At 68.8% G+C, this 55,994-nt stretch carries 60 protein-coding genes (1 of these 60 running past the window's edge); 29 read left to right on the top strand and 31 right to left on the bottom strand.

From position 1 onward, the window contains the following. Nucleotides 1–1,125, top strand: partial view of an NF041680 family putative transposase gene (locus tag ACN27D_RS35415; protein ID WP_114920779.1) — the 3' portion only. It extends 339 nt beyond the left edge of the window; only the last 1,125 of its 1,464 coding nucleotides appear in the window; its start codon lies off the left edge, out of view; it ends in the stop codon at nt 1,123–1,125. A 31-nt stretch (nt 1,126–1,156) separates the two neighbouring features. Here ACN27D_RS35415 and ACN27D_RS35410 read toward each other — a convergent pair whose 3' ends face one another. After that, a complete protein-coding gene (locus ACN27D_RS35410) occupies nt 1,157–2,035 on the bottom strand; it encodes an IS5 family transposase (RefSeq protein WP_396786807.1) in 879 nt (292 codons plus the stop codon). 270 nt (nt 2,036–2,305) lie between these two features. Here ACN27D_RS35410 and ACN27D_RS35405 point away from each other — a divergent pair, with 270 nt between their 5' ends. After that, nucleotides 2,306–3,655: a hypothetical protein gene (locus tag ACN27D_RS35405; RefSeq protein WP_152748248.1), complete on the top strand. Its 1,350-nt coding sequence runs from the start codon at nt 2,306–2,308 to the stop codon at nt 3,653–3,655. A 41-nt stretch (nt 3,656–3,696) separates the two neighbouring features. Here ACN27D_RS35405 and ACN27D_RS35400 read toward each other — a convergent pair whose 3' ends face one another. Both ACN27D_RS35400 and ACN27D_RS35395 read right to left on the bottom strand, forming a co-directional pair. Continuing rightward, a complete protein-coding gene (locus ACN27D_RS35400; protein ID WP_235437470.1) occupies nt 3,697–4,062 on the bottom strand; it encodes a hypothetical protein in 366 nt (121 codons plus the stop codon). Between the two features lie 29 nt (nt 4,063–4,091). Beyond that, nucleotides 4,092–4,283, bottom strand: coding sequence for a hypothetical protein (locus tag ACN27D_RS35395; RefSeq protein ID WP_047892209.1), 192 nt, complete (start codon nt 4,281–4,283; stop codon nt 4,092–4,094). Between the two features lie 215 nt (nt 4,284–4,498). On the opposite strand from ACN27D_RS35395, the gene ACN27D_RS35390 reads away from it, so the two are divergent. Beyond that, the gene (locus ACN27D_RS35390; protein WP_047892191.1) at nt 4,499–4,831 is read left to right on the top strand and encodes a hypothetical protein; all 333 of its coding nucleotides are present in this window, start codon (nt 4,499–4,501) and stop codon (nt 4,829–4,831) included. Nucleotides 4,832–4,925: 94 nt separating this feature from the next. After that, nucleotides 4,926–5,570, top strand: coding sequence for a hypothetical protein (locus ACN27D_RS35385; protein ID WP_152748247.1), 645 nt, complete (start codon nt 4,926–4,928; stop codon nt 5,568–5,570). Nucleotides 5,571–5,824: 254 nt separating this feature from the next. Here ACN27D_RS35385 and ACN27D_RS35380 read toward each other — a convergent pair whose 3' ends face one another. Both ACN27D_RS35380 and ACN27D_RS35375 read right to left on the bottom strand, forming a co-directional pair. Next, nucleotides 5,825–6,151 carry a hypothetical protein gene (locus tag ACN27D_RS35380; RefSeq protein ID WP_047892189.1) on the bottom strand — a complete coding sequence of 109 codons (327 nt, stop codon included), beginning with the start codon at nt 6,149–6,151 and terminating at the stop codon, nt 5,825–5,827. A gap of 72 nt (nt 6,152–6,223) precedes the next feature. Continuing rightward, on the bottom strand, nt 6,224–7,258 hold the full coding sequence (locus ACN27D_RS35375; protein WP_235437469.1) for a tyrosine-type recombinase/integrase: 1,035 nt from the start codon (nt 7,256–7,258) through the stop codon (nt 6,224–6,226). Nucleotides 7,259–7,348: 90 nt separating this feature from the next. On the opposite strand from ACN27D_RS35375, the gene ACN27D_RS35370 reads away from it, so the two are divergent. Beyond that, entirely contained in the window at nt 7,349–7,477 is a 129-nt protein-coding gene (locus tag ACN27D_RS35370; RefSeq protein ID WP_255352849.1) for a hypothetical protein, read from the top strand. A gap of 86 nt (nt 7,478–7,563) precedes the next feature. Here the strand turns inward: ACN27D_RS35370 and ACN27D_RS35365 are convergent, their stop codons facing one another. Both ACN27D_RS35365 and ACN27D_RS35360 read right to left on the bottom strand, forming a co-directional pair. After that, on the bottom strand, nt 7,564–8,352 hold the full coding sequence (locus ACN27D_RS35365; protein WP_047892188.1) for a hypothetical protein: 789 nt from the start codon (nt 8,350–8,352) through the stop codon (nt 7,564–7,566). Further along, nucleotides 8,349–8,852, bottom strand: a complete 504-nt coding sequence (locus ACN27D_RS35360; RefSeq protein WP_053065383.1) for a DUF6283 family protein — start codon at nt 8,850–8,852, stop codon at nt 8,349–8,351. The genes ACN27D_RS35365 and ACN27D_RS35360 overlap by 4 nt, the downstream gene beginning before the upstream one ends. A 344-nt stretch (nt 8,853–9,196) precedes the next feature. Here ACN27D_RS35360 and ACN27D_RS35355 point away from each other — a divergent pair, with 344 nt between their 5' ends. The 3 genes from ACN27D_RS35355 (at nt 9,197) to ACN27D_RS35345 (ending at nt 11,858) form a co-directional block, all read left to right on the top strand. Next, nucleotides 9,197–10,114, top strand: a complete 918-nt coding sequence (locus ACN27D_RS35355; RefSeq protein ID WP_063778311.1) for a hypothetical protein — start codon at nt 9,197–9,199, stop codon at nt 10,112–10,114. Between the two features lie 129 nt (nt 10,115–10,243). Next, entirely contained in the window at nt 10,244–10,723 is a 480-nt protein-coding gene (locus ACN27D_RS35350) for a hypothetical protein (RefSeq protein WP_152748246.1), read from the top strand. Nucleotides 10,724–10,913: 190 nt separating this feature from the next. Then, nucleotides 10,914–11,858 carry an aminoglycoside phosphotransferase family protein gene (locus ACN27D_RS35345; RefSeq protein WP_235437467.1) on the top strand — a complete coding sequence of 315 codons (945 nt, stop codon included), beginning with the start codon at nt 10,914–10,916 and terminating at the stop codon, nt 11,856–11,858. Nucleotides 11,859–12,159: 301 nt separating this feature from the next. Here the strand turns inward: ACN27D_RS35345 and ACN27D_RS35340 are convergent, their stop codons facing one another. Continuing rightward, nucleotides 12,160–13,350 carry a helix-turn-helix domain-containing protein gene (locus ACN27D_RS35340; protein ID WP_047892187.1) on the bottom strand — a complete coding sequence of 397 codons (1,191 nt, stop codon included), beginning with the start codon at nt 13,348–13,350 and terminating at the stop codon, nt 12,160–12,162. Between the two features lie 585 nt (nt 13,351–13,935). Between ACN27D_RS35340 and ACN27D_RS35335 the strand changes: the two genes are divergently transcribed. The 13 genes from ACN27D_RS35335 (at nt 13,936) to ACN27D_RS35275 (ending at nt 24,168) form a co-directional block, all read left to right on the top strand. After that, a complete protein-coding gene (locus ACN27D_RS35335; protein ID WP_047892186.1) occupies nt 13,936–14,346 on the top strand; it encodes a 6-pyruvoyl trahydropterin synthase family protein in 411 nt (136 codons plus the stop codon). Beyond that, the gene (locus ACN27D_RS35330; protein ID WP_047892185.1) at nt 14,343–15,089 is read left to right on the top strand and encodes a 7-carboxy-7-deazaguanine synthase QueE; all 747 of its coding nucleotides are present in this window, start codon (nt 14,343–14,345) and stop codon (nt 15,087–15,089) included. Before ACN27D_RS35335 ends, ACN27D_RS35330 begins: the two co-directional genes overlap by 4 nt. Before the next feature lie 40 nt (nt 15,090–15,129). Next, nucleotides 15,130–15,765, top strand: coding sequence for a GTP cyclohydrolase I (gene folE / locus ACN27D_RS35325; RefSeq protein ID WP_082171294.1), 636 nt, complete (start codon nt 15,130–15,132; stop codon nt 15,763–15,765). A 13-nt stretch (nt 15,766–15,778) separates the two neighbouring features. After that, nucleotides 15,779–16,435 (top strand): phosphoribosyltransferase, encoded by a 657-nt coding sequence (locus ACN27D_RS35320; RefSeq protein ID WP_053065382.1) that lies wholly within the window; start codon nt 15,779–15,781, stop codon nt 16,433–16,435. Continuing rightward, nucleotides 16,432–17,253 (top strand): class I SAM-dependent methyltransferase, encoded by an 822-nt coding sequence (locus ACN27D_RS35315; protein WP_053065381.1) that lies wholly within the window; start codon nt 16,432–16,434, stop codon nt 17,251–17,253. Before ACN27D_RS35320 ends, ACN27D_RS35315 begins: the two co-directional genes overlap by 4 nt. Before the next feature lie 35 nt (nt 17,254–17,288). Next, nucleotides 17,289–17,945 carry a dTMP kinase gene (locus tag ACN27D_RS35310; RefSeq protein ID WP_200905192.1) on the top strand — a complete coding sequence of 219 codons (657 nt, stop codon included), beginning with the start codon at nt 17,289–17,291 and terminating at the stop codon, nt 17,943–17,945. Then, on the top strand, nt 17,935–18,972 hold the full coding sequence (locus ACN27D_RS35305) for a radical SAM protein (protein ID WP_047892183.1): 1,038 nt from the start codon (nt 17,935–17,937) through the stop codon (nt 18,970–18,972). Before ACN27D_RS35310 ends, ACN27D_RS35305 begins: the two co-directional genes overlap by 11 nt. 59 nt (nt 18,973–19,031) lie before the next feature. Beyond that, nucleotides 19,032–20,072 carry a DegT/DnrJ/EryC1/StrS family aminotransferase gene (locus tag ACN27D_RS35300; RefSeq protein ID WP_421501236.1) on the top strand — a complete coding sequence of 347 codons (1,041 nt, stop codon included), beginning with the start codon at nt 19,032–19,034 and terminating at the stop codon, nt 20,070–20,072. Nucleotides 20,073–20,134: 62 nt separating this feature from the next. After that, nucleotides 20,135–20,980 (top strand): dTMP kinase, encoded by an 846-nt coding sequence (locus tag ACN27D_RS35295; protein ID WP_082171298.1) that lies wholly within the window; start codon nt 20,135–20,137, stop codon nt 20,978–20,980. After that, nucleotides 20,977–21,687 carry an HAD family hydrolase gene (locus ACN27D_RS35290; RefSeq protein WP_047892200.1) on the top strand — a complete coding sequence of 237 codons (711 nt, stop codon included), beginning with the start codon at nt 20,977–20,979 and terminating at the stop codon, nt 21,685–21,687. Before ACN27D_RS35295 ends, ACN27D_RS35290 begins: the two co-directional genes overlap by 4 nt. A gap of 100 nt (nt 21,688–21,787) precedes the next feature. After that, nucleotides 21,788–22,750 (top strand): phosphoribosylaminoimidazolesuccinocarboxamide synthase, encoded by a 963-nt coding sequence (locus tag ACN27D_RS35285; protein ID WP_278091389.1) that lies wholly within the window; start codon nt 21,788–21,790, stop codon nt 22,748–22,750. Nucleotides 22,751–22,837: 87 nt separating this feature from the next. Continuing rightward, nucleotides 22,838–23,542: a PolC-type DNA polymerase III gene (locus tag ACN27D_RS35280; protein ID WP_047892180.1), complete on the top strand. Its 705-nt coding sequence runs from the start codon at nt 22,838–22,840 to the stop codon at nt 23,540–23,542. Further along, nucleotides 23,536–24,168, top strand: coding sequence for a DSBA oxidoreductase (locus ACN27D_RS35275; protein WP_047892179.1), 633 nt, complete (start codon nt 23,536–23,538; stop codon nt 24,166–24,168). Before ACN27D_RS35280 ends, ACN27D_RS35275 begins: the two co-directional genes overlap by 7 nt. Before the next feature lie 92 nt (nt 24,169–24,260). Here ACN27D_RS35275 and ACN27D_RS35270 read toward each other — a convergent pair whose 3' ends face one another. The 14 genes from ACN27D_RS35270 to ACN27D_RS35205 form a co-directional block, all read right to left on the bottom strand. After that, nucleotides 24,261–24,812, bottom strand: coding sequence for an NUDIX hydrolase (locus ACN27D_RS35270; protein ID WP_047892178.1), 552 nt, complete (start codon nt 24,810–24,812; stop codon nt 24,261–24,263). A 944-nt stretch (nt 24,813–25,756) separates the two neighbouring features. Next, nucleotides 25,757–27,061 (bottom strand): MFS transporter, encoded by a 1,305-nt coding sequence (locus ACN27D_RS35265; RefSeq protein ID WP_082171293.1) that lies wholly within the window; start codon nt 27,059–27,061, stop codon nt 25,757–25,759. After that, nucleotides 27,058–27,777, bottom strand: coding sequence for a GNAT family N-acetyltransferase (locus tag ACN27D_RS35260; RefSeq protein ID WP_063778309.1), 720 nt, complete (start codon nt 27,775–27,777; stop codon nt 27,058–27,060). Before ACN27D_RS35260 ends, ACN27D_RS35265 begins: the two co-directional genes overlap by 4 nt. 178 nt (nt 27,778–27,955) lie before the next feature. Then, nucleotides 27,956–28,855 carry a hypothetical protein gene (locus ACN27D_RS35255; RefSeq protein WP_047892177.1) on the bottom strand — a complete coding sequence of 300 codons (900 nt, stop codon included), beginning with the start codon at nt 28,853–28,855 and terminating at the stop codon, nt 27,956–27,958. 13 nt (nt 28,856–28,868) lie between these two features. Further along, nucleotides 28,869–29,624 (bottom strand): class I SAM-dependent methyltransferase, encoded by a 756-nt coding sequence (locus tag ACN27D_RS35250; RefSeq protein ID WP_047892176.1) that lies wholly within the window; start codon nt 29,622–29,624, stop codon nt 28,869–28,871. 74 nt (nt 29,625–29,698) lie between these two features. Next, nucleotides 29,699–30,061, bottom strand: a complete 363-nt coding sequence (locus tag ACN27D_RS35245; RefSeq protein ID WP_047892175.1) for a hypothetical protein — start codon at nt 30,059–30,061, stop codon at nt 29,699–29,701. 199 nt (nt 30,062–30,260) lie between these two features. After that, nucleotides 30,261–31,772, bottom strand: coding sequence for an ATP-binding cassette domain-containing protein (locus tag ACN27D_RS35240; protein WP_047892174.1), 1,512 nt, complete (start codon nt 31,770–31,772; stop codon nt 30,261–30,263). After that, nucleotides 31,769–32,761, bottom strand: coding sequence for a branched-chain amino acid ABC transporter permease (locus ACN27D_RS35235; protein WP_278091388.1), 993 nt, complete (start codon nt 32,759–32,761; stop codon nt 31,769–31,771). Before ACN27D_RS35235 ends, ACN27D_RS35240 begins: the two co-directional genes overlap by 4 nt. Beyond that, nucleotides 32,758–33,636 (bottom strand): branched-chain amino acid ABC transporter permease, encoded by an 879-nt coding sequence (locus ACN27D_RS35230; RefSeq protein ID WP_047891589.1) that lies wholly within the window; start codon nt 33,634–33,636, stop codon nt 32,758–32,760. Before ACN27D_RS35230 ends, ACN27D_RS35235 begins: the two co-directional genes overlap by 4 nt. A gap of 30 nt (nt 33,637–33,666) precedes the next feature. Continuing rightward, the gene (locus ACN27D_RS35225; RefSeq protein WP_047891588.1) at nt 33,667–34,482 is read right to left on the bottom strand and encodes a class I SAM-dependent methyltransferase; all 816 of its coding nucleotides are present in this window, start codon (nt 34,480–34,482) and stop codon (nt 33,667–33,669) included. A gap of 20 nt (nt 34,483–34,502) precedes the next feature. Beyond that, nucleotides 34,503–35,834: an ABC transporter substrate-binding protein gene (locus ACN27D_RS35220; protein ID WP_047891587.1), complete on the bottom strand. Its 1,332-nt coding sequence runs from the start codon at nt 35,832–35,834 to the stop codon at nt 34,503–34,505. Next, entirely contained in the window at nt 35,831–36,460 is a 630-nt protein-coding gene (locus ACN27D_RS35215; protein ID WP_047891604.1) for a hypothetical protein, read from the bottom strand. The genes ACN27D_RS35220 and ACN27D_RS35215 overlap by 4 nt, the downstream gene beginning before the upstream one ends. A 17-nt stretch (nt 36,461–36,477) precedes the next feature. Next, a complete protein-coding gene (locus tag ACN27D_RS35210; RefSeq protein WP_047891586.1) occupies nt 36,478–36,888 on the bottom strand; it encodes a roadblock/LC7 domain-containing protein in 411 nt (136 codons plus the stop codon). Then, nucleotides 36,885–39,341, bottom strand: a complete 2,457-nt coding sequence (locus ACN27D_RS35205) for a nitrate- and nitrite sensing domain-containing protein (protein ID WP_235437428.1) — start codon at nt 39,339–39,341, stop codon at nt 36,885–36,887. The genes ACN27D_RS35210 and ACN27D_RS35205 overlap by 4 nt, the downstream gene beginning before the upstream one ends. A gap of 581 nt (nt 39,342–39,922) precedes the next feature. Here ACN27D_RS35205 and ACN27D_RS35200 point away from each other — a divergent pair. From ACN27D_RS35200 to ACN27D_RS35185, 4 genes are all read left to right on the top strand, one after another. After that, on the top strand, nt 39,923–40,804 hold the full coding sequence (locus ACN27D_RS35200) for a helix-turn-helix domain-containing protein (protein ID WP_047891584.1): 882 nt from the start codon (nt 39,923–39,925) through the stop codon (nt 40,802–40,804). Further along, nucleotides 40,801–41,001: a DUF397 domain-containing protein gene (locus tag ACN27D_RS35195; RefSeq protein WP_082171258.1), complete on the top strand. Its 201-nt coding sequence runs from the start codon at nt 40,801–40,803 to the stop codon at nt 40,999–41,001. The genes ACN27D_RS35200 and ACN27D_RS35195 overlap by 4 nt, the downstream gene beginning before the upstream one ends. A gap of 282 nt (nt 41,002–41,283) precedes the next feature. Continuing rightward, the gene (locus tag ACN27D_RS35190; protein WP_053065348.1) at nt 41,284–42,546 is read left to right on the top strand and encodes a hypothetical protein; all 1,263 of its coding nucleotides are present in this window, start codon (nt 41,284–41,286) and stop codon (nt 42,544–42,546) included. Next, nucleotides 42,543–43,418, top strand: coding sequence for an aminoglycoside phosphotransferase family protein (locus tag ACN27D_RS35185; RefSeq protein ID WP_047891583.1), 876 nt, complete (start codon nt 42,543–42,545; stop codon nt 43,416–43,418). Before ACN27D_RS35190 ends, ACN27D_RS35185 begins: the two co-directional genes overlap by 4 nt. 153 nt (nt 43,419–43,571) lie before the next feature. On the opposite strand, the gene ACN27D_RS35180 is transcribed toward ACN27D_RS35185, so the two are convergent. Next, nucleotides 43,572–43,958, bottom strand: a complete 387-nt coding sequence (locus ACN27D_RS35180; protein ID WP_047891582.1) for a hypothetical protein — start codon at nt 43,956–43,958, stop codon at nt 43,572–43,574. A gap of 302 nt (nt 43,959–44,260) precedes the next feature. On the opposite strand from ACN27D_RS35180, the gene ACN27D_RS35175 reads away from it, so the two are divergent. After that, nucleotides 44,261–45,394 (top strand): DMT family transporter, encoded by a 1,134-nt coding sequence (locus ACN27D_RS35175; protein ID WP_047891581.1) that lies wholly within the window; start codon nt 44,261–44,263, stop codon nt 45,392–45,394. Here the strand turns inward: ACN27D_RS35175 and ACN27D_RS35170 are convergent. From ACN27D_RS35170 to ACN27D_RS35135, 8 genes are all read right to left on the bottom strand, one after another. After that, entirely contained in the window at nt 45,378–46,109 is a 732-nt protein-coding gene (locus ACN27D_RS35170) for a hypothetical protein (protein WP_053065347.1), read from the bottom strand. The genes ACN27D_RS35175 and ACN27D_RS35170 overlap by 17 nt on opposite strands. A 209-nt stretch (nt 46,110–46,318) precedes the next feature. Beyond that, a complete protein-coding gene (locus tag ACN27D_RS35165) occupies nt 46,319–47,392 on the bottom strand; it encodes an oxidoreductase (RefSeq protein WP_255352841.1) in 1,074 nt (357 codons plus the stop codon). Nucleotides 47,393–47,553: 161 nt separating this feature from the next. Continuing rightward, nucleotides 47,554–48,189: a hypothetical protein gene (locus tag ACN27D_RS35160; protein ID WP_152748225.1), complete on the bottom strand. Its 636-nt coding sequence runs from the start codon at nt 48,187–48,189 to the stop codon at nt 47,554–47,556. Next, nucleotides 48,186–49,589, bottom strand: a complete 1,404-nt coding sequence (locus tag ACN27D_RS35155) for an MFS transporter (protein WP_152748224.1) — start codon at nt 49,587–49,589, stop codon at nt 48,186–48,188. Before ACN27D_RS35155 ends, ACN27D_RS35160 begins: the two co-directional genes overlap by 4 nt. Beyond that, the gene (locus tag ACN27D_RS35150) at nt 49,576–50,826 is read right to left on the bottom strand and encodes a tryptophan 2,3-dioxygenase family protein (protein WP_047891578.1); all 1,251 of its coding nucleotides are present in this window, start codon (nt 50,824–50,826) and stop codon (nt 49,576–49,578) included. The genes ACN27D_RS35155 and ACN27D_RS35150 overlap by 14 nt, the downstream gene beginning before the upstream one ends. After that, nucleotides 50,823–51,860: an aminotransferase class V-fold PLP-dependent enzyme gene (locus ACN27D_RS35145; RefSeq protein WP_396849546.1), complete on the bottom strand. Its 1,038-nt coding sequence runs from the start codon at nt 51,858–51,860 to the stop codon at nt 50,823–50,825. Before ACN27D_RS35145 ends, ACN27D_RS35150 begins: the two co-directional genes overlap by 4 nt. 137 nt (nt 51,861–51,997) lie before the next feature. Continuing rightward, complete coding sequence (locus tag ACN27D_RS35140; RefSeq protein WP_235437427.1) at nt 51,998–52,759, bottom strand: tryptophan 2,3-dioxygenase family protein; 762 nt, start codon at nt 52,757–52,759, stop codon at nt 51,998–52,000. An 87-nt stretch (nt 52,760–52,846) separates the two neighbouring features. Continuing rightward, nucleotides 52,847–53,248, bottom strand: a complete 402-nt coding sequence (locus ACN27D_RS35135; protein ID WP_152748223.1) for a hypothetical protein — start codon at nt 53,246–53,248, stop codon at nt 52,847–52,849. Nucleotides 53,249–53,658: 410 nt separating this feature from the next. Between ACN27D_RS35135 and ACN27D_RS35130 the strand changes: the two genes are divergently transcribed. The 3 genes from ACN27D_RS35130 to ACN27D_RS35120 all read left to right on the top strand — a co-directional run. Continuing rightward, nucleotides 53,659–54,162, top strand: a complete 504-nt coding sequence (locus ACN27D_RS35130) for a GNAT family N-acetyltransferase (RefSeq protein ID WP_235437426.1) — start codon at nt 53,659–53,661, stop codon at nt 54,160–54,162. An 88-nt stretch (nt 54,163–54,250) separates the two neighbouring features. Further along, nucleotides 54,251–55,486: a nitric oxide synthase oxygenase gene (locus ACN27D_RS35125; protein ID WP_278091387.1), complete on the top strand. Its 1,236-nt coding sequence runs from the start codon at nt 54,251–54,253 to the stop codon at nt 55,484–55,486. An 86-nt stretch (nt 55,487–55,572) separates the two neighbouring features. Next, the coding region (locus ACN27D_RS35120; protein ID WP_421501235.1) for a hypothetical protein at nt 55,573–55,994 on the top strand (422 nt) is incomplete at its 3' end.

Below are 55,994 nucleotides of genomic sequence, written 5' to 3'. Positions count from 1 at the left end.
ACCTCGCCGCAGCGGATCCTGTGTCACACCTACGGACGCGGCAAGGATCAGACCATCATGATCCCCGGCTGGCCGTATTCGATGGTCGTGGCCCTGGAATCGGGCCGAAGTTCGTGGACCGCGCCGTTGGACGCGGTGCGGCTGGCGCCCGGTGATGACGCCGCGACGGTCACCGCCGGGCAGCTGCGGGACATCGTGCAGCGACTGGTCACGGCTGGACAGTGGCAGCCCGGCGACCCGGACATCCTGGTCGTGGCCGACGCCGGCTACGACGCGCCCCGCCTGGCTTTCCTGCTGCGTGACCTGCCCGTGCAGGTCCTTGCCCGGCTGCGCTCGGACCGGGTACTCCGCCGGGCCGCGCCGCCCCGCCTTCCGGGAACGACCGGCCGGCCACCCCGCCACGGCGGCGAGTTCGTCTTCGGTGACTCCGCTACCTGGGGCGAACCCGACGCGGAAACGATTACCGACACTCGTCTCTACGGCACCGCGTGGGCCCGAGCCTGGAACCGGCTGCACCCTCGGTTGACCCACCGATCCGCCTGGACCAACTCAGCGAAGGTACTGCCGGTCATTGAGGGAACCGTCATCCGCCTCGAGGTCGATCATCTGCCCAGCGGTGCGACCCCGAAGCCGGTGTGGCTGTGGTGGTCCGGGGTCGATCCCACCGCCGCTGACGTCAACCGCCTCTGGCAGACGTTCCTGCGCCGCTTCGACATCGAGCACACATTTCGCCTGTTCAAGCAGACTCTCGGCTGGACCTGCCCGAAGATCCGCACTCCGCAGGCAGCCGACCTCTGGACCTGGCTGATCCTGGCCGCCTACACCCAGCTTCGCTTGGCCCGCGTCGCGGCCGCTGACCTACGCCGCCCCTGGGAGAAGCCAGCACCGCCGCAGCGTCTGTCACCAGCTCGGGTCCGCCGAGGGTTTCGACACCTCCGCGCGAAGTCCATCTGCCCCGCCGGCGCACCGAAACCCTCCCGACCAGGACCTGGACGGCCGCCCGGACGCCGCAACACCCAGCGCACCCCACGTCACGACGTCCACATCGCGACCTCGAAGAAGACCAACAAACCGGACACCAAGAAAACGAAGACCTCGAATCCCCGTCCACGCCGAACAGGTTAAAGATCAAGCTAAGGCGTGTTTCATAACGAGGTCAGAGCCACTCGGTGATGATGGTGATGGTCAGGACGGCTTGGAACCGGACGGCCAACTTGTCGTAGCGGGTGGCGACGCCGCGGTGGCGTTTGAGCCTGTTGATGCCGTTCTCGACGGCGTGGCGTAGCCGGTAGAGCTGCGGGTCGAACGCTGGTGGGCGCCCGCCGCGGGAGCCTTTGGCTTTGCGGTGGGCGTCCTGGTCGGCCTTGCTCGGGATGCACGCCCGGATTCCCCGAGAGCGCAGGTATCTGCGGTTGGCGCGGCTGGTGTAGGCCTTGTCGGCCAGCACCAGCACCGGCCGGGTCCTTGCCCGGCCGACACCGAGGCGGTTCACGCGGATGCGGCGCAGGACAGGGATGAACTGCGGGCTGTCCCCTCGATGCCCGGCGGTGACGATCAAGGACAAGACTTTCTGACCCTGCTCACAGGCCAGATGCGTCTTGGTCGTCAGCCCTCCACGGGAGCGGCCCAGCCCGTGATCGGCCGGCTCGTCATGAACCCCACCGGGTGGTTCCTTCTGCAGATGGCCGTCGGTGCGGGCACCTGCAGCGTGCTGGTGAGCGCGACTGGTCATCGAGTCCACGCTGACTGTCCAGTCGATCCGTCCCCGGGCGTCGCCCTGGGCCTGCAACGCCGACAAGATTCGGTCCCAGGTTCCATCGCGCTGCCAACGACGGAAAAGTCCGTAGATCGTCGGCCAGGGCGCGTACTCCGCTGGCACGTCGCGCCACGGCGCACCGATCCGGATCCGCCACCGGATCCCATCGATGAGCTGCCTTTTCTCCCACTTCGGCGGCCGGCCTGTCGACGACGCAGCAGGCAGCAACGGGGCCAGGACAGCCCACTGCGCGTCAGTCAGGTCATGCCGCCTCGTCACCGCTAAGGTGGCCACGAGGTCTCCGGTGCATGGTGCTTCTTGGTCGTTGTACCAAGTACCGGAGACCTCGTCAGTTATCGATCACCGCCACGCCGTGACTTCAACCGGCCAACCCGAGTTACGAAACACGCCTTAGATCCGCCTTGGGCGACAGCCGCCGATTGCATCTCGGTTGCTCTAGCACGGACGAACCTATACCGGGCAATTGAAAGGCAGGTTGACCGCCTCGGCGGTCCTGAATACAGGGGCGAGTTTCCGGATCAACTCCGGATGGCCACCAGCGAAAGTCGGCTGACTGCGCCCCTGCAACAGCCCTCCGCTCATCCCCTTGCTCAGGCTTACCAGCAGGCCGCAGACTCGACCAGAGCGGCAAGCGACGTCCTGAACTCCCATTTCCACCCCACCACGGGGGAACCGATATCATCGGAAGGATTTGCGATCAGAGCGGGCGTTGAACGCCACCAGAACATTGAGACGCTAGCGCGGCTCGCCAGAGCAGCAAGTGAGGCAGACGGGCCGCTGGCGCAATGGCTTCGCAAGTCCTCCGCCGAGGTAGGCCTACCGATAATCGAGAACGCCGTCGTCGACGCGGAGAAAACACACGCTTCACTTCAGCATGCGGCCTCCTCGGCGATACGACGACCCACCGCGGCGCGGACGCCGCACCTTCAGCAAATGGGTCCCCCTCCCCTGGTCAGTGACGCAGCCCGATGGACCCTCATCCACATCCCCCGTGACTTCACCGCCGCCCTTGACGCCGCTCGAACCTGGCTCGTGCAAAACCGCACCACCCTCACCGCGAGCGACCTACGAACGCTGGCCCGAACGGCAATGGCCCTCACCTATGAGGCCGACTACCTCATCGGGGCCGGATCTGACGCCGCAGGCATCACCCACGTCGTCCGGTCATCCACCACGACGCAACTCGCGGCCACATGGCGTCGCGCCGCACGCGCCGCCGACCAGCTGCACAGCCTGGGCAGACCCGAGCCCGGGGCCGGCCCTGCCATTCTGGCGAGAGCTGAGGAGTGGCTGCGCGGCCACGTCCGGGATGAGGGGACATGGCGCCGCTGGGCCGAGCTGAGGCGCGACATCGACATCGACGCCTGGAAGGGCATGGGGCAGGAGCTCACGGCCCGGCTGCCGGACATCGCGACCCTGGTCAACCGGGGAGCCCGTGTGGCGCTGCATCGCGGCCACCTGTATGAACAGCTCCCGGGCAGCGGCGTTGGGGCGAACCGACGAGGCAGTTGGTCACGGGCGAGCACCTACCAGGGAAAGGGCTTTGACCTGGCGCTGGCGACCGGTCAGCTAAGGGCCGGTGCAATGGCGCTTGCTGAGGAGGCCGGCGTGGCACCGATGCCGGGTATGCATGAGGCGGACCCCAGCAATCAGGCGGGAAGGAACGACGTGAGGGCGAGACTCCGGCGCATCGCCACCACCCCAGCGATCGACCCCAAGACGAATGACCAACCTTCGCGACAGCGCGCAAGAGAGGAAACCACGCGATCAGCTCGTTCTCATGCGGAAAGCGCCGACCGTCCTGCTGCTGCTGACAATCGGAACATCGACGCCGGCAACAGGCACATCCCTTTCCAGGGAAGGACTCTCGGCGGCTGATTCACGGTCCGGCATCGGGGCGGTGATGCCGGCGGCATCACTTACTCTTCGATGGGCAGAATAGGTCCGCCCTCGTCGAGTCCCGCATACAACGCGGGAACCGCTGTCAACACGTCGCAGTCGTGCCAAACGGCGGCCAGCACCGCTGAGGCCGCATCCGCTCGGCCGATGACCTCATGGGTCGACGTGCCAAGGGACCGCCAGTCCTCCGCGGGCAGGGCGAGCAGCACCGTCGCCGAGTGATTGACCAGCAGCGTGAGGCGAGCCTCTTCGACGGCCAGCCGGCTCGCCTCTGCCAGACACAACACAGGCAGGCCGGTCAGGCCTTTCTCATCGTCCACCTCGGCAATCAGCTCACCTACCGGCACAGATCCGCCCGTGAAGGCAACGATCGCCGAAGTGTCCAAGACTAGGCGAACCGGACGCGGCTCCCCGCTCACGCAGCGCGCTGAGGGCCGAGCCCGAGCTGCCGACGCCACGTTGCCCGCAGCTCCGGCGTGCGACGAGCCGCAGCCGCCGACAGCCGCCGCCGAGCGCGCTCCTTGCCCTCTTCCGTCACAGGAATGCCGACCGAAGCGAGCTGCGCCGCCGTGTCGTCATGCACCCCGGAGGGCTCGGAGTTCGTCATGCAGCCATGATACAGCTCACGGAGCGCGAAGGTAGGCAGCACCGCATCACCTCACGCTTCCACCCCCGGGCGGAGCGTCTCGCTGACGAGGACGGCCTACTCTTTGAAGTCCTGTTACCTGCGTCGCCCGTGAGCCGGAGCCAATGACCTCCCTGCCCAAGACAGCTGGACGTGCCGTCGAAGAATGGACTGCCCACGGTCAGAGGTGCCTCATCATGAGCGGGCCCTTCAACCTCAACGGGTACGTTCAGCTGCCGGCCTTTCTTCGCAGCAACGGACTGACCGCGCCAGTCCGAGTTCACGGGGGTCTCAGCTACGGGCCAGATGCCCACGGCTGGGTAGGCTTCCACACTCTGCACGGCGGCGACTACTGGCCCATCGACGACATCATCGAGTACCTGGGCCCCGTACATCGAACGATGGCGGCCGAACAACAGGCCAACGGTACGAACAGGTGGAACCTTGCGCGCCTCCGCGCAGAGGTCGAGCGTTTGGCGGAGCAGATCGCCCAACAGGTTCCACGGGCTGCCCTCGACGACGGAACCTAGACCGGCACCCCTTAGCCAAGGGGTCCGTCGATTTCCTGGTAGCGCAACCGCCGGTAGCTGGCCTACGCCAGGCTGCGGAGACAACACTGCGCCGGTGGTCGACAAACCAGAGCATCCTGCTCCCCGGCTATTGGCTGTTCAGATCGCGGTACCGCCGGCCGCTGCGGCGGTCCTCGGCCTCGCACATCCCTACCAGCTCACCGCCGCGACGGCCCGAGAGTGGCTCGTCCTGCACATCGTCCTGCTCTTCGTCGCTCCGCTGATCGCCCTTGGACCGGTCTCCCTCTGCCTGCGCACCACCCCAGACAGGCCGATCCTGAAGTGGGCTAGCGTCACCACTGGAGCGGTCTACGCGATCTGCTATCCAACTCTCGATGTCCTCGCCGGCATCGCTACAGGGCAGCTTGTTTACCGCGGCATCGCCGCCGACGGTCGTGCCCCTGACGTCCTCGCCTTGCAGGCCATCGCCCAGCCGTTCGGGACAATCGGCGTCGGCGCGTTGGTCGCCTGCACCCTGCTAGCCGGGTACGCCGTGCAAAGTGTGGCCGGCCGAGCCGCCTACGCCGGTGTCCTGCTCTCCGTCGTCGGCGCCTGGGGTCTGGGCGAACACCACGTCTACTGGCCACACGGCACAGTGTCCATGCTGTGCTTCAGCACGGGCCAGTGGCTGTTGGCCAGGCTGATCAGCCAATCGCAACCAGTAGTAGGCCAACCCCCAAGAGCTGGTGAGCGCAGGTAGCGGCCGGCAGGCTGAGCCGTACGACTCTCTGCGAGGAGGAACCACAGATGCTCACCCGCCTGCTCCGACGTTCAACGTACGCCCTCGGCGCCCTGGCGCTCGCCGGCGTGGCCACCGGGTCGCTCGGCACCGGCCCCCTGCACGCGCTCTGCTGAGACGTACATCGCCGCCGACCGAGGGCTGGGGATGCCACAGATGGCGTCCCCAGCCCCAGTCTGTTGGTCTCCCCCCACGCGAGGCGAGGACAAGCCGTGTCAGGGCTCGGTCGCATCAGCGCTGCACGGATCGGCAGTCTTGGGAGCCGGGTGAGCGCCGGCTAACCGGGCACGGATGACCCACCCAGCGATCACCTGGACCATCTCGGGGTCCAACTGCCGGGCGATGGCCGCGAGCGCAGCCTGTTCGTAATCGCTGGTGTCAACCCCCGCTATCAGCAGCGCCTCGGCCAGAACCAACGCCGAGATGCCAGTGAGGTCGTCAGAGGTCCGCGTCGGTATGCCGTAGGCAACGGCGGCGAATTGGCTTCGGGTCTGCTCATGTGAGGTGTATGGCCCGTTGTCGCGGAGCGGACTGGGCTCCATGAGACCTTCCTTCAAGAGGATGCGTTGTCGGGGCGTAGCGAACGGTTGTCGGGAATCCGTCCCGACAACTGCTCAGGTGGGAGCAGGCAGCGGTGATGCCGCCAGCATCACCGCGGGCCCATGCCCGGCCGCAGGTGCGACGACAGTCGCCCTGGCGAGTGCATACACCGCGTGCTGCGCCTGGCCATCCCAGGTGTGCCGGATGTAGCGGTCGGTGGTGCCCGTGCCGTGACCGAGGACTCGGGCGACGACCGGTCGCGGCACGCCCGCGGCCTCGGCTGCGGTGGCGAACCCCGCGCGAAGGCTGTGGCCAGCAAATTGGTCGACGACCTCAGCCGGTTGTCCGGCAACGGTCGCGGTGGTCTTGACGACGCGGGCGACGTGCCGGTCGGTCAGCGCGGTGCCACGTATCCGCGCACCGGGGGTGATGCCGGACAGCAGCGGCACCGAGCCGGTGCGGTCCCGGCCTGGCCGGTGCAGGTGTGGCCGGCGGCCGGCGGCATCCAGCCAGGCGAGCGTGGCGCGCACCGGGCAGAGCCAGGCCATTTCCTCCGGCGCCCACGGCAGGTCGATTCGGCGCCCGATCGCCTTCGGGTCCGCCTTGCTCCGGGCGACCAGCAGCCGCAGCCCCTCCGGGCGCAATTCCAGGTGATCGACGGGCACTCCAGCCAGTTCCTCCCGGCGCAGCGCGGCCAGGTAACCGACGGTGAGCAGACACCGGTCGCGCAGCGCGGCCAGGTGCGCGCGCCGGACATCCAGGGACGCGCCCGCCGGGGCCGGGCCGGCCGGGAGGGTGGCGAGCATCGCGGCGAGCAGAGGCAGACCGATCGCGTCGACGCCCTCGGTGGGCCGCCCGCGTACCCGCCGCACTCCGTCGCGGATCCGGCGCAGCTGCGGATCGTCCGTCGGCGGCAGCCACCCGGCCTCGATGTGCCGGTCGCGGATCGCGGCGAGCCGCCCGTCCATCGTGGAGATCGCCAGCCGGTCCCTGCCCAGCTGTGCCAGGTAGAGCGCGACCACCTCCACCGCGGCTGGCGGCCCGGCCTCGAAGCCGAACTCCGCGCACCAGTCGGTGAACGCGGCCCACCCGGCGTCGTACTTGCGCATGGTGGCGGGCGCACGTGATGCCTGCGCATAACCGGCAACGTCATCAACCAGTTCGCGCAGCCGGGCAAGGTCAGCGCCGTCACGGGGCCGATGGTCAGCCAGCCACCGCTCAACGTCGAGGCGTGCCGGACCCGGGCGGACGGCCGGCACGCCGCCGGTCGCCGCAGCGACCAGCTCGCCGTGCAACACCTCCCCAGCCGGGCCGGCGCCCGGACCTGACCGGTCCTGGGCCGGCGTGGCGGCGGCCTGTTCCCGGGGAGCCGGCGGCGGACCGGCCGGGCCTGCCGCCGTGGCGGTAGGCCCGGTCACGCCGACGCGGCCACGGCGGGGACGTCGGCGGCCGACGCCGACGTCAAGTCCCGGTAGTCGAGCACCGTGACGCCGCTCGCTGCGGCGGGCAGCTCGCCGACCGGACGGCCGAGCAGCGCCGGTACGCCGAGGTGCGCGGCCAGAGCGATCGTTGCCCGCTCGGCGTCGGTCAGCCCGGGGTCGACGGTGCGCAGCGCGAACTCGCGCGTGCGGACCGGCGCCCACTCGGTGTCGAGGCCCGCGGTCCGTAGCCCGAGTGCGGCCAGAGTGTCCATCACCTGCTCGTGGCCGTCGAGCTGTCCGCCGATCGAGTCGGCCGCAGCCAGACCGGCGGCGAGCAGCACCATGAACACCTCGTTCTCGGCCGCGTCGGTGATGATGAACCGGGACAGCAGCGGCACCAGTGCCTCGGCGGCCGGGTCGCCGTCGAGCAGCGCCAGCAGCGGCACCGTGTCGCAGACGATCCGACCTTCGGCCGGCAGGTCGACCGGGGCGCCGGCCGCCGGACCGGGCGCGGCCCGACCCAGACCGTCGGTCAGCGCGGCCCGCAGCGAGGCGTGCACGCCATGCGCAGCCGTGGTGGCGGCCACGGCCGCGCGCACCCGGGCCAGCGCGGCGGCGGTGGTGGCCACGAGCAGCTCACCCGCCCGCTCCCCGCGCAGCACGACTACCGGGCCCGCAGTGATGCCGGCGGCATCAGCCAGCGCTGTGGGCAGGGTGAACCGTCTGCGGTGGTCCACCGTGGACGCGCGAGCGGCGCCGCCCGTACTCGGTATCAGCCTCATCGCTGCACCAGCTCCGTTCCGGGCGGCAGCGGGGCGTCCGGGCCGACCGCGGCGATCATCTCCTGATAGCTGTCGAACATCGGCGGCCAATCCGCCCCCGGTTCCAGTGTGGCCGGGTCGATCAGGCCCCAGATGACACCGAGCCGGACGAGGGGGTGGTCCCGGCCGACCACCGCGACATGCCCGGCGCACACGTGCGGCTTGTCCGAGGAGATGTGGTGGCAGGCGAACAAGGTCCCCAACGCCGCCTGGGGGTCGCCGTCGACCGGTTCGCCGAACCCGGGCTCACCGGGGATGGTTCCGGCCGCGTACTCGGGCAGGTTGCCGTACCGCTTGCGGCCGGCGTTGTCCCGCCGCCACGGACAGGGACCGCAAGGCCGGGCGCACACGCGGACCGGGTCGAGATTGCCGGCCCGCAGCGCCGCCGGTCCGCCCTCGCCGTGCACGCCGGCCGCCGAGGCGCCAGTGAGGGCCGGTGCCCCGGCGGGGGTTAGCTCCAACGGCGGGGCCGTTGCCGCATCCGGGGGTCGTGGGATCTGAGGGGGCATAGGAGCAGCCTAGACCACACCCGACAGTCAGAGGGAGACCTGAAGCTCTTACCCCGTACCTGGCATGGATGCACGTCAAACGCTTTGGCCCTCGCTGCCATGCGGGAAGGGTATAGCTCGTGGATCGGGGTGGTTTTCAACTCTTCAGGGCTGGCGCGGACGACAAGGGGCAGCATCGTACGGCTGAGTAAGGTCCGGGAATGTTTCCTTCTCGGACCTAACTCGCCCCGAAAGAAGTAAAACCGCGTGTCGCATCTAGTTGCGAGCATCGCAAAACCGTGTGCAGAATGTATAGCATGAGAAGCGACACCGTCACCGACGTAACTGCCATCCTCCATCCCCTGCCCGTCGCACCGGCCACCGCCGACGTCGACGAACTCGACGCCTATGACGCCGCGCGCCAGCAAGCAGACGACGACCGCAGGCGCACCGCCGACCAGCTATGGACGGGATGGGAGCATGCCTCCGTTGACCCGTTGCTGGCCGCGCTGGCGTCCGCCCGACGCGCCAGGGAGCGGGCGGAGGCCCAGATCCGCCACCTCGTCGCCTACGGCCGGGAGTTCGTCCAGCCCCGCCCCTACACTCTGGCCGATCTCGCCGAGGCCTCCGGGATGTCCGTCTCCGGAGTGCGGACCGGCTACGACCACCACGATGTCGACGCCGTCGCCGAGGCCACCGGTGCCCGGCCGCGCGACTGGCGCGCGACCGACCGCACCGACAACGACGCCATTCGCGAGTTGCTCAACGACTTCGCCCGCCGGCACAAGGGCGATTCGGCCCGCCCCAGCCAGGTGTACCTCACTCTCCAGCACGAAGGGTGGACCCCGCACGCACCGGAGGGCCGCACCCCCGGCACCAAGGCGACGAAGCGCTACATCCGCTGGGAACGCACCTGGCCCGGCGGCACGACGGTCACCCTGTACCAGGACGTCAAGCAGCTCAGCGCCTCAAACAAGATCGCCGAGGACGACCCGCGACGCTTCCACGTCGACTACACCCATACCGACCCCCACGACGTGTGGGCGCAACTGGCCCAGTTCACCGCCCGCATCGAAGAGCTCGACGCTGCCCGCACCGCGCAAGCCACTGTGCCGATGAACAATGCTCAGGGCCATCCCTCGCTGCGTCCGGGCGAGAACGGCACCGGCAAGACCACCATCGCCGGCCACGTCGCCGGGTTGCGGACCCAGCTGAAGGGTGACGGAAGACGGTGATGGCTGCGCTGACTGTTGACGAGGCCTCGGGTTTACCGGAGGAGCCGCTCGGAAGCGCGGCTCCGTCACGGTCCCGGCCCGCTATGCCACGCCACTACCGCTCGCCCGCAGGAACAAGGAGAGGACTCGTTGGCTACCACGCCCAATGACCTCGCCGAGCGGCTGGGCGAGGTTACCGCCAACCTCGATGCCTACATCTCAGCCGCCGCTGAGCGTCTAGCCGCTCCGCGCATCGCAGATGCTGAGAAGGTTGCCGATGAGCGCATTGCCCGGCTGAGCGGCGAGTACGAAGCCCGCCTGACCCGTGCCGCTGCGCTGGAGCTCGAACTTCGGCGCCAGCTCGATCGCCAATTGCGCAACGTGGCAGAGCTGCGGTGGGCAGCCCGCTACTTGCCGGCAGCAATCCGTGGCACGGTCCTTGTCGACCCGTACCTAGCCGAAGGGTGGACCGGGGATCGTCCTCAACCTGAATTCGTCGCCCGGGTGGAAGAGGCAGCAACCGCTGAGGGTGTTCTCCCCTACCCCGGCTTCCAACGGTCAACATCGACGCTGCCTGACCCGGAGGCCGCAGAGCCCGACCCGTCGCTGATGCCGCCGGCATCACCCTGAAAGGTGGGAAGGCGCCGCCGTGCCCACTCCGATGACGCGCCCCCGCAACCTAGACCAACTTCCTAGCGCGGTGGGATGTCCATCCCGGCCAGTGTGCGGGTCACGGCGGCTCCGACCTCGCCCAGCGGCGGGCCCACTACGATCGATCCCCGACAGCCCTTGCTATGCCGCACCGTCTGGAGCTAAAGGCGTGTCCGTCCCCCTCATCGACGTCCCGGCTGACCTGCTCGCTGAGCTTCGCCACGTGCGCGGCGGCACCGACGACGATCGTGACGCCATGCTGTCGGCGCTGAATCTGCGCCCCCTCAAGGGAGGCATGCAGAACGACCTCTACCTGTGGACGTCTCCGGACGGCGACGTGGTAATCAAGCTGTACGTCAAGACCGACCGGCAGCGTGTACAGCGGGAGTGGGCAGCGTTGACTCTGCTCACGCCCCACGGCCTCCGTACCGTCCCCACCTTGCTGTGGTATGACGACGCACCGGTCGAGCCCGCGATTGGCATGACCCAGCTCCATGGCCAGCCAATACTCAAGGCTGCGGACCAACTGGCCGCGCTGCGCGCCCTTGCGCACACGACTACGCAGCTCCAGGCAGTGCCCCTGACCGGTCTGCTGGCCACCCTTCCCCGGATCGACACCGGCGAGCACTACATGGTCCGCTTGACGCAGGCGTGGCCGGAGCTGCTGGCCAGCCAGCCCGACGATCCGCTCACCCCCGCCATGCAACAGCTACTCGCGGTATGGCAGCGCAGCGGCGACGCGGACCTTGTCGCCGCGCCGGCCGCGCCGGTAATGTCCCGTGGTGATGCGAACCTGCTCAACTGGATGTTGACCAACGACGGCGCTGCCTGCGTCGACTTCGAGTACGCCGGGTTCAGTAACGTGGCCTTCGACGCCGCCGACCTCATCGAGCACATCTCCGGCCGCGCGATCCCGAACAACATCTGGGTCCAGCTGCTGCCCGACCTCGGCATTACCGACGCCAACCGACACCAGTTTTCCGCGAACCAGCGCACCTGCGCCCTGCGATGGCTGGCGATCCTGTGGAAACAGCGCGACCGCCGCCGCGAGGAGTTCGCTGCCCAGCACGAGCGGGTCGAGATGCTCTATAGCTACACCAACCCCTACACGTGACCTCCAACCCTCAGCCTCGCTCAGACGCATTCACGGGGACCTCATGATCCGCGTGGCCGGCGGCATCACTAGCGTCAGGAGTCGGAAGTACCCCTTGCGATGTCCTGGGGTGCTATTCGCACGCTTTGGTGATGCCGTCGGCATCACGGGGCGGGTTGTCGAGCGGCCGGGTTGTAGCTGATGTTCAACTCGCGGTCCTGCGGTGCCGACAGAGCGCCCGAGGGATGCGGAGTAGGGAGTCTGCCGAGAACGGGCGTAAGGGCGAAGGCTTCGGCGTAACGGACTCCGGTGCGTCCCAAACTCAGCTCTCGATGCCTAGCCAGGTGGTGAAAGCTGTCAGTTCAGCGTTGGCTCGGCGGTGCAGCGTAAGCAGGGCGCGAGTGGTCTCCCTGACCATTGGATGATACCGAGTCTGCTCGGGTGCGAGCTTCTTCGCAGCTTCAAGCGCCCCGAGGGTTCCGGCGCGGTTGCCGGTCAGGACGTGCGCGCGGGCGAGGTCGATGTAGTGGTGCCCGGCGCGGGTGGCGGGTATGTCGGCCGGCGGGGCGAAGTCGGCGCCCCGCCGTATAGCGCGTTCGGGCTCTCCGAGTTCGATCCAGGCCGCGACTTCGTGGATGCGGAGGTTGGCCGGTCCGAAGGTCACGTGGTAGTGAACCTTGTCGTTGGGGGCGTAGCGGGTCAGTTCCTCAGCTGCGGCCAGGTGTTCGCTGGTCGTTGAGGCATCTCCCGCACGGGACGCCAGCGTGGCCGCGCGTAGGTGCATGCTGCCGTACACGGTGACGGCTGAGTCTTCATGATCCCGCTCGACCCGGTCCGTGAGGCTGGATCGCGCGGCATCGAGAATGCGCAGACCTCTGGCGTAGTCGCCCGCCGACTGGAAGGTGGTGACTCGCGTCCACTGCGCGAGTCCGGCCGCGAGCGGATCGCCTGACCGCTCGGCAGCCCAGAGCAGCTTGTGCTCAATACTTTCCGCCATATCCGCGTACCCCAGCCGGTACGCGAGGCCGTGGGCTACGTAATAGGCGCTCACCAGCAACCTGAACAAACGCTCGGTGTCGGAGCTGGTGGCGGTGTGAACCGCCTCGGTGAGCTGTTCGATTACGGCTGGGAGCCGCGTGGCGAGCTTCGTGTACTTCCCATCGCGCCGCAGAGCCGACATCGCCTCGACCGTTGACCGAAGGTCCTCGAACGCGGGAGGCGGCACGTCGCCTGCTGGCGGAAGGTCGTAACCACGGAGGGCGACCCGTAAAGCGTCTACCGCTGTGGGCACGTCCGAGCCGTCATAGGGTTGACCGTAGACGCGCTCGATCGGCACATGAAGTGCGCTGGCCACTGCGGCTACGAAAGCGTGGGATGCGGGCCTGTCGCCGGTTTCGACCTTGGTCAACAGGCTGTGCGAGACACTGGCCTCTCGCGCCAACCTGTGTTGCGTCATTCCGGCAGCCTTTCGCAACACTGCGATGTTGTCGCCGACAGTCAGCACCTTGTCCACGATCCGCTCCTTTGGCGTCCGATGGGCTCGGTCCATCTCAGCTTAGGACGGCGGTGGGTTCCATCGACAGCGCTGCCGCTCACTGGGACAGGTGTGAAAACTTTGTGCAACTCCGTGTATCGATGGGCGTTTAACGTCTTCAGCGCGTGAGTCAGGGTGAACGGATCGACACGGTGAGTGACGAGACTCGCAAGCCTGGGGAGGAGCCCCTGCCGCCAGTGGCCGTGAAGGACGGTGGCGGTAGGTGATCCTCTCCGAGGGTGCGTCCATTCACCGCATGGCTGACGTGCCTTCACAGCATCACGAGGGAGGTTGTCATGTGGCCAATCCGGCGACGACACGCATTGCCGACGCGCCTTCTGCGGCCCCACCTACATCTACGACGACCTCGTGTTGGACCGGCTGTTCGTCCTGCGGAGAACCGTTGCCCAAACCAGGTCACGGCTGGGGCGACCCCCGCACTTACGCCCATTAGTCGTCCTCGATTCGCGGCTGCGGCCGGGGTCAATGGGCGGCCCGAGGTAGCGCGTCACTTTCTCGCCGGTTAACCGAAGCGCTCCGTCGCGGACTTCCAAGGGAACTCACATGGACTACAGCGCGGTTTCGATGCCGCCGGGCATGATCACGATCGGCAAGAGGTTCGACTTCGAAGGTGGGCATCGTCTCCCTGGCCTGCCACCTGAGCATAAGTGCTCCCACCAGCATGGACACAGCTACGAGGTCGAGGTCATCCTTACCGCTTCCCGCCTGGAGGAGCCCGGCTTCGTCACGGACTTCGGTGCGCTCGCTCCCTTTAAGGCATTCTTGGATACCGAGCTCGACCACCACAACCTGCACGAGATCCTTCCCTTCGAGCCGACCTCGGAGCTTCTGGCCCAATTCCTGGCGGGCTGGTTCATCGAGAACCTTCAGCCGACGATCCCCGGTCGCCTGGTCGCAGTCTGCGTCCGCGAGACTGCCCGTAGCTGGGCCCGGTTCGACGTGGAGCGGCGGTGACCGCGCTGGAGCCCGCCTTGGTCGGGCTGCCGACGAGCGAGACTGAGCCCCGGCTGATTGTCGCGGAGTGCTTTGGTGTCCAGACGCCGACCTTTCAAGGCGAGGGCCCGAGCTGCGGGTACCCAGCGCTGTTCATCCGCCTGTCGCGGTGCAACCTGACCTGCGCGCGGTGCGACACGAAGTACACCTGGGACTGGTCCCAGTTCGACCCGCGTGCGGAGTCGACGAAGCGGTCGGTGACAGACCTGGTGGAGTGGGCCGCGTCCTCTGCGGTCGAGCTGGTCGTGATCACCGGCGGTGAGCCACTGATCCAGCAGCGGAGCCTGGTGACTCTCGTCCGGAGGTTGCTGGCGGCCGGAAAGCGGATCGAGTTCGAAACTAACGGCACGATCGCACCCGACCCGGCGCTGTTGGTCGACGGAGTGCGGTTCAACGTTTCTCCCAAGCTGGCGAGTTTCGGAGTGCAGGAGAGCAAGAGCATCGTGCCCGCCGCGCTGGATGCCTTCGTGGCGTCGAAGCGAGCGGTTTTCAAGGTCGTTGCTTCCTCGGTTGCCGATCTCGACCGGATCGCCGAGCTGGTCGCCGCCCACCGGCTCGCGCCGGTTTGGGTGATGCCGGAGGGCACCACCGCCGAGGCCATCGTCGAGGCGACTCGTGTCCTGGCGGACGCGGTCGCGGCCCGGCACTGGCACTTCACCACCCGACTGCACGTGCTGGCCTTCGCCGACGCGCGAGGCCGCTGACCACACCCCCGCCCCTCCCGTCCGCGGAAGCGAGAACGCCGTGACAAGCTCCTCCCTCGCCGGTCTCACCCAGACCGCGTACAGCGCCGCACCCGCACTGTCCGAGCCGCGCGTCAACGCCGGCCGCGTGCAGGACCTGATTTCTCAGCTCCTGCTTGCGTTGGGCGAGGACCCTACCCGTGAGGGTCTGACCGGTACACCGGCGCGCGTCGCGTCCTGGTGGAGCACCTTCCTTGGCCCAGACGCTGCTGCGCCCGCAACATGCTTCGCCGAGTCACACCTGAGCGGCCAACTGGTCGTCGTGGGTGGCATCAGCGTGTGGTCGCTGTGCGAGCACCATTTGCTGCCGATGAACCTGCGGGTCGCCGCAGGGTACGTACCCGCCGGTGAGGTCGTGGGCCTGTCGAAGTTCGGTCGGATAGCTCAGCGGTACGCCGGTCGTCTCCAGGTTCAGGAGCGGTTCACCCGGCAGGTCGCCGAGGACCTCGTGGCCGTGATCGGCAGCGACGACGTGGCCGTAGCCGTCCGCGGCACACACCTATGCATGAGCATGCGGGGCGTCCGGATGGAGGCAGCCCGCACCAGTTCGCTTCAGGCCGGCGGCCGGTTCCGCAGCGACCCGGTGCTCTCCCAGCAGTTTCTCGCCCTGGCTCACAACGACGTCCGTCCCGACTGAGAGTAGGTAGCCCGTGGACATCCTGGCCGCACAGACCACCGATCCGCCTCACCAGCCAGCCGGCGTGCAGCGCGTCTTCGAGCACCGCCGCGTCTGGCGCCTGACACAGGAAGCTTTCACTGCTGCTGCCGCGCTGATCGGCGCGCACGAGCCGACGCCTGACGTGGTCGTCGGCATCGCTCGCGGCGGAGTTCCGCTGGCCCGACTCCTCGGCGCCCACTACGGGGTGCCGGTCGTCGAGTTCACAGCACGCCACAACCGCAGTGATGCGCTGTACCTCCCCGCGACCGGGCAAGTCGAACTCCCGGACGCGCCCGACGCGGCGCTCGCGGAGCACGGCGGTGATCAGGTGCTCCTGGTCGACGACATCTGCGGCACCGGCGCGACGTACCTGGCAGCGCTTTCCTGGCTGGCCACGCACCTGCCCACGTCGGCCGTACGCACGGCTGCGCTCTGCCGAAGCAGAGCGGCGGCCTTCACCCCGGACACCTGGGTGTGGGACACCCTCGACTGGGTCGTCTTCCCGTGGAACGACCCGGCACAGACCACCGAGGACTTGATGCCGCCGGCATCACCGCAGTCCCGACCAGCAGGTGACGCGGCCGGCGGCACCGGAGCCGATCAGGCTCGCACGCTCCAATCCGACGCACGCCTGGGAGGCGAATCATGACCGCCACGCAGCTGCCCGAGCAGTTCCGGACCCGGCCGGGAACCCCGATGGTGGGGCCGTACAGCACCAACCAGATGGACGACTTCTACGCGGCCTTGAGCCGCGGTGAAACCAAACCGTCGGGCCTGATGAACCTCGTGCAGCACCTGGTCGTCGCTCAGCGGTGCGCGCCGGGCTCGCGGGTGCTGGACGTGTGTTGTGGCCGAGGGCTGGCGCTGCCGCTGCTACACCGCTACGCACCGACGATCGCAGGCTATGTCGGGCTGGACATCAGCACTGCCAATCTCGATGAAGCCCGGACGCGTATCGAGGACCTGCGCGCGACCTACGGTGACTCCTTCCCGATCGACCTGGTGGAGTGCGATGTCGCCAAGCCGTGGCCGGACCTGCCCGCTTTCGACATCGCCATCTACACCTCGGCGCTGGAGCACCTGCCGTTCGAGCTCGGCGCGGCGAGCCTGCGCAACACCGCGGCGGCGCTGGCGCCGGGCGGGGTGCTCTACCTATCCACCCCCGCCGCTGTCGGTCCTCCACCGCGGCCCCTCCAGTACCGCGTCCACGTCTATGAATGGTCGCGCGAGGAGATCGAACAGGTGCTCGCCGAGGCGGGCTTGGTCGTCGAGGACGTGATGGGCCTGCTGCCGCCCGAACCAGACATCGTCGCGGCAGCGCTTACCCGCCAATACGGCAACGCCGCCTCCGGCTGGTACCGCGACCTGCTCGCGCGCGTGCCCGACGCCCTGCTGAACGTGGTCTCGGCGATCGCCGTGCCCGACGTGGCCACCGAGCTGCTCTATGTCTGCCGGCGGCCAGCATGATAACCGCCCCCGTATTAGGTGCGGCACCGCTGTGGGTGAGCATCGAGGGAATCAACGGGGTCGGAAAGACGAGCGCGGCCCGAGCGCTCGCCGCGCAACTCGGCGAGCGCTGCTTGCTCTTGGACGAACTAACCGACTCCGGCGGCACGGTGCTGCACGGGCGGGTCATCGCCGCGCTGACCGAGCACGGCGACCCCTTCCTGCGTACCGGCCACCCGGTCGCGGAAACCCTCGCACTGTTCGCCTTGCAGCTCGGCAAAGCCGAGCGGCTGGCAGGACGGGACCTGACCGGTGTCGAGGTGATCCTTGAAGACCGGGGAATGGACTCCGTCGCGGTGTATCAGGCCGCGATCCTCCGCTCGGAGCACCCTGACTCGGCGCCGGAAAGGCTGGCCGACCACCTCCTGTCCGGGTTTCGGCGCTGGCGACGGCTCTCCGACATCACGATCCTCCTGACGGGAGACCCCAAGGAATGCGCGCGGCGCTTCGCCGACCGCATCGGCCGACCACTCACACCGGCGGACCTACAACTGCTCAACCAAATCGACACCCTCTACCGGACGGAGGCAAACGACAATCCCGAACGCTATGTCCACCTCGACGTGGCCGGCATGTCGCAGGAGGAAACTGCCCGCGCCGTCGGTGAGATCGTAGCCACCCTGATGGATCGGCAGGCCGCCCATGTCTCGTGACGTCACCCTGCTGTGGGGCCTGCGCTCCCCCTGCACGTTCGCCTGCCCCCACTGCTACTTCGGCACCATCGAGGATCACAAGAACAACCTGCCCCAGCAAGCAGGCGTCCTGTCACACCTGTCCCGCAGCGACCTGTCGGCGAAGACCCTGGCGGCGTTCGCGCGCACACTGGCCGACTCCCCCGTCGAGCGCGTGATCATCGCCGGCGGCGAACCGCTGGACTGGCCCGCCACGCTCGGGATCATCTCCCTCATCAAGGACGCGGGCTGCCAGGTCGTCATCGCGACCAACGGTATTCCGCTCACCCGCCCGCACATCGCCGAGCGTCTCGTCGCCCTCGGCGTCGACGGCGTCTCAGTGTCCCTCGACAGCGCGGACGCCGACACCAACGACGTGATGCGGCCATCACGATCAGGCCGCTTCGGCTACCACGACGTCCTGGCCGGCATCAGCACTCTGCTCAAGGCCCGAGGTGAACAGCCCAGGCCCCGGGTCGGGATCTACACCGTGGTCACCCGACCGCGACCACAGGAGATCACCGACGTCGCGCAGCTGGCCGCCGACATCGGCGTGGACTACTACGTGCCGCAGCCGATCTCGCTGGCACCTGACCACCAACTCTTCGACGCCCTGTCTCACACCCCCGCCGATGTCGTCGATGTCGGCGAGCACCTCCAACGCCTCTACCGCGACCCCCACGGCCTGGCCCTGCCTGACCCGTCCTACCTTCAACGGTTCGTCGCCGCGATCTCCACCCAGGGCAACGGGCATGTGGCGGACTGCTTCGGCGGTGCCCGCCTCTTCTTCATCCAACCCGACGGCTCGGTCTGGGACTGCCCGTCCGATCGACGGATCGCCGCCACCCCGCCCGAACGCCAGCGCACCATCCGCGACGGCGACGCACGCACCCTGTTCGCCACCAGGCCCGCCTGCACGAACTGCTCGTTGTTCAGCCGCGACTGCGTGAACATGTGGCCGCTGGTGCTGGACATGCCACGGCTGCTGAACACGGAGGTGCCGCGATGACGCTGCCCTCCGACGCCGCCGCCTCGATCGCCGATCAGCTCGCCGGGGTGCTCGCTCAGATGCCCGACCCCAGCGGTGGCCCAGCCGCCGGGCAGTTGGAGCACGACCTGGCCGAGGCATTCGGCGTCTCGCACGCCGTCGCGGTCTCCTCCGGCACCGCAGCACTGCACACCGCGCTGTCGGCCGGCGGCATCGGCCCGGGAGACGAAGTCCTCGTGCCGGCGCTCAGCGTCGTCATGACCGTGGCCCCGCTGGCCGTGCTCGGCGCCACACCGGTGTTCGTCGACAGCGACCCGGGCACTTTGGACGTGGACTACGACGACGCGGCCCGCAAGCTCACCTCACGAACCCGGGCAATCCTCCCGGTGCATCTGTGGGGTCGGATGGGAGACCCCGCAGCTCTGACCGCGTTCGCATCCGCGCACGACCTCATCGTCATCGAGGACGCCGCCCAAGCCGCCGGCACCGCCCGCGACGGGCACCGAGCCGGCACCATCGGCACCATCGGCTGCTTCTCGATGAAAGACGGCAAGATCCTGTGGAGCGGCGAGGGCGGATTCCTACTCACCGACCACAGCGATCTGGCTGAGCACGCCGCCGCCTTCCGCAGCCACTGGCAACCGGCCCCTTCCGGCCACGAGCCCTTGAGCCGCTTGGCGACCAACTCTCGCCTCGCCGCTCCGCTCGCTGCCATCGCCCGTGCCAACGTCCGCCGACTCCCGGACCTCGTCGCGCGGCGCCGCGCACAGACCCGCCACCTGCTCCATGCCTTGGAACAGGTGCCCGGCCTGGCCGCCCTCGCCCCGGCAGCGGGCGAGGACTGGAACGGCTACTCCCCGCTCCTGCGCATCGACCTCCCCCACGCCCGGAAGTTCACCGAACACCTCGCACAGCACGGAGTGTCGAACTCCACCGGCAGCTTCCGGCTCATCCCCTGCGATACCCGGCCGATGTTCTCCCCACGCGGCCAACCGTGCCGGGGCGCCGCCCAGATCCTCGATCACACGCTCGCGGTCCTGCTCACCGAACGCGACAACGAGGCCACCCTCGACCACTACGCAGCCATCATCACCCGAGAGGCCACCACATGGGCCGCATGAACGAGCACTCCGTACCAGCGCCCCTGCCGAGGACACGCAGTGGGCAGGTAGGGGTGCAGGTGATGCCGGCAGCATCAGAAGGCGGATCCGCCAACCCCAGCCAGCACACCCGCCGGGCACCGGCGAAGCACGCGGGTGATGCCGGCGGCATCAGTTCGGAACGCCACCCCTGCATCCGCGGCCCGCTGATCTCGGTCGACGGCATCACCGGAATCGGCAAGACCTATCTGACCCTTCGCGCTGTCGAAGCCCTCGACAACAAGCCGGTGCTGCTGGAGGAGTTTTCCCGGCGAATTGACGGCGGCCCTGGACTGGGCAAAGCCCTCCTGCGGGCGCTGATCGAGGCCAGTGCGGGAGACCCCTTCCTGCGCGGCGGAGCACCGCTGGCCGAAACCATGCTGTTGCTGGCCATCAAGCGGCACGACCTGGACACCGCGCTTCCCGCCCTGTCCAGTGGACAAACCGTCGTCGAGGGCCGCAGCGTCGACACCACAGCGGTGTGCCAGGCGCTGCAACTGCACCCCCACGACGGCGACACCGCCCTTGAAACGGCCGTCGCCCTACGAGACTTTGCAGCCTCCTACCGGCCCCTGCCCGACCTCACGATCCTCGTCACCGACGAAGCATCCGAGGCCGTGACACGCGCGCAACGGCGCGACAAGTGCATCTTCACCAGCGAACAGGTCACGTTCATGCAGGACGCCTGCACGCTCTACGAGCGGCTCGCCGCCACCGACCCGACACGCTACCGAGTCCTGGACCGCCGCAACGTCGACGAGTACGAAGCGGCTGATCTCATTGAGCGCTGGATCCAGGACGCCGGGACCGGCCTCAGCTGCCTCCGCGAACCATGGCAGAACCGCCAGGCACCCTGCATGTGCTGCGGCTCGGGCACGGCGCAGGCATGAACCAAACCCTCAACCACTCAACCGACCCGAATTCAGCAGACGGTTGCACGCCCACGATCCCCGCCGACATCGAGGCTGTGATCTTCGATTTCGACGGAACTCTCGCCGACACCACAACCAGCCACGAGCAGGCCCTACGAGCGTCACTGCGGCTGCATAGCCTCGACCTGGACCCCACCTGGTACCGCCGGCACGTCGGCCTGTCCATCCACGACCTACTGGCCGCGCTACCGGGCGCCCAACACCTGCCACACGACGAGATCATCCAGCAGAGCCGCACCCACCTGCTCGCAAGCGTGCACGACCTCGCCCCCATTGCATGCGTCGTCGCGCTCCTGCACACCGCACGCCGTGCCGGGCTGCCCTGCGCCATAGCGTCGGGCGCCAGTCGACTCCTCGTCGATCCGGGGATCGACGCCCTGGGCCTCGGGCACGAGTTCACAGCCGTCGTCACGCGAGAAGACGTCGCCCACGGTAAACCGGCCCCTGACCTGTACCTTGCGGCCGCCCGACGTCTCGGCGTCCCACCGCAGCGTTGCCTAGCCGTCGACGACGCCTACGACGGCCTTACCTCCGCCCGAGCGGCCTCCATGCACGTCCTCACAGTGGTCAACCGCCACCTGGCCGCCGCCGGAGACGGGAGGCGGTGCGGCCCTGAAGTCCTACCGGATGGTCCCGGGGTGAACCGCGCCCCGATTCGCCGGTGAGACGGCATTCCGCACCACACACACGCTTGACCGGACACCAAGCCGCACTTCCCAGGATCCGCCAGGCGACACCGTCAGTCAGCCCCAGCAGAGGAGCATGATGCCCGTCCTCCACTCGACCAAGAACCTGGAGATCATCGAAGCCCCCACGGCGACGAGGACGGGCATCGGGATCTTCGAGTACACCGACCACTACACGGTGTTCCACTACGGGCGGATGCCCGACCAAATTCCAGGCAAAGGCGAGGCCACCTGTCGCATGGCCGTCTTCAACTTCACCAGGTTGAAGGAGGCGGGCGTGCCCACCCATTTCCGCCGGTTCATCGCTCCGAACCGGATCGAGTTCGATCTCGCGCGCGTACCGGATCCACACTCCGGGCCGCTCCTCCCAGGCACGGGAAACTACCTCATTCCGGTGCAGGTCCTCTTTCGCAACGAACTGCCCCAAGGCAGCTCGGTGCACCGCCGGGTCGCGGCCGGCGCGCTCACCCCGGCCGAGGCCGGGCTCCGCAGCGCTCCTGTAGTCGGCGAGAAGCTAGAGCAACCAATCCTTGAGTACGCAACGATGTTGGAGGCCGTCAACCGGTTCATCGACCAAGACGAGGCCCAGCGCCTCGCCGGCGTCAACGACAAGCAGTTCCAGACGATGGGCGACCTCACCATCAAGGTCAACGACGTGCTGAGCCGGCACGCCAGCGAGGTCGGGCTGAACCACTGCGACGGCAAGGTCGAGTTCCTGACGGCGAGCGACGGTGCCATCGTGGTCGCCGACAGCCCCGGCACACCCGACGAAAGCCGCCTGATGTTCAACGGCGTGCACTGCGGCAAACAGGTCCTACGAAACTGGTACGTGGCCCACGGGCTCGAAGTGCCGGTAGGCAAGCTAATCGCCGACAGCGTGCCCAGGAGCCAGTGGCCACAGCCGGCGCCACTCCCGCCCGAGTACCTGCCCGTGATGTCAGACCTGTACCGGGCATTGAGCGAGACTTGGACCGGCGAGCGCCTCTGGGGCGCGCCCGACCTGCACGTTGCCACCCAGGCCGTGACCAGCCTCATTCGGTGACAGCTCATCACGACAGCGGACACTCAAGCTGCCCGTAACGATGCCGGGGCAAAGACGCACGGCACCTCGGAGAACGGTGGACTCATCATGGGCGCGCTGACGACGGACCCCGAGTTTCTGGCGACCACGTTCGTGGTCATCGACTTCGAGGCCACAACTCCCACAGGCTACCCGGCCCAACCTGTCGAAGTCGCGGCCCTCGCACTGCGCTACACGGGAGGCGAATGGGCATCCGCCGGCAGGAGCACATCCCTCATCAGGCCACCCGCCTTCGCCCCCGTGACTCCCGCCCTTACCATCCAGACCGGCCTGACCGCCGAGCAGTTGGAGCTGGCACCCAGCCCGGCTGAAGCGCTCGGCGCACTGGACCGGCGATTCACCGCCGGCAAGCGGTACCTACTAGTCGCTCAGCACGCCGCCACGGAAGCCAACCTTATCTACAACCAACGCGAGCACTGCCCCACGCTTGCCCGCACTGATCTCCTGGACACTATCCCCCTGGCCAAACACCTCATTCCGGGCCTGCTGAACTACAAACTCGACACGCTCTTGGCGCACTTCTCCCTCACGCATCCGGCCGACCGCCACCGCGCCTACGCCGACGTCGACATCACCGCACAAGTGTTCACCCGGCTCATCAACGCCGCAGACGTCAACGCCCAACTCAACGGGCTTGCCGACCTGGTGAAGATCGCGGGCCGTACAGCCAAGAGCAACGTTCCCATTCAAAGCGAACTCTTCCCCATCGAACCTGCCGAGCAACCGGGCGTGAAAGGACAGGACTCATGGTGAAAGACGAAGAGCAACCGGTACGAGTCCCCTTCTGGTTCGATCCGCTGTGCCCCTGGGCCTGGATCACCTCACGCTGGCTGCTAGAGGTAGAGCAGGTCCGGCCCGTACGAGCCGAATGGCGCATCATGTCGCTGGCCTACCTGAATCTCATTCAGCGCGACGGCAAGGGACTCAGCGAGGACTACCTGGACCTGATGACCAAGGCATGGGGCCCAGTGCGGGTCTGCGCCGCCGCAGCTGACCACAGCGGCCCGGGCATCCTCGGACCCCTGTACACCGCGATCGGCACCCGCCTTCACAACCAGAAACGCCGCGACGATCCCACCGTGATTCCCGAAGCCCTCAGCGAGGCCGGGTTGCCCATCTCTGTAGCCTCTGCGGCCACCAGCACGGAGTTCGACCAGCTCATCATCGACTCGCACAACGAGGCGTTCGACGAGATCGGCATCGACGTCGGGACACCCGTTCTCCGCATCGCCGGCACCGCTCTGTTCGGCCCCGTCATCACACCTGCGCCCCGCGATGAAGCCGCCGGACGACTCTGGGACGGCCTAGTCCTCGTCGCGGAAACAGACGGCTTCTTCGAACTCAAGCGGAGCCGGAACCGCAAGCCTTCCTTCGAATGAGCAGGTGACGAACTCCCAGGCGAAACCCGACCACAACACGGTAGGCACGACAACCGCTCGGCCTGAAGCATCCCTCTTGGCGGCTTAACCCCTCACGCAGGTACCGTCACCGCTCGCGCAATGCGGTGTCCGACTAGCCGCTCCGCCACCGGAAGCGGATACCAGGCCGCGCCCCGCACCTCCGACTCCTGAATGCACCCCACATCCGCCCGCGTCGTCACGAATGAGTAACCGAAGTCAAGATGGAAGTGCTCCGGCTCGTCCTTCGCCGGCCGCGCCGGAACCCTCCCGTACTCGACGTACACCGGAATCGGAGAGGCGAGGACGAGACTGCCGGAATCAACACCGGTTTCCTCCACCAACTCCCGGACGGCCGCACTGATCAGCGTGGAATCTGTCGGCTCGACATGCCCTCCAGGCTGCAAGGGGATCCCGTAGGCACGGTGATCGACAAGAAGCACGTCCGCGCCGTTACGCACCAAGAGCGCGCCGACAGTCACGTGCATCGAGAAGTTGTATCGTGAGGCGAAACCCGACCCCTCAGCCAGCAGCCTTACCGGCTCGGACAGCGATGCCGCTTCGTCCGGATAGCACTCCAGGTAAGCCGAAAGCGCCGTCGAGATATCCGAATCACTGATCGCCACGGACTGCCTCCGCTCCAGCCCGAAAGCACCGCTTCCCCGGGTCGCCTGCTGTGTTGTGGAATTCGAGACCTGACACCGGCAGCTCCAAAATGCATGGCTCATAAGGGTACTCGCATTCTACTAGTGCACCTGAGCGATGAACGCGTGCCACGCCGGCAGGTAACAGGCAGCAAGGCGACCGCCGCGATCGGTTGATGCCGGCAGCATCACCAGCGGTCGGTACATCCGCCACGGCAGCTCAGCACGAGCCAGCTCGAAGAGTGCTTTCGGGCGGGGCCTTCATCCCCGCCTCTACCGCCCAGCGGCCATTGCGGGCTGCTCAGTTGCCGGCATAGGCCATTCGTCGCCACTTCGGCACGGGCGCATCGCACCGCCACAGCTGATGCCGCCGGCATCACCTGCGAGGGCAACTCAGCGCGATGCCCTCGTACACAGTCGATGACCATCCGGCGTCAGTGGAGGGGCAGCGGGCCTATCGTGCGGGTTGGCCCCGTGATGCGTCCCCGTATGGGTTGGTGATCAGCCGCTCCAGCCGTTCCTGCCCTGTGCCCGTGAGCACCACAGTCAGAGCACGGCGATGGGGCACTTGACGCATGACGCTTTGCGCGAGGAACTGGTTGATGGTGTCTCTCACCGCGCCTGCGGGCACACCCGGCACGGTGTCAGTTAGCTCGCGTACCATCCAGGAACGGCCGGGATGGCGCAGCAGAGCGTCGATGATGCGCCGACGGTTGTCGGTCAGCTGCCGGCCGGACAAGGCATGTCCTCACTCGGCGTGCGATGGCGGGACACGCTGTGTCTGCTCGGCGGCCGGTCCGGGTCCGTGCCCGGTGCCGTCAACCTGGCGAGGCGACGACGGTGGCAGACAACCGTTCTTGGCTCGGGCACCATCGCATGTCCAACTGCGCGAGCGGCTGGGCCTCGCTCGCACCCGCCTGGCCAGCTCAAGGCCGGCCCCGATCGTAAGCCGGAGCCGGTGGGGAACGTAGGGCGGTCCAGGGCAGCAGGACTGCGGTGGTGAGTAGCAGCGCGGCGAGGACCGCGATAGCGGTGCGGATTCCGGCTGCGGCGGCGAGGAGTCCGGCTGCTGCGATGCAGATGGGTTGGACGAGTTTGTTGGTCATGGCCCAGGCGCCGACGACGCGGGACAGGTGGGTGTCGGTGGTGACGTTCATCCGGTAGGTGGCGAACGCCGGGTTGAACACGCCGGCGCACAGCAGCAGCGCGCCGTCGGCGACGATGATCAGGACGAGGCCGCCGGTGGTGTCGGGTGCGAGCAGGATCGGGCTCATCCACAGGCAGCGGGCTGCCCCGGCGATGAGCAGGGTGCGGGTCAGGCCAGCGCGGCGGATGATCGTCGGGGCGAGTAGCGAACCGAGGATCCCGGCGGCGCAGGGTACGCCGAGGGCGAGCCCGTACTGGAGGGGCGTGAAGTGCAGGTCGCGCAGGAGGTAGACGGCGATCAGCGGGGTGGAGGCCGTGATGCAGCCGCCGAAGAGCATCGCGTTGGCGAACAGCATCCGCAGTGGCGGATGGGTGAGGATGTACCTCCAGCCGCCGACGGTCTCGGTCAGCCATCGCCGGTCCTTCGGCGGCTGGGGTGGTGGCGGTTCGCGGTGGCGGATCCGCCGCCAGCCGAAGGCGGAGAGCAGGAAACTGGCGGCGTCTGCCAGGACCGAGGCGAGTGGGCCGGTCCAGGACACCAGCAGCCCACCGACTGGCGGCCCGAGGGTGCTCGCGGTCCAGGTGGTGCTCTCCAACCGGCTGTTCATCGTGGCCCGCTGGTCGATGGCGGTAAGGGTTTTGAGGTAGCTGTTGCTGGCCGCCAGCGACACGATCGTTGCGGCGGTCTGCACGACGGCGACCGCGCACAGGTGGGCGTAGGTGAGCGCACCGGCCGCCGCCGCGGCCGGCACGCTGGCCAGGGCGGCGAAGCGGGCCAGGTCGGCGCTGATCATGGCCGGTCGTTTGGGGCGGAACTCGATCCACGTCGCCAGTGGCAGGGTGACCGCGACACCGGCCAGGCCGGCCAGCGCCGCGAGCAGCGACACCTGCCAGTCGGTGGCATGCAGCACGAGGATCGCGACCAGCGGTAGCGCGCCGGCACCGACGCCGCTGCCGATCGCGCTGATCCCGTACGCCGACCAGTAGCGACGAAGGTCGCGCCGGTTCGCCTCGGGGTGGCCGGCGTCCGGGCCGATGACCGCCGCCCGGGTGTGCGATGGCCTAGGGCCGATGGTGTCGGTCATTGCCGGAACAAGCCGGTAGCGAGCGTCTCGTGTTGATCCATCTGCGTAGACCTCGGCTCTTCGTCGTCGACGCTACGCCTGTGGTTTCTGGCAGCAGAGGTCGGTGGAGTGGGTGCGGCGGTCGTGGTGTCACTGCCGCGTCGCGGGTTACGACTCATGGTGCTAAGGGTCAGGCTCTTGGCCGGGGTGATCGCCTGATCAGGCTGGTAGCCGTTGCAGGCGAGTAGGTGTTGGCCGTCTGGTAGGGCGACCGTCCAGGAGGGCAGCTCGATGCGATCGAGGCGGTTGCGCAGGTGCGCCATCAGTGCGCTGCCCCTGCCGGCGCGTTGGTGTTCGGGGCGTACGGCAAGGTACGCGAGGTGGTAGTGCGCCTCGCTGGGCTGCGCGCCGACGATGAGGTCGTCGAGCGCTGCGAAGCGGTCGGCGTGCGGGCCGGCGGCGGTGGTGAGGCGCGTGGTGTAGCTGGCCGGTGGCGGGAGCGGCCGGTACCGGTGAAAGCAGACCGTGGTGGCAGCGAGGTCGCTGGTGACGTGGACGTCGCCGTAAAACATGGCGTGTTCAACCCAGATGGCGGCGACATCGGTCAGGACGCGGCCGCGCTGCTCCTCGTCGGCGACCAGCCAGGCGGCGATGGGAGTGGGTTGGAGGGCCTCGGCGATCACTGCGGCAACGAGGTCTTTCTCTACCCATCGGGCGGTCCGGATTCGGTGCGTCACGTCGTGCTCCTTGCTGCTTATCGTCTCGCCGGGTTCGGTGGCCGGCGGCAGGGGACGGGGGGTCCGCTGCCGCCGACCACGGAGGACCGGTCGCCGTCCTACCCCCTAGGATCGGGGTGGCGATCTCGTCGGCGGCGTAGAGGGTTTGGCGGCCGGTCGGCTTGTCACCGCAGGTGTGTCACGACCGCGGCGGGGTGGTGGGTGACGTAGGGCTGTCGGTGGCAGCACGGCCGCGATCCAGCAGGAGGGTGTAGGAGAACAGACCGGGCCGGCGCCCGCGATCGATCCTCTCCTTCGCGGCGAGCAGTTCGCCGCTTGCCGGGTCGATGACCAACGTCGAGGTTGATCCGTCGGCGACAACCTGGAAGGACAGGCCGGGCCGGCCGGCGAGGTCGGTCGTCGTGCCCCGGTACGTGATGTGGGGGACGGTCGCCAGGACGCGCAGGGTCGTTGCTCGTTGCTGCGGGTCGAGGTGATGGCTGGTGGCCAGTCCGACGAAGCCGCTGGCCAGCATCCTCGGGTAGGCGGGCTCGTCGGCCAGTTGGGGTGGCGCCAGCAGTTTGGTCAGCTCGCCGGGGTCGGCCGGGACGCCCCCGGGAAGGTAGGGATGCAGCTGGCCGACCCGGTACTGGAGCGACTGCTGCGCGGCCCGGCTGAGATCGTGGCGTTCCTCGGGCGTGGGCTCGTGGTCCACGCCACGCAGGTCTGGTGCCCGGCGGATGATCTCTCGGCCGGACCCGTCTGCGTCGTGCCGCCAGCGCCGTACGTCGGTGCGGACGATCGTGTTGGTCGCGCGTGCCCATTGCTGAAGGTGCAAGTAGGTGTAAGGCAGTCCATCGGTGGTGTCGGCGGGTGTGGCGCTGATGGTGCTGGCGAGCAGGTCCAGGCGCTGCTGAGCGGTGAGCCCGGCGGCGGTGGCGGCCGTGGATGGTGTGATGGCCGGCTGCTGTGCGGCGGGCGGGGCGGCGTCCTGTCCTGGGGCGGCAGTGCCGGCGTTCTGGCACGCGGTGAGCAGGACGAGGCTGCCGCCGAGTAGCGCGGCAAGGCGGCGGCGGGCCGGGAGGGTCAGGTGGGTCATGGTTGTCGTGCCTTCAGTCGCGCTCGCGGGCGTGGATGACACGGCGTTCGTAGGAGCCCAGGAGCACGCGGGGGTCGGTCATGAGGTCGGCGAATCGGTTCGCGTCCTCGTGCGTGATGTCCAGGCGTGGACGAAGGTGGCTGACGACATCGGCGAGCAGCCGGCAACCGGGGCCGGCACCGGTCCAGGTTTCGGTGGCGCTGTGGATGCAGTGCTGCACCATGCCCTGGCTCAACAGCAGGGTTTCGGGATCGGCGGTCCACGTCGCGCCGTCCGGGCCGGTGAGGGCGTGGTGGACCTGCTGCATGACGGTGTGGATCAGGGTGCCGGCCTCGTCGTCAGGCGCCCGGTAGATCCGGGGCGGGGTGGGTGTGATGTCGGCGAGGACGAGCCAGCCGCCCGGGCGTAGGCGGGCGATCATCTGCTCGATCACGTCTGCCGGGTCGCGCAGGGTGCCGTGGGGCCAGCGGGCGACGATGTGGTCGTACCTGCCGGTCTGGCCAGGCAGGAGGTCCCGGTTCGGGTCGCGCTGCTGAACGTCGATGACGGCGGTGCCGGTGAGGTGGCTGGTGTCGGCGTCGACGGCGGTGACGGACCCGTAGCGGCCGACGAGCTGGGCCAGACGGGCGGTGATCTCGCCGGTGCCAGCGCCGATCTCCAGCACCCGCTGGTTGGTTCTGATGTCGAGTCGGTCCAGGACCGTGTGGATGCTCGGGTTGAGCAGCTGGTGTATCGGCCCGGAACGGGCCGGCAGCGTAGTTGTTGTCATGGCAATCCTCCGGTTGTCGGCGTGGCGGGTGATGCCGGCGGCATCAGGCGGCGCTGGTGGTGCAGGTCTCCCGGTCATGGCTGGTAGACCGCAGTGGCGGCGGGTACGTGCGGGTGCCAGCGCAGCTCGACGCGGTGTGGTGTGTGGACGAGGGCGTGATCGACCATGCGGAGCAGGTACTGCCGCAGGTCCGCCCGCGTGGACTGGTGCCACCGGTTGTAGGTGATGAGGGGGCGTTCGGTGGCGGTGCGCCGGTCGTGGGCGGCGGCGTGTCCGACGACGAGGGCCTCCAGATGTCCGGCGTCGTAGAGGGTGAAGCAGAAGCAGACGTAGAAGCGCCTGCTCGCGCAGGTGTAGGGCTGAAGGCGCTGCCAGCAGGTGGTGCAGCTGGACAGGTCGGTGAGCAGCCACAGGCTGGTGTCATCGTCGTCGGTCACGGCGTCACCAGCCGCATGGTGGGTGGGGTGGTTGGCGACAGTGTCCGGGTCAGCGTCGCCAACCACCCGCCGCCACCCGCAACGGGGTGTGCGGTGCGGGCGGCGGTGTCCACCGGGCGCGGCCGGACCGTCGCGCCGGGTGGACGTCGGTGAGGCACGGGGGTGGCCTCGCCGGGTCGGTGGTGATCGCGCGTCGCGGTCATGACGGTGTCGGTGTGGTGGTCGGGACCGTGAGCAGGTCATGGAGTTCGGTGGGGTACTCGCGGATGTCGGCTGTGGCGACGTGACGGACGATGCGGGCACGGTCCAGGACGGCGATGTCATGCGCGACCTGGCAGGCCAGGGCGAGGTTCTGCTCGGCGAGCAGGATCGCGGTGCCTTCGGCGGCGAGGCCGGTGATGATCGCCGCGAGCTGCCCGACGACGGCGGGCGCGAGTCCTTCGGACGGCTCATCGAGCAGGAGCGCGTCCGGGGCGGCGATCAACGCGCGGGCCAGGGCGAGCATCTGCTGCTCGCCCCCGGAGAGCTGGTGAGGTCGGTGCTGGCGCCGCTCGGCCAGGCCCGGGAACAGGTCGAGCACCTGGCAGGCATCGACGGTCCTGGAGCGGGTGGGGTGCGGTCGGGGCAGGGCGAGGTGTTCGTCGACGGTGAGTCCGGCGAACAGGCGACGGCCTTGGGGGACCATGCCGATGCCGGCGCGGGCGCGACGGCGGGTGTCGCAGTCGGTCAAGGGCTGTCCGTGCAGGAGGATGCCGGTGCCGGGTTGGGCGGGGTGTAGGCCGGCGATGGTGTTGATCAGGGTGGTCTTGCCGGCGCCGTTGCGGCCGACAACCGCGGCCACCCGGCCGGCCCGCACGTCGAGGGTGATGTCGGTGAGCACCGGCGCCCCGCTGTAGGCGGCGCCTAGGTTGCGCACGCGCAGGACTGGCGTCCCGGCCACGGCCGCCGTGGTGGCAGGGCTGTCGGGTGCGAAGCTGGTGGGGGCATCGGCGCCGAGGTAGACGCGGCGCACGTCGGGGTGTTCGCGGATCTCTGAGGGGGTGCCGGTGGCGATGTGCTGCCCGTGGTGCAGCACGGTGACCATGCCGGCGACGGCGGCGACGAAGTCGAGGTTGTGGTCGACCAGCAGCACTGTCATGTCGTCCGGCAGCGCGCGGATCAGCTCGGCGAGGCGGGTGATCTCCCCGGCGGCGAGACCAGCGGAAGGCTCGTCGAGCAGCAGGAGCCGGGGTTCGGCGGCAAGCGCCACGGCGATCTCTAGGCGGCGCTGGTCGCCGTAGGCGAGCTGGCCGGCGGGCCGCTCGGCCAGCTCGGCCAGACCGACCTGGGCCAGTGCCGCGTGGGCGGCCGCCACGGCATGCGGTTGGGGCCGCAGGGCGGTGAGGCGCTGGCCGGGGACGGCGAGCAGCACGTTCTGCACGGCGGTGAGCGGGCGGGCCAGCGCCGGGTGTTGCCAGGTGCGGGCGATTCCGGCGCGGGCCCGGCGGTGCGCCGGCCAGCCGCTGATGTCGTGTCCGGCGTAGCGGATGCGCCCGGAGGTGGGGCGCCGGGTGCCGGCGACGAGGTGCAGCAAGGTGCTCTTGCCGGCGCCGTTGGGGCCGATGATGGCGTGCCGGGCCCCAGGGGGCAGCTCGACGCTGACCTCGTCGACGGCGCGGCGTGCGCCGTAGGAGCGGCTGACCGCCTCCAGTCGCAGGAGCGTAGAGGTCATGGTCGCCTCCCGGACAGTCGGGTCGTGAGGCCGGCGCGGCGGTGCCGGGGCAGGTATGCCAGCAGCAGGAACGCCAGGCCGAGCAGGGTGGGTCCGTGGCCGCCGAGCAGGCCGCCGATCCAGTCGCGGGCGGCGACGAGGAGGATCGCGCCGGTGCAGGCGCCGGTCATGCTGCCGGATCCGATGAGCGCGGCGGCTAGGGCGAGGGCGGAGACGCCCATCGCCGCGTCGGCGGGCGACACGTACCGGGTGGCCGCGATGGCCAGCGATCCGGCCGCTCCGGCGACGGCACCGGCGAGCACGTAGGCGGCGAGCAGCAGCCGGCCGGTGTGGTGCCCGGCCGCCTGTACCCGGGGTTCGTGGGCGGCGATGCCGCGCAGCAGCAGGGCAAAGCGCGTGCGGACGACAGCGGCGACCGCGACGCCGATGAGCAGGGTGCAGGCCAGCACGTACAGGTACACCCAGCCAGGTCGCACCATGGTGGGCAGGCCGGGCAGCGCCACGACGGGCGGAGCGTGAACCCCTTCGCTGCCGCCCGGAGCCCACTGGTTCGCCGCAGCGTGCACGAGTTCACCCAGACCGAAGGTGACCATCAAGAAGGTGGTGCCCCGGGCGCGCACGGCCAGCAGGCCGGTGACCGCGGCGGCGACCGCCCCGGCGGCGGTAGCCGCGAGGAGTTGAACCGGGCCGAGGCTGGTCAGCGTGGCGATGCTCGCGGCGGTGTACGCGCCGACGACCAGGTAGGCGGCTTGGCCCAGCGGTGCCAGTCCGGCCCAGCCGGACAGGAGTTGAGCGCTCATCGCGAGCACGGCCACGACCAGGGCGGTGGTGGCGAGTGAGACGAGGTAGGCGTTGACCAGCCACGGCAGCGCCATCGCCGCCACCAGGCCCGCGACCCCGGCTGCGGGCAGACTCCAGGACGGCAGGCGACCCGGGCGGCGGGAGCGGGTGCCAGTGGAGGCGGGGGTGGGGGTGAGAGTGGTGGTCATGCGGGCCGTCCCGGCAGTTCGGTGCGCTGGCGGATGGTCAGCGCGGCGAGCATCGCGGCGGCGAGCAGGAATGCGGCAGCGCCGGGAGCGAGGGCGACGCCGAGGGTGAGGATCTGCCCGACGCCGAGCGCGGCGAGCAGCGCGCCGCGAATGCTGCCGAGGCCACCGACGACGCAGACGATCAGCGAATAGACCAGGATGGTGGTGTCCACTCCCGGAGCGGGGCCGATGACCGGTGCGCCGAGCGCCCCGCCGGTCACGGCGAGGACTGCCCCACCGACCAACACCCCGGTCCGGACGATGCCGGTGCGCAGGCCGGTGGCGGCGGCCATGCCCGGGTCGGCGACCACCGCGCGCACCACCGCCCCGATGCGCGACCGCTCGACGAGCCAGAACAGGGCCACGACCAGCGCGAGGCCGACAGCGATGAACAGCAGCCGGTAGATCGGGTACTGGTAGTCGCCCAGGCTGACCGACCCGGCGACCGCCCGGGGCGGGTCAACCGAGCGCGGCTCCGCACCGATGATCGTGCTGAACTGGTCGGCGGCGATGTAGGCGATGCCGAGGGTGGCCAGCACCTGATCCAGCGGACGGCTGGTCAGCGGGCGCACCGCGGCGGCCAGACCCGCTCCCCCGAGCCCGCCGACCACCACTGCGGCGGCCAAGGCGAGGGCGAGGCCGGCCCAGCCGCCGTCGGCGAAGTGCCAGGCGAGGTAGGCGCCGGCGAGGTAGAGGGTGCCGTGGGCCATCGAGAACACCCCGGCCACGCCGACGATCAACGTCAGCCCGGCGGCGATGGTGAACAGCAGCAGCCCGTACGCGACACCGTCCAGCGCGGTGACCGTGTAGGGGTTGACGAGCCCGTTCAGGCCCACGGCACTCCTCCCTTCCGGGTGCGGTGGTGGTCAGGCCGTGGTGGGGCGGCGGCCGACGGTGGTGTGCATCAGGTAGCCCGACAACACCAGCTCCGGGTCCATCAGCACCTCCCGCAGCTCGGCCAGCTCGTCGCGGGTCATCCCGGCGTCGAGCAACGCCGCCTCGCGCTGGATCGAGTTGGAGCGGTGCAGCAGGCAGATGCCGGTGCCACCGCGCCACGACCGGGACTCGATGCGGCTGTCGACGTCGACCAGACCGGCGCGCAGCATCACCTCCGGTGCCCGCTTGGCCCAGCCCATGTCCGCCCCCCTCGACTCCCCGAAGGCGAGCAGCGCGTCATGGAAGCGCTCGATCAGCTCGGTGGCGCGAGGGCTGGGGCTGCGGCGGATCATGTCCCGCCACGTGCAGTCCCAGTCCGCCACCACGAGCACCCCACCCGGAGCGAGAGCCCCCACCAGCTCGGCGAGGACCTGCTCCCGCTCGGGCAGGTGCATCAGCACCAGCCGCGCCACGACCGCCTGCTGCGACCCCTCCAGCTCCATCTGACGGATGTCGCCGGCCCGCACGATCATGTTGGGCCCGGACGGGATGTGGCGGGGGTCGAGATCCACGGCGGTGACACGTCCGCCCGGGGCGACCTGCTCGGACAGCCAGGCGGTCAGCGTGCCCGCCCCGGCGCCGACGTCGGTGACGTTCCAGCCCGGCTTCAGCCCGACCTCGGTCAGGATCCGACGGGTGCCAGGGTCGAGGATCTCACCGAGGAACCGCAGCTGGTTGGTGGCCTCGTCGGTGGCGTTGTCGAACATGTACCCGGCGGTCTGATCGCCAGCGGTTCTCGTCGTCATCGTGTCTGTCCCTTCCGGGGTCAGGAGCCGAGAGTGGTCAGGGTTTGCACGGTGCGGTTGACCCACACCTGCCCGTCCTGGGCGACCTCGCGCAGGTAGTACGCCTGCACCGGGGTGTGGTTCTTGGGCCCGAACTGCCAGGCACCCCGGGGCGAGTCGATCGACCCGACCCGCGACAGCGCCGCCGTCAGCGAGCGCCCGGTCAGCTCACCACTCCCCCCGCCCACCGCAGCGGACGAGGCGGCCGGACTGACCGCCGTGGAGCTGCCAGGCACCGGCGACGCCGTGGGTGCTGGTGTGGCCGCCGTGGCGTCGGGGCGGGCGAGGGCTTCGGCGATGGCCTTGTCCAGCACGAGCGCCGCGTCCCACGCGCACACGTGGTAGAGATTCGGCAGCTTTCCATCGTTGGCCGCCGTGAAGCGGCGCACGAAGTCCCTGTTCGCCGCGTTGTCCAGGGTGGTGGAGTAATTCAGGGCCGTGTAGATCCCCTTCGCCGCCGGGCCCAGCGCCGCCAGCGACGGGCCTTCGGTGAGGAACCCCGAGGCGTACAGCGGCGTGGTGATGCCGTACTGCCGGTACTGCTTGACGAACTCCACCGCAGAGGCGCCGGCGTAGAAGGTGTAGACCGCAGCCGCATCGGATTCCTTGATCTTCGTCAGGTACGGGGAGAACTCGGTGGTCGGGGCCGGTGCCCACGGCGTCCACGTCGGCTCTCCACCCGGGTTGGCCAGCTTCCCGCCGGCCTTGCGGAACGGGTCGACGAACCCGTTGATCTGGTCGTGGCCACCGATGTAGTCCGGGCCGATCACCCACACTCGGCCCTCGCCGACCTTCTGGCGCAGGTAGCCGGCGATCGACGCGCCGGTCTCCTGGCTCAACCACGACGTCGACCACAGGTAGGTGGGATCCTCTACCGTCGAGGGGCGTCCGCCGGTGCCGATCAGCGGCACCCCGGACTCCTTCAGCAGCGGGTACAGGGTCTGCACCGTGTCCGCGGTCCCGCCGCCGACCAAGGCGAGGACCTTGTCCTGCTCGATCAGCTTGCGCGCCGACGCGAGCGCGACCGCCTTGCCGTCACCCTCGTCGGCCTCGATCACCTTCACGGGTCGACCGCCGAGCTTGCCGCCCAACTTGTCCAGGGCCAGCCGCCACCCGGCGGCCTGGTCGTCGCCAATCGCCTTGTAGGGGCCGGACTTCGGCACGATCAGGCCGATGCGGATCTCCTCGCCGCTGGCGTCCGAGCCGCCGAGGCTGGACCCGGAGCATCCGGAGACAGCGAGAAGCAAGGCGGCGACGGCGGTGGCGATCGCTAGCCGCCACCGAGATCGGCCGGTGGTCTGTTGAGGGGTCACAGGAATCCTTTCGTCAACGGGTTCGCGTCAGGGATGCGCCGGTACTGGCCGTGTTCAGGGGCGATGAGGTTGCTTCTCGCGGCCAGGGGTGATGCCGGCGGCATCACGGATGGGTGGCTGCCGGTGCGCTCGGCGGTGAGAAGGTGGTCCAGGACGGCAAGGACGGAGGCCGGCTCGGTGGCGTCGCAGGTCAGAACCGGGACGTGCGACGCGACCCGCAACGCCTCGCGGATCTCACGACGGTTGCGGGTGCCGCCAAGCGGCCGGTTGATCGCGACTACATACGGCAGGCGGCGGGCGTCGAGCCAGTCCAGTGCCGGATACGAAGCGGGCAGCCGTGTGGTGTCGACCAACACCACGGCGCCGAAGGCACCGGCGCTCAGCTGGCCCCACATCCACCACCAGCGCCGCTGATCGGGGGTCGTGCGCAGCGCGATGGTGGCGCCGTTAGGCAGCGCGGCGTAGCCGATCTCCCACACGCTGCCCGGCTGGCCGGCCAGCACCGCGTGGCCATGACTGGCGGCCCGCAGGAAGCAGGTCTTGCCCACTTCTGGGCCGCCCGCCACCAGGACTGTGACCACCGAGGCCCGGCCGTCTGTCACGCTGGTGTCCCTGTCCACGCTCATCACCGCCCGCACGCGAGTCAGCCGGCGGTGCGGGGTCCCGGCTTGGCCTGCTCGCCGATCCGGGCCGCGAGGGCCGCCAGTTCGTAGGCGACCAGGGACGGGTCGCAGTCGGTGCGGGCCAAGGCCGCCAGCGAGGTTCCGTCGGGCACCTGCTGCACCACGAGGATGCCGTCGTTCATCATCAGCATCTGGAACTGCACACCGCCGGTCTCCAGCAGGTCGGTGGCACCGCGGGCCAGGCTGACCAGACCGGACACGATCGCGGCGAGCTGGTCACCCCGGTCGCTGTCCAAACCGGCGGTGCTGGCCAGCAGCAGCCCGTCACCGGACACCGCGACGACATGGGCCACGGCCGGAATTTGCCGGGCCAAGCCGTCCAGCACGATCGAGAGCTGGGGATTGCGGGGTGTGGCAGTGGTGACGCTCATCGGCGTTCTCCTGTCGAGAGGGGAGGGGTGAGAGACGCGGCCCGCAGACCGCGTAACGTGCCGGCGACCTGCGCCCGGATCGCCGCAGGATCGATCGGCGCGGAAGGCTCGGAGTGGGTGCGCTGTGTCGGTATCCCGCCCGGCACCACGTGCGCTTGGGGACGACGCCGTGGCAGACCGGACGTGGTACGCCCATCGGTAGCCGGCTCAGCGGTGGTCGCCGCGGCCTGCCAGCCCGCGTCGGCCGCGGTTCGAAACCCACCGTGCCCGTCGCCGTTCTGCGGCCACAGCCACGGCGACCGGGCCGCCATCTCCCGAAACATCGGGGTATCCGCCGGCCGGGCAGTGCCCGCCGGTAACGGAAGCGGACCTCGCTCGCGGCGCACCAGCGGCAATTCCATCGTCGCGTCCGACGGCGGCACCGTCGGGGACGACTGGGTGGGCCCGGTCCAGCCGCTACCGGTTCGCGGAATGGGCGGCACCGGCGCGGAACCCGCATTGACCGGCGGCGCAAACGTTTGCTGAGGCCGTCGCTGGATCTGGCTGGGAACGACAATCTCCCGTACGTGCACCCGGGTCACGTACTCGGCCGGTACGGTCACCTCGGCCGTGATACCGGTCGGCCGGCTCGGGTTGAGCCGCACCTTCACGCCGAACTCGCGGGCAAGGCGGGAAACCACGACCAGACCCATCTGGTCGGTGACCGCGACCTCCACCTCCGGGCTCGCCAACAGCGCGTTGGCACGCTCCAACTGCTCGGGGACCAACCCGAGACCAGAGTCGACGATGAGGATCTGCACGTCGCGCCCGGCCCACACCGCGAACACCCGCACCTGGTCGGCGGAGAACCGGGTAGCGTTGTCCAGCAGCTCCGCGAGGATGGACTTGACCGCGTCGACCGCGCGGGCGTCCATCTCGACCTCGACCAGCCGCTCCACACTGATCCGGGCGAAGCCCTCGGTTTCCGACAACGCCGCGTTGATGAGGTCGCCGAGCTCCACCGGCTGTCGCTGCACCTGGCCCGGGCCACCACCGGCGACGATCAGCAGGTTCGCGCCGTAGCGGCGCAGACGAGTTGCCTGCTGGTCAGCGTCGAACACCCTGGCCAGCCGGTCCGGATCCTCCTCGTCCCGTTCGAGGGTGTCGATGCTGCCCAGCAGCTGCTCCGTCAGCGCCTGCACCCGCCGCCCGATCGACGTGATCATCGCGCTTACCAGAGCCCGGCCTCGCGCCTGATCCACCGTCGCGTCCACCGCCGAGCGCAGAACCCCGTTGAAGGCGTCTGCGACCCGGCCCACCTCGTCCCGGCCGACCACCGGCACCGCCACCCCGCCAGCACCCTCGGCCAACCGCTGAGCCTCCGCAGGGTCCGAGGTCGCCCGCAGCCGTCCGACCAGGCCCGGCAGCTCGACGTCCGCGACCCGCCGCGCACCCTGCTCCAACATCGACAGCTGGCCAACCAACGACCGCGCCACCCGCAACGCGGTGAGCACGGCAACGGCCAACATCACCGTCAGCACACTGGCCTGCACCACCGCTGCGCGAACCTGCTCCATCCACAGGTCATCGGCGGCAGCCCCAATGTCGCCGTTTACCGTCGACTGCACCTGGGCCAGGAGGTCCGCCCGGGTGGTCATCACCCGGCTCCACTGCTCAGCACCGCCCGGCAGCCGTACCGGCTCGTACACGCCGGTGCCCGACACCGCCCCGTCCAGCCGTACAGCCGCCAGCACGTCCGGGCCGGTCAACGTCCGACCCACCAATGCCTGCCACGACGGCCGCGCCAACGCGTCGAACTCACGCAGCGCCTCGTCCTGTGCAGAGCGAGCGGCCACAACCTCGGCATGTAGCGCCGGGGTCAACCGCCGCGCCGCCAACGCCTGCAACACCGCCACCTGCTGCTGGCCCACCGACTCCCGAGCACGCGACAACGCCGCCGACGCTCGTATCTCATCCGCGAGCTGAGGAGTCACCCCGCTCTGCGCTACTGCGGGCAGCAGGTCGTCAAGATCAGCGATTACCCCTCGGTAACCGAAGGCCACCGCCGACAACGATGCCAACCCATCACCGCGCACCCGCTGCCGCTGCGCTCCCACGTCTCTTAAGCCGGCGTCCACCCTGGCCAACGCCGCTCGCACGGACTCCGGGATGTCATCAAGCCGGTTGCTCTGCTCGTCGAACCGGGATACCGCTCGATCCGTGTCCTGGACCGCGCGCTCGAAAGCGGCTGGCGTGACAGTCGAGCCAGGCAGCAGCAAACCCACCGCGGCGATCCGCTCGACCTGTAACCGCTGTGTCACCTCTGCGCCGGCTGCGCTAGCAGCGAACATGTCTCCCGCGCGTCGCGCAGCTCCAGCCTCCTCCACCGAGGACCAAAGCCCGAACCCTGTCGAGAGCACCGCAGCCAGTGCGGTCGGCACCACAATCAGGGCCGCCTTGACCCGGACAGGCATGTCGGCCAACCGCCTTGTTCTCACGGCGGAGCCCTGCCTCGCAGTCCTGTCCAACCCCACTCCTGTAGTCGTGCCGCTGACGTCGGACCGCCAGCTGCTGGGGAAACGGCTCACGCCGACCGCCGCTCAATAGCCGTGCTGGAGGGTGAGATCGGCCCTCCGCACGAGCGGCACCAGCCGCTGGATCTCTTCCTCACGAGCCAGCCGGCGGCGCCACCGAGGACCATCCCGACCAGGAAGACGGCGAGCAGCACTGCCTCTCCCATGAAGTGCTCCTCTCGACACCGCAACCTGGACGATCGGATCCGGTCAGCTCACGGGGCGGGAAACCAACGCGTCACGGTCCGCTATCGCCCTGGTGGCGAACGTCACCTGCCGACCAACGGTGGCCTACCGGCTGATGGCGAGGGAAGACGTTCAGGTAGGGAGGGATGGGGATGGTTGGGGATGGAGGGATGCTCAGCGCATCCCACACCATCCCGATCGCACAGGGTTACGGCACGGACAGTTCAGATGTACGCTCGGGCCGGCGACGTCCGCGTCTCTGCACAGTTCACTTTGGGCGTCAGTCGGAGGTGCTGGTGATCAGTACGTACGTCCGGCGGCTGCGGCTGGCGGCTGAGCTGGCTGCGCTACGCCAGGAGCGGCGGATGTCATCCGAGGCGTTGGCCCGGGCGGCCGGTCTACCGCGGACTACCGTGTCGCGGCTGGAGAACGGCCGAATGAGGCCGAACCCCAACGACGTGATGAAGATTCTGGAGCATCTCAAGGTCACCGGAGAGGCATGGACCACCTTGCTGACCATCGCTCGACAGGCCAGCGAGCGAGGATGGTGGGAGTCGGCGGCCAGTGAGATGGGAGCCCGCCAGGCGCTGTACGCGAACCTTGAGGCAGGCGCATCAACCATCCGTGAATACCAGATGACACTGCTGCCTGGGCTGCTGCAAACCGGCGAGTTCACGCGGGCCCGAGCGGGCGTCGACAAGGCCGACTGGTCGGCGCATTTTGATCCCGATCAGGCGGTCGAGGCGCGTATCGGACGGCAGCGAGTGCTTCATCGCCCGGACGGCCCTACCTACGAGGTGGTCATCGATGAGCTGGCGGTCCGCCGTCCTGCTACTGCCCTTCCGGTTCTGCGGGATCAGCTGATCCACATCGCTAATCAGGCCACCACGGACGCCAAGATCAGTGTGCGGATCCTGCCCGTCGACGGCCAGATCACCGGCCACATGGTGCCGCGCTCAGGGTTTTCGATCTACACCTACCCGGACCCGCAGGACCCAGTCGTCGTCGCCGTCGACACGGTCACCGACGACCTCGTGCTGACCAGCCCTGATGCCGTGAACCACTACCTTGACCTGTACGAGCGGCTGAGCGATGCCGCGCTTGCACCACAACAGAGCGTGCGGTTTCTACAGGAGACCGCCGAGAAGATCACTGAGCCGACAGGAAGAGCAGCGTGAGAGACCCGAACTTCACCAACTGGCGGAAGTCCACCAGAAGTAGCGGCGGCGCCAACTGCGTCGAGGTTGCCCATGACGCGGCCACGGTCGGCGTCCGGGACACCAAGGATCGCACCGGAGGGACCCTCCTCTTCCCGACCGATGGATGGCGTGCCTTCCTCGGCGACGTACGCGAAGGCGTGTTCGACCCTTCCTGATCTATAGCTTTCGAAGCTCTTCCTGCTAGTTGGGCCGGCCGCACCAAGGCCGGCCCAACTGTCTTGTTCGGAGAGCCAAGACAGCGATCAGGCTCGACCTCACGCAGGGCTTGAGAAAGTGTGACGCACAGTGCCATGCTGTCCCAATCACGGCAACTGAACTGTTCAAGGGCTGCGCGGTTCGAAGCAGCCTGACGCTGACCCCGGGGCCGCATAGTGAAGAACCAGCTACTCCGCTCGGCACGTGAGCGCATTCCCTCTCGCCGGCATCCCGGAGAGCCCATGTCTCGATCCGAGCTGGCAGCGCTGGTCAACGAGGTGCTGTACCCGGATCCGCATCGGCGCAGCCGTAGCGCCTTCAACGCCAACTACTTGGGCAAGCTCGAAGACGGACTAATTCATTGGCCCAAGGCGGAGTACCGAGCCGCCCTGCGGGCCGCCCTCGGCGCGCAGCGCGACGAGGAGCTCGGCCTCTATAATCCGCGCGCTGCGAACTCGGCTAACGTCGATAGCGTGGACCGACGAGACATGCTGGGCATGCTGGGGGTGCTGGTGGGAGCTGGCGTCGTCAGCTCTCCCGCGATGACGCTGCTGGGAGCCGAGCCATCACACGAACTACCGCAACGGATTGGCCGCGAGCACATCAACCAGGTCGTCGAAGCGGCGGACATCTTCGAGCACTGGGATAACAGTCACGGTGGCGCCCTCGCCCGTGAGATCGCCGACGACAAGCTGCGTCGGCTCGCGCAGCTCCTCCAACGCTCGTGCCCGCCGAAGCTCCACGCCGACCTGCACACCGCCATGGCACAGCTAGCCGGTGTGGTCGCGTTCATGCTCTTCGACGCCTACGAACACGATGCCGCGCGGAGGAGATTCGCCTTCGCGCTGCAATGCGCGGAGGTCGGCGGGAACTGGCACCAACGTGGCCTGCTGCTGTCCTACATGGCTCGCCAGGCTATCTGGTGTGGGCAGCCCGACGAGGGCCTCACCTACGTCGAGATGGGGCTCGTGCGAGCCGAACGGCTGACCGCGACAGAACGCGCCATGCTTCATACCGTCCGCGCTCGCGCCCTGGCCAAGCTTGGTCCGGCTCGTGCCCAGGATGCGCTAGCGGCAGTAGGAGCGGCAGACGAGGCATTTGCTCACTCGGAGCCGGTCGACGACCCGCCCTGGATGCGCTTCTACGACGAGGCCCAGCACCACGGCGACACCGCTCACGCGCTGTACGACGTTGCCATGAACACCAAGCTTCCAACCGAGGCCACGAGCCGATTCCGGTACTCGGTCGAGCATCACCAGCCAGAGTTCGCACGCTCCAGAGCGATCTCCCGCACCAAACTTGCCGCCCTCACCATGGCCCAAGATGATCCTCACGAAGCCGCGCACATCGGTCAGCTCGCGCTCAATGACGCTGGCACCGTTCGCTCTCTCCGCGCCGCTGAGGATCTTCGCGAACTGCATCGCCTGGCCGGGCCTCACACGGGCATCCCCGAGGTTCACGCGCTGCGCACGCAGATTCAATCAACGGTCAGGGCGGTTGCATGACCGAGGCCATCGCAGCGCTCACCAGAGCCTGCCAGCAGGTCGGGCTCGACGCCACCGGCGCTGAGCTGGTCCGGGCAGGGGAAAACGTCCTGTACCGGCTTCCCGGTGCCGTCGTCGCCCGCGTTGCGCGACCCGGACAAACAGACGCAGCAGCCAAGGAGGTCCGGGTCTCTCGGTGGCTGCAAGAGTCTGGCATCCCTGTCGTCCGAGTCGTGCCCGGCATTGCCCAGCCAGTACAGGTCGACGGTCGAGCCGTGACATTCTGGCGGGAACTGCCCGACCACCGCGAGGGAAGCGTCGACCAGGTCGCGGACATCCTTCGGCAGATCCACCGACTCCAGCCACCACCGGATCTCGCCTTGCCGGCGTTGGCGCCGTTCGTACGGCTCAAAGAACGCATCGCCGAGACCACGGTCTTCAACACCGACGAGCGCGAATGGCTCCTTGCTCACCTTCAGCGCCTGACCGAGCAGTATGAGAACCTGCCCGTTGGTCTTCCACCTGCGGCGGTGCACGGCGACGCCTGGGGCGGCAACATCGTCGCCACCGCAACCGGTCCGGTCGTGCTCGATCTGGAACGGTTCGCCTACGGGCCTCCTGAATGGGATCTTGCATCCATTGCCGTTGACCACTTCACGTTCGGTTCCCTGTCGGCAGAAGAGTGGGCGCAATTCTGCACACGCTACGGCCACGACGTCACAGAGTGGGAGGGCTACACAGTCCTGCGCGACACGCGGGAGCTGCGAAAGGTCACGTTCGCCGCGCAAATGGCCGCCCAGCATCGCCACCTGACCGGACAAGCACGTTACCGGCTGACCTGCATACGCGGCGAAAAGGGGCCCCGCCCTTGGCATTGGACGCCGGTTGCCTGATAGGCCAGCCAGCCCTCAGTGAATGCGGCCGACCGCGCGGCGCGGTGATGCCGACGGCATCACCGCACCGAACGAGAGCCGCATGTGACACGGTGCTGCACCGGTCCGCCGCCTTCTACGACGAGGGCACCGCGCTCCGCGGCCCGGCACGCCCTAGCGATAGTTGTCGATGCTGATCCTGTCGCGCCAGCAGGCATCCGTGAGCTTGGCCTTGTAGGAGTTCCCGTAGAGGCCATAGACCCGGCGGTTGGCGTCGTCCCTTCCGCTGGCCACCGTCACGCCGGTGACGGTGTCCCAGACCTTCCAAGGCGACCCCTGGCAGGCGGGGCCGACATGGACGTCGATGAAGTGCCCCGAGGAGTTGGCCGGGATGGACCCGGTGGTGCACGTCCGGTACCAGCCCCCGTAGAAGTAGGGCGCGGTGCAGCTCGCCGAGGCGGCGTGCGCGGGCGTTGCGGCGACGCCGAGGGTCGCGGTGACGGCGGCCCCGGTGAGCAGTGCGGCCTGTAATGGGCGGGACTTGCGGATGACGCTGCGCATCGATACCTCTTTTCCCCCGAATGGAGGGCCCGTCCGTAAGCGCAGGAGTGGAGGGCAGCTCGGGCCCGAATTCGTTGTGCTCGCTGCCGAAGCGCGCTTACGGCGGATTCAGCCTCGCCGGGGTGATCGCTCGCTCACTAGCCCTCGTTGCTAGAGCTCGGGGCAGTTGAGCTACCCGGCCGAGGCCAACTGTCAGTAGCCCTATTGCGCGTCGCTAGCGACGCGGTCACGCGTCTCGGAGCCTGAGCTCAGCAGCGATGCCAGCTTGGCCCGCTCGCAGGAGGAAGGACGCGCATGCGTGCATGCACCGGTTCGCCGAAGTCACGATCCACCCGCTGATGCCGGCTTTGATGAGATCGTCTGTCCTCGCTGGCATGGCGCTATGTGCGGTCGCTCAGCTCATGCTGGGAGCGTCGATCGTTTCGACTCGGCTGCTGCTGGACTACCCGGTGTTCGCCGGTCAGGCGATCCGGTACGCCATCGCCGCAGTCGCCCTAGCCGCAGCCATGCTCGTCTCCGTGGCGTTGCCCGGCACCATGCGGTCAGCGACCAACGTCTGTCTCACACGCGGCGAGTGGGGCTGGTTGGCCATCTTGTCCGCCGCAGGATTGGCCGGTTACAACACCTGCCTCGTGGTGGCGCTGCGCCACGCGGACGCGGCGACCGTATCGACCGTGGTCGGCGCGGTGCCAGTGGCGGTTGCCATCCTGGCACCGCTCATTCGTCGACACGCTCCGAGCGCGCGTCTGCTCGTGGCCGCAGGAATCGTCGTCGCGGGAACCACACTGGTCCACGGCACCGGGCACGCCAGTCCGCTCGGCCTAGCAGCGGCCGTCGGAGCGCTCCTCGGCGATGTCTCCTTCGCGCTCGTCGCCGCCAAACTGCTCCCCCGGATCGGCCCGGTGCGGCTGTCAGCGTACAGCTGCGCCCTCGCGGTGCCGTTGCTGACAGCGGCGTCACTGGCCGCTGGCGAACCGCCGTCCTGGCGACTGCCCACCCTCACGGAATGGCTCGTGCTGCTCTCCCTCGGAGTCGCCTTGACCAGCGTCGGCTTCTGGTGCTGGTTCCGAGGGATCCAGCTAGCGACCGTCGAGCATGGCGCGCTGACCGTGGGCCTAGTGCCGCTAGCCGCCATTACCACGATGACGATCCAGGATCACGCCATGCCGCCGGTGACGCAGGTTGGCGGGATCTGCGTCGTCGTGGTGGGGTTGCTCATCGGTGTGTCCGCGCGCTCGGGTTTCTCCGCCCGCAACCGCCCACGCCGAATCGTCACCACGGCGCGCGGCCCGGCCCACGGTGATGCCGCCGGCATCACCCCCCTCGCCCTGCCCCGTCAGCTATCCCCCGCCTACGTGCCGGATCACGCCTCGCACGCAGGCGTGGCAGCCAGTCCAGCCGGCACCACAGACGCCCCAGCTACCGCCTTACGTTAGCCGGTTCGATGGGCACCATCGTCAGCATGCGAACGCCGGAACATCCTTCAGGGGAGCAGTAGAGGATCCCCACCTTGACCGGTGCGCCGGCCATGACCCTGACACCTCGCACCGGCGTCCCGTCGTCCTCGACGCTGGGGAGGTTGTCCCAACGCCACCGCACAAGATCATTTACCGCCATGATGTCCCGGATGACCTCGGCCAGCGCCGTGTTCTCAGGGTCGCGTATGTAAGCGAGGCGTAGCTGAGCCAGGAGCGCCGGCACCCACTCCTCTTCCCACCGGTCGAGCTGCTGCCGCGCGGACGGGTCCGTGAACGCCCACCGCATCAGGTTAGGCGCATCGCTCCTCAACCACGGAAACCAGCTCGCCGATCGAGCGTTGTGCGCCCGAACGGTGAAGGCGTTGTCGACGACCATGCACGGGTACGGCTGACTGCGCACGAATCTGCCCATCGCCGAGCTGATCCGCGGCGGGTCGGCGGGCTTCTGCTCTCCAGCCGGCACACGCCCGACGGCTAGGCGGTACAGGACCTCCCGCTCGCGGTCGCTGAGCCGCAGAACGGCGGCAACCCTGTCGAGATAATCGTCGGTGTGCCTACCGCGCCCACGCCCTCGTTCCAGTTCTCCGTACCAGTAGGGTGTGCTTCCCAGCGCATAGGCGATGTCGTACTGGCTTACGACCTGCTTCCGTCGACGTGGGTACGGGTCGACCACCGGCAGGTCAGCCGGGGTCAGTCGTCTACGCCACGTCCTCAACAGCGCGGACAGCTCTGCCTGCGGATCGCGCAGCCGCGCAGGCGGGCCAGGAGCTTCTATGGTCCGGCCTTCGGATCGTGCCTCACTCCTGCTGATGCGTCGACGGCCGATCCCTGGGTTCGCCCCGTACCGCCGCGCCACACTTTCCCGTGACAGCGTGCTGGTTGTCATCGCACCGACCAGCCCTCGTCAACTGGCCGCTCCGCCGGATCGGGGCCGGCGGAGCCGGGCCGGGGCGGTCTCAACGCGTTGGACGGGTCGATCCCCGACAGCTCAGCCGAGATGTCCCACAGCAGCCGTGCGGCCCTCTCATCGCGTGAGGCGTCACTCGGCTGCTCCACACCGACGGGTCCTCGGGTGCGCAACCAGCGGCGGGGGCCGAGGTACGCGCCAGATGGCACGTCGGCGAGGCTAGCCGTGAGCGTCGGCTGAGCTCCCTGCGCCGCAGGCTGCGCCACCACCATCGCCAGGATCTGCAACCCCTGCGCCACCGAAGGACGGCCACCTCGCCGACGTGCCGAGTCCAGCAGCTGTGTGTCGGACCACCCGGGGTGGCACGCGATGCTCCGCGCAGAGCAACCGCTGGCCAGCAGCAGCCGGTGCAGCTCGTACGAGAACAGGAGGTTCGCCAGCTTGCTTGCCGCGTACGCCTGGTACGGGCGGTACACCTTTGGGTCGGGCCAGTCGTGCGGATCCAGCCGGGCAACGCGGTGCGCGGTGCTGCTGACGGTGACGATCCGGGGGTCCGGCGCCGTCAGCAACGCGGGCAGAAGAAGTCCGGTGAGCGCGAAGTGCGCGAGATGGTTCACCCCGAAGTGCATCTCGACGCCGTCGAAGGTGTCCCACCGCGGAACGCCCATCAGGCCGGCGTTGTTCACGAGGACATCGATCCGTCCGTGATCGTCCAGAACTTGGCCTGCCGCAGCGCGAACGGATTCTAGGTTTCCCAGATCCACTCGCAGTTGCCGAATGATCGCGTCGGGCTGTGTCGCCTTGATGGCCGACGCCGCTGCGCTCATTCGTCCTGAGTGCCGGCAAGCCATGATCACGGTCATGCCGGCGGCGGCAAGCAGGCGAGCGGTGTGGTACCCCACGCCGGCGTTGGCGCCGGTGATGACGGCCACCTTGCCCCGCTGGTCCGGTGCTGGCGATGGGAGGCGAGCCGGGCCGTGGGCTGCTCTGCTGGCCCTGCGTGTGTTCGCCGCCCTGTCGTTCGGGGGTCGGCGGGAGGTCGTTGTCATGGTCATGACATCTCTTGGATCGGCCAGGTTGAGCATCGCAGTTGTCCCCCGATTCGTGTCGCCTCTCGTGGTGGAGGTGGCCCGGCCTCTGGGGCGGTTCAGAGGCCGGGCCCGCCGGCGAGTGACCTCCACGTACGCCGGCGCGGTGAAAGCTGCTGGGGCTACGGCTTGCGCAGGTTGGCGAGCGTCTCGTGAGTCATGCGGCCAAGCGCTTCCATGACGGCCTGGTCGTCGCTGCCGGACGGCAGAGCGTCCTGCGTCCAGCCCACCGTCAGGTACAAGTTGCCGTCGAGACAGGCAAGGCGCGGGCCGAGCAGACTATCCACATAGACGTAGCTGTCCTGGCATCCACTCGGTACCTGACGCAGCGCTTCTTCCTCCTGCGCCACCGCCTTCAACCCGTTGAACCGCACCTCCGCGTGGTCATTCACCTCAACCATCAGGTTGGCCACGCCCCTGGGGCCGAAACCGACAACGCATCCCTTCAGCGGGCCGTCCGTGGCGTCGCGGCGAGGGTCGGCAACGACACCGAGCAGCTCCTCCAGCGGAGCCACCACGAAGGCGTCGCACGGGCGCAGCTGCGAGCCGTACCGCCACGGAGTCACGCTCGGCCCGGGCGACGCAGTCGCCTCAGCGGCCGAGGTCAACCGCGCGGACGCTCCGCCCTCGGAATCCCGATTTCTACCGCAGCCGGTGGCCGCCAGAATGATCACCGCGACCACCATCAGGACCGTCGCGGTGACGACACCGAACGCGCGTCGCGTACCGGCCGGGGCTGGCGATTCGCCATGGCTCAACGGACAGCCTCCTTGCGCTCTAGGGTGATGCCGGCGGCATCACTGGAAGGGCTGGTAGCGGCACCCCGCTCATCGCGAACACGGACGTGGGACACAGCCAGGACTGCGCCAGCCAGGCAGGCCAGCGCCACCACGGCGATCGCGACGCTCGCGCCCAGCGGGGGCATGAGCACCGACACGACTGCGGTTCCACCGGCTCCACCAGCGAATCCCGAGAAGTAGGTCAGTCCGACAGCCGTTCCCCGCCGATCCGTACGCAAGGCGGCCAGCGCGACGGTCAGCATCGGTTGCCCCAGCGCGAAAACCGCTGACGAGATGACCGTCGACGTGATCACCAATGGGCCGACCGAGTCTGATGGCACTAACCCCACGATCACCAGCGCTCCAGCAGCCAGCAGCAGCGCCTTGGCCGACGACCGCTGCCGGAGGGCCAGGCCGTGGGACACGGCCACCCCCGCTACCGCACACAGCACCAGCACCACGCCGCTGTTCAGCGGCGTCCATCCGGCGTCGGCGAGCAGGTGTCCGTCGGCGAGCACCACGGCAAACCGCGCCCCGTAGATGCAGCCAGCCAGCAGGCACACCCGCCTGAACTGGGCCTCGCGCACCAGTGCGGCAGGCACGAACGCGTCGGGCCGGCGCCGCGCTCGAACCCACAGGGCGAGCCCGCTGGCGGCCGCACCTGCGGCCAGCGCCGATGCAGTCGTCAGCGTCAGCACCGCGATCTGCGTCAGCCCGACCGTGCACGTCGCGAACACCGTCAACAGTCCTGCTCCGACAGCGTCGAAGGCAGCCGACGGCCTCCCCCGCCGATGGTGGTGTCGCGTTATCCACGGGACCGCCAGCACCGACAGGACGGGCAAGACCACGGCCGCGCGCCACCCGATCACCTCCGTGGCGGCTCCACCCGCGAGCGTCGCCCCGGCCAGGAACGTCGCCATCACCGCGCCCAACGCCCTCGCCACCGCGCCGCGATGCTCGGCATCGACGTGAGCTGCGATGGTGAGCACCACGGTCACGACGGCAGACGATCCGACAGCCAGCACCACCCGGCCGGACACCACCGCCTCCGGTGTCGGTGCCAGCAGACACACCACCGTGCCGGCGAGCAACAGCACCGCGCCGATACGGAGACAGGCCCGTGTTCCCCAGCGTTCGGTCAACGGCCCGAACACCGCAGTACCGACGCCGAGAGCGATGGCGTACCCAGACAACAGCCACACCGTGCTGACCGAGCCAGAGACGTCCGGAATGTAGGGCACCGCGACCGCCGCCGCCATGATGCCGAACGTCACCGGCCCGTAGAGCGTCCCCAGCAGCACGCCTAGCCGGGCGGGACGAGCACCGGAACCACCGGGTGCACGGTTGGCGGTGATGCCGCCGGCATCACCGCCGGTCACGCCGTGCCCCAGACGGAGTTGAGGGCGCCCGGTTGAAAACAGGGATGTCCTTGACTTCTTTGAGGTAGGCGGTTCCCGAGGTGTAGCCGGTGCCCGCCTCGTTGCCCAGCATCCGCACCGCGAGCGAGTAGTGGGTGCGACGCCACCCTGTCAGCGCGGCCGCGAAGGACGCCATGCTCTCGACGAGTTGGTCCTCGACGACCGCTGCGAATCCAGCCCGCTCCAGCTTCCCCACCTGGGACTGCACCGTGGCCTGCCCGGACAGCGCCCGCATCCGCGCCTGCGGCGCGGACTGGAAGGCGACCGAGTGTAGCCGGGCCAGTTCCGGGCGGCGGCACAGCGACTCCACCAGCTTGTAGCTGTAGCTCTGGATGGCACTGGCGCCCTCGGTCCACCGACGGAAGTCGCGGAACGCCGCGACCTGCATGGTGGCCAGCAGCGAGAACAGGGGTGAGGCTTCCCGCAGGATCCCGGTCGCCGCATCCAGCCGCGCCCCGCCGTGCACAGCATGCCCGTCGCCGAGGAGTTGAATAACGCTGCACAGGTCCACCGCCACCAGCGCGAACGTCGCCTCCCACGACTGGAGGACTCGGAGGAACAGGTACTCGTCGTGCACCCGGGAGACGGGCAACATCGACAGGGCGACCGCCTGGCGTTCGTCCCGGTTGAGGAATTCCTCGACGGCCCGCCACAGACGATCCGGGCGAACATCGTCCACGGCACCCGCCTGTTCAAGGCCGAGGCGGGCAAGCGCGGGTTGAAGCACGCGCATGCCGAGCCTGAGCCGCTTACGTGTCAGGCCAGATGCCGGCCGGAACTCCGGCAGCGGCTGTCGCTGGTCCTCTGCGGCGGCGTGCTCGAACCTCAACACGTCTGCGATCAACGCCACGACCAGCCGGTCCCGGCATCGCAACGCCGCCGCCGCGTCCACGACGATGTCGCCGCGGTCGGCGTCCGGCAGGGGAAGCAGCTCCAGCGCCAGATACGTGCGGTAGTCGTAGCGGCCGTCGGCCTTGTCGAGCAGCACGTTCAAGAACGAGCGCAGGAGACGGCCGCCAGCGTCGGGCCCGGCGACGGAGTTGGTCACCTCCCTGGCCTGTCCCAGCACCTCCAGCATCTGCGGCGGTACGAAGTGCTTCCCGTGCTCCCGCACGCTGGCGACGACGTCTCGATACGGAAAGTCGTCGCTGCACCGCTGACCCGTCAGCCACCGCTGCACCGCGTCGACGCCGTTCATGCCACCACTCCCTGTCGATGAGACCGGCGGCGCTCTGCCGCCCGGGCGTCGGGGAACTCCCCCAACAGTCGGCATGCCGTCTCGACGTCCTCTGCGGTGGTGAAGGCGTGCATCGCGAGCCTGACCACCCGGCCTCGCGGTGCGACCGCGACGTGCCGGTCTGCCAGCCACCGCGTGATGGCCTCCGGTGCGGGGTGCAGGACCGCCAGATGGGCGCCGTGCTCCTCGGGAGTCGTCACGAACAGGCCTTGCCGCGTCACCAGCTCGCGGGCGAGCCGCGCCATCTGCGCCACGTGACGTCGAACCTGCCCCAAGTCCAGGTCGGCGATCAGCGACAGGGCCGCGTTGGCGGCGTACACCGCTGGCACCGCTGGCGTCCCGACCTGGAACCGGCGCGCGTCGTCCGGCCAGTCCACCAGGTGAGGATCGAACCGGTGAGGATCGCGACGACCCTGCCAGCCGGTCAGACCCGGTACGCGTCCACCACTGGCAGCGGCCTCATACAGAGCGACGACCCCCGGCAGCCCGAGGGCGTACTTGCCGAAGCCGGCCACGAGGTAGTCACAGTTCCACTGCCGCACATCAAGCGGCTCCACCCCGAACGCCTGGTAGGCGTCGACGAAGACCTCCGCACCGGCATGATGCGCCGCCTCGACGATGTCGCGCACCGGCAGGCGCTGACCGCTGCTGTAGGTGACCGCGGGCACCGACACCAGGGCTGTGCGGCCGTCGATCGCCCGCAGGTAGTCGGTGAGGCACACCCGGCCGTCTCGGTCGCCGACGAAGACCACCTCGGCCCCTCGCCGGCGCTGCGTCAGCCAGGCGTGGGCGACCCCGGGGAACTCGGCGCTGCACGTCACGATCCGAGACCGCGTCGTCCATCCCCGCGCAGAGCCCACCTGGTGCGCGGCCGTTGACGCGTCGGCCAGCAATCCGATCTGGTGCTCCTGGGCCCCGAGCAACGCCGCGACTCGATAGCGCAACTGCGTCACCTGATGCTCCCACGCCTGCCACGTCACCGCGGGGCTCTCCATCGCGGTGAGCATGGCCAGCAGGGACGACTCGACAACCGGTGACCGGGGCGCGTGACTGCAACTGGCCAAATGGACGCGTCCGGCCAACGACGGCAGTTCACGCCGCACCGCAGAGCAATCCATCGGTGTCCGGGCCATCACGCCATCTCCCGCAGCGACGTGGCGCTGGTTACGACGGCGGTACGGACCGCCCACAGGTCGGGGAAGTACCTGTGGGCGGTCAGCTTCGCCAGGGTCCCGACCGGCGTGCCCTGGGTGCCGAACCCGCCGTCGCCGACGAGCCGGGCCGCAAGGAGGTAGTGCCGCATCCGCCACAGCGCCACAGCCTCGTCCCAATCCACCATCCGCTCCGCCAGCCGGTAGATCGGCTGGTCGGCCCGCCACCGGCACAGCTGCTCCAGGGAGACTCCGCAGTGTTCGCAGAGATGCTCGAATGCCTTTGCCAGCTCTCGCCCGGCCCGCCCGATTCCCACCCAGCCCGGCGACTGCGCACCTGACCCCGTGCCCAGCCGAGGTCGCATGACGGCGAACGCCATCGGCGAGAGGTGCTCGAACATGTCGAGCTGGCCGGTCACTGTCCGGATCGCGTCGGCCGCTTGGTGAACGAGCAACTCCCCCGCGCCCACATCGCCCGAACGCAGGTGCCACGCCGCCTCCTGCGACGCCTCCACCGCCACGCGTAACCACAGCTCGGTGCTCTGGTGCGCCACCTGGAACAGCAACTCGTCACGATGAGCACGCTCGGGTGCCGGCACCTGAAGCCGCAGCAGCTCATCCACGCGCATGTACCGGCTGTAGGCGTTCACGTCCGTCGTTCCCACGTAGCCATCTGGCGGCGCGCTGGCAGGACCGCCGTCCTCGTCGTCCAGGCCGTCGGGCGGGCGAGGTGTCGTGTGCACGCCTCCGCTGTGCGAACTCTGAGGTGCCATCTTCAGTGCCCCCGTTGTCTTCGTGGTCGGCGTCAGGCTGATTGACGGACCAGCTGGTCAAAACCATGGAGCGTGAGCCAGGTTCCGCAGCTCCTGACCAGCACGAGCCGCGGCGTCCGCCCTGCGCCGGGCAAGCCACCGCGGAGCTTGTCCGCGACCGGGCAGCCACAGCAGCAGAACGCCGTGGGCCAAGACGGCGGCACCCACCACTGCGCGCGGTCCCGCCGCCATTCGGTCAGCCATGAGGAAAGGAAGTGCCACCGCCGTCACGACCGATCCGCCGGCCGCAGCACGTAGTCCGGCGAGGCTGCCCGACATGGGGAGGGACAGGCCCGCGACGACCGAGACGAGCGCCAGAGCGAGCAGGACGATGAGCACGCCGGCATCCAGTGCCATCGCGCCGAACGGCGTGTTCGCGTCCCAGCCAGCAGCCAGGTACACGGCCGCGTCGGCGAACACCGTGGAGCCGGCGCAACACACAACCGTGGCCAGGCGGACCGCTCTCGGTGCCGATTCGTGGGGGCGCATCGTCCTGTTGACGACGGGGCCTTGGTGCTCCGGCAAGGTTGCGCTCCCTCAAGGCTGGCATTCGGGCTCAAATTCGGTACGGTAATCACGCCTGAAACATGAATACGGTACCGGGACGGGAGATGTCAACACGATGAGGAGTGAGCACGTAGTGATGCCGCCGGCATCACCGGGCTCCGAGCGGCCAGGCAAGACGGCGAGCGCGCCGTGCGCTGGCGGTCGTCTCACGCCGTTCACCACCCTGCTGAGGGCCGCCCGGCACCGCCGACGAGCCGGCCCCATGGCTGGGCTTTCTGCCGACGGCCGCCGTGGGTAGCCGAACTGACCGCGACCGCAGCACGGTGACCCTGCCCGGAGGCCCGGAGCTGACGGTGTATGCGGCTTGTGCCGACGATCTGCCGGCCGTGATGGAACTGCATCAAACCTGCTCAGCGCGCAGCCGGCACTGGCGCTATCTGTCGGGTGCGGTGCCATCACCCGCCCGCCTGCGTCGGCTGCTGGAGCCGGCTCGCGGAGTGACCCTGCTTGCCGCTGCGGGCGACGGCGCGATGGCAGCTGTGGTGGCGATGGCGAACCTGATCGCCGAGGGAGACCAAGCTGAGGCAGCGCTGCTCGTTCGGGACGACTGGCAGCGGCACGGACTCGGTTCGACCCTGCTGGTCTGGTTGCTCGGGCTCGCCAGCAGTAGCGGCTACGCCGCGCTCGTGCTGCACATGCACGCGGAGAACACCCCGATGCTGCGCACGGTCAGGCGGCTCGATCGCGCGGCCCTGACCGAAAGGGACGGCGCCTTTCTCACCTTCACCGTGCCAGTGGTCGCCACCAGCCGAAGGCCGCCCTGGTGAGGCGGCGACCAACGCCCGTGCGGCTCTCCCGCCAAGCGGAGCCGACACAGCGACAGCCAGCATCAGGACCAGCAGGAACGGGCACGACGTGACCGAAGGCAGCCTGCCGGTGATGCCGCCGGCATCACGGCTTGATGATGAAGCGGCCTTCCGCACCCGTGCCGCGTCGCGGTCGCCCACGCCAGTGACGGCGGCCAGCAGCTGCCCAGCGCACGCGCCCGGCGGTCCCACCGACGGCCCGGCTCGGGTTCTCAGCGACGCCCACGCCTTTCTCACGCGCTACTTCCACGAGACAGGACGCGACGGCTTGCGGACTCGCCTGGCGCAGATGCGACGCGAGGTTGAGACCAGCGGCACGTGGTGGCAGACCACCGACGAGTTGGTGTTCGGGGCGAAGCTGGCGTGGCGTAACGCGGAACGGTGCATCGGACGCGCCCGTTGGAGCGCCCTGCGCGTGCGTGATCTCAGAGGGATCAACCGGGCCGATCAGATCCGCGGCGAGTTGGAGAACCACCTGGACCTGTCCACCAACGGCGGTGCCATCGTCCCGATGATGTCGGTCTTCTCCCCAGCGTCAGCCGACATGCCTGCCGTGCGGATCCGCAACTCGCAGCTGATCCGGTACGCAGGATGGACCACCGCAGCCGGCGAGGTGACCGGAGATCCCGCTCAGGCGCGATTCACCGATCAAGCCATACAACTGGGTTGGCGAGGACCGTCGAACCGGACCCGGTTCGACGTGCTGCCCTGGATCATCGACGGCATTGACGTCGGCCGGGCGCTGTTCGCCGTCCCTGCCTCCTGCGTCTTGGAGGTGGAACTGCGCCACCCGCAGCATCCCTGGTTCGCGCTGTTGGGACTGCGCTGGCCGGCGCTGCCCGCGATCAGCGACATGACCTTAAGGGTGGGCGGGGTCATCTATCCCTGCGCGCCGTTCAGCGGCAGTTACATGGCCTCCGAGATCGCCAGTCGCAACCTCGCCGACCCGGCGCGCTACCACCAGCTGCCCGCAGTGGCGCGCGGGCTGGGCCTTGACACGCGACGAGACCGGCTGTGGCGGGACAAGGCGCTCCTCATGCTCAACGAGGCGGTCCTGCACAGCTTCCTCGCCGCCGGGGTCCGCATCACCGATCACCATCGGGAAAGCATCTCCTTCGCGCGGTTCACCGACCGGGAAGAAGCCGCAGGGCGGCCGGTCTACGGGGACTGGTCGTGGCTCAACAGCTACCCCATGACTCCGCAGGACCCGAGCTGGGGCCGCTACTACGCATCACCCTCGCCGCAAGATCCCGGGCTGCACCCCTCTCCACCGGTGAAGCCGTGATCGGACCATGACCTGCCCACAGTGCCGAAGCTCCGAGGACGGCTGCTGTCTTAGGTCAGAGCGCTGGTGACGAAAGGATTCAGACCGTGCGTAGCGCGACCGAACTGCCCGGCATGGTTGAACTGAGTATGCCAGCGCGCAATGCTCGCCTCGATGCGCTCATCAAGGCGGCCCACGACCTGCTTGACCGGGCCGTTCGGGAGGAGATCGTCGAGCACCACGACGGCCACGGCCGTAACCGCAAGCATGTGGCGACTGCGGTGCTGTTCTCCGGCGGCCACGACTCCACAGTGCTGGCCCACCTGTTCCGCCGGCGAGCGACTCATGCGATTCACGCGAACACCGGGATCGGCGTTGAGGCCACCCGCCAGTTTGTACGTGACACCTGCGCGAGCTGGGGACTACCGCTCATCGAGAAGCACCCGCCGGTGGGTTCAACGTACCGCGAGCTGGTGCTGACCGACGGATTCCCTGGTCCGGCGAAGCACTGGAAAATGTACCAACGGCT

The organism is Micromonospora sp. WMMD1274, assembly GCF_049179035.1.
Classification (GTDB): Bacteria; Actinomycetota; Actinomycetes; order Mycobacteriales; family Micromonosporaceae; genus Micromonospora; species Micromonospora tulbaghiae.
This window is presented reverse-complemented; position numbering and strand designations above follow the sequence as displayed.

What these genes read in the sequence shown, in the direction of transcription:
- ACN27D_RS35280 (WP_047892180.1), top strand. Translation starts at nt 22,838, where the DNA reads ATGGGCGCGCTGACGACGGACCCCGAGTTTCTGGCGACCACGTTCGTG.
- ACN27D_RS35335 (WP_047892186.1), top strand. Translation starts at nt 13,936, where the DNA reads ATGGACTACAGCGCGGTTTCGATGCCGCCGGGCATGATCACGATCGGC.
- ACN27D_RS35250 (WP_047892176.1), bottom strand. Translation starts at nt 29,624, where the DNA reads ATGACAACAACTACGCTGCCGGCCCGTTCCGGGCCGATACACCAGCTG.
- ACN27D_RS35225 (WP_047891588.1), bottom strand. Translation starts at nt 34,482, where the DNA reads ATGACGACGAGAACCGCTGGCGATCAGACCGCCGGGTACATGTTCGAC.
- ACN27D_RS35395 (WP_047892209.1), bottom strand. Translation starts at nt 4,283, where the DNA reads ATGACGAACTCCGAGCCCTCCGGGGTGCATGACGACACGGCGGCGCAG.
- ACN27D_RS35145 (WP_396849546.1), bottom strand. Translation starts at nt 51,860, where the DNA reads ATGGAGAGCCCCGCGGTGACGTGGCAGGCGTGGGAGCATCAGGTGACG.
- ACN27D_RS35375 (WP_235437469.1), bottom strand. Translation starts at nt 7,258, where the DNA reads ATGCGCAAGTACGACGCCGGGTGGGCCGCGTTCACCGACTGGTGCGCG.
- ACN27D_RS35255 (WP_047892177.1), bottom strand. Translation starts at nt 28,855, where the DNA reads ATGACCCACCTGACCCTCCCGGCCCGCCGCCGCCTTGCCGCGCTACTC.
- ACN27D_RS35370 (WP_255352849.1), top strand. Translation starts at nt 7,349, where the DNA reads ATGGTCAGCCAGCCACCGCTCAACGTCGAGGCGTGCCGGACCCGGGCG.
- ACN27D_RS35300 (WP_421501236.1), top strand. Translation starts at nt 19,032, where the DNA reads ATGCCCGACCCCAGCGGTGGCCCAGCCGCCGGGCAGTTGGAGCACGAC.
- ACN27D_RS35355 (WP_063778311.1), top strand. Translation starts at nt 9,197, where the DNA reads ATGAGAAGCGACACCGTCACCGACGTAACTGCCATCCTCCATCCCCTG.
- ACN27D_RS35285 (WP_278091389.1), top strand. Translation starts at nt 21,788, where the DNA reads ATGCCCGTCCTCCACTCGACCAAGAACCTGGAGATCATCGAAGCCCCC.
- ACN27D_RS35185 (WP_047891583.1), top strand. Translation starts at nt 42,543, where the DNA reads ATGACCGAGGCCATCGCAGCGCTCACCAGAGCCTGCCAGCAGGTCGGG.
- ACN27D_RS35240 (WP_047892174.1), bottom strand. Translation starts at nt 31,772, where the DNA reads ATGACCTCTACGCTCCTGCGACTGGAGGCGGTCAGCCGCTCCTACGGC.
- ACN27D_RS35165 (WP_255352841.1), bottom strand. Translation starts at nt 47,392, where the DNA reads ATGACAACGACCTCCCGCCGACCCCCGAACGACAGGGCGGCGAACACA.
- ACN27D_RS35405 (WP_152748248.1), top strand. Translation starts at nt 2,306, where the DNA reads ATGGCCACCAGCGAAAGTCGGCTGACTGCGCCCCTGCAACAGCCCTCC.
- ACN27D_RS35265 (WP_082171293.1), bottom strand. Translation starts at nt 27,061, where the DNA reads ATGACCGACACCATCGGCCCTAGGCCATCGCACACCCGGGCGGCGGTC.
- ACN27D_RS35290 (WP_047892200.1), top strand. Translation starts at nt 20,977, where the DNA reads ATGAACCAAACCCTCAACCACTCAACCGACCCGAATTCAGCAGACGGT.
- ACN27D_RS35180 (WP_047891582.1), bottom strand. Translation starts at nt 43,958, where the DNA reads ATGCGCAGCGTCATCCGCAAGTCCCGCCCATTACAGGCCGCACTGCTC.
- ACN27D_RS35150 (WP_047891578.1), bottom strand. Translation starts at nt 50,826, where the DNA reads ATGAACGGCGTCGACGCGGTGCAGCGGTGGCTGACGGGTCAGCGGTGC.
- ACN27D_RS35190 (WP_053065348.1), top strand. Translation starts at nt 41,284, where the DNA reads ATGTCTCGATCCGAGCTGGCAGCGCTGGTCAACGAGGTGCTGTACCCG.
- ACN27D_RS35390 (WP_047892191.1), top strand. Translation starts at nt 4,499, where the DNA reads ATGAGCGGGCCCTTCAACCTCAACGGGTACGTTCAGCTGCCGGCCTTT.
- ACN27D_RS35175 (WP_047891581.1), top strand. Translation starts at nt 44,261, where the DNA reads ATGCACCGGTTCGCCGAAGTCACGATCCACCCGCTGATGCCGGCTTTG.
- ACN27D_RS35275 (WP_047892179.1), top strand. Translation starts at nt 23,536, where the DNA reads ATGGTGAAAGACGAAGAGCAACCGGTACGAGTCCCCTTCTGGTTCGAT.
- ACN27D_RS35315 (WP_053065381.1), top strand. Translation starts at nt 16,432, where the DNA reads ATGACCGCCACGCAGCTGCCCGAGCAGTTCCGGACCCGGCCGGGAACC.
- ACN27D_RS35235 (WP_278091388.1), bottom strand. Translation starts at nt 32,761, where the DNA reads ATGACCACCACTCTCACCCCCACCCCCGCCTCCACTGGCACCCGCTCC.
- ACN27D_RS35365 (WP_047892188.1), bottom strand. Translation starts at nt 8,352, where the DNA reads ATGAGGCTGATACCGAGTACGGGCGGCGCCGCTCGCGCGTCCACGGTG.
- ACN27D_RS35295 (WP_082171298.1), top strand. Translation starts at nt 20,135, where the DNA reads ATGCCGGCAGCATCAGAAGGCGGATCCGCCAACCCCAGCCAGCACACC.
- ACN27D_RS35305 (WP_047892183.1), top strand. Translation starts at nt 17,935, where the DNA reads ATGTCTCGTGACGTCACCCTGCTGTGGGGCCTGCGCTCCCCCTGCACG.
- ACN27D_RS35215 (WP_047891604.1), bottom strand. Translation starts at nt 36,460, where the DNA reads ATGAGCGTGGACAGGGACACCAGCGTGACAGACGGCCGGGCCTCGGTG.
- ACN27D_RS35205 (WP_235437428.1), bottom strand. Translation starts at nt 39,341, where the DNA reads ATGCCTGTCCGGGTCAAGGCGGCCCTGATTGTGGTGCCGACCGCACTG.
- ACN27D_RS35210 (WP_047891586.1), bottom strand. Translation starts at nt 36,888, where the DNA reads ATGAGCGTCACCACTGCCACACCCCGCAATCCCCAGCTCTCGATCGTG.
- ACN27D_RS35380 (WP_047892189.1), bottom strand. Translation starts at nt 6,151, where the DNA reads ATGGAGCCCAGTCCGCTCCGCGACAACGGGCCATACACCTCACATGAG.